Genomic DNA, 54,374 nt, shown 5'->3' with positions numbered 1-54,374 from the left:
GAAGTGAAACGCCGTAGCGCCGATGGTAGTGTGGGGTCTCCCCATGCGAGAGTAGGGAACTGCCAGGCATCAAATTAGAAAAACCCCGGTCCATAAGGCCGGGGTTTTTTGCATATCAATTATTTGCATGATGAAGGGAATCTCATGTCAGTTCTGTATATCCAAATTCGTCGTAATCAAATTACTGTTCGCGATCTTGAAAGCAAACGTGAAGTGTCAGGAGAGGCTGCCTTCAGTAACCAGCGCCTGTTAATCGCCAATTTCTTTGTTGCAGAAAAAGTTCTGCAAGATCTTGTTTTGCAACTCCACCCACGTTCACCCTGGTACTCTTTTTTGCCAGCAAAACGTATGGATATTGTTGTGAGCGCGCTGGAAATGAATGAGGGCGGTTTGTCACAGGTTGAGGAACGCATTCTTCATGAAGTGGTCGCTGGTGCAACGTTAATGAAATATCGCCATTTCCACATCCATGCGCAATCAGTGGTGCTCAGTGATAGTGCGGTCATGGCAATGCTTAAGCAGAAATAATCATGTCACCATTGGTGGGTACGAAACCTGAAGTTCAGCTCACCGGGATGAGAAAAAAATTGCCTACGCCTCCACATACGCCAGATTCAGCAACGGATACGGTTTCCCCAAATCGTCCACCTCAGAGCGTCCCGTAACCTTAAATCCCAACTTCTTATAGAACCCTACCGCCCGGGCATTTTGCTCATTAACATTGGTTGTCAGTTCCGGTGCCATCGAGAGCGCATGTTCCACCAGCATCCGACCCACGCCGCAGCCGCGCGCATCAGGATCGACAAACAGCGCATCCATATGCTGCCCACTTAACAACATAAACCCAACCGGCCGATCCCGCTCATTAACCGCGACCCACAACGGCGCTTCCGGCAGGAAGGAACGCACCAGCTCTTCCAGCTCGGCCCGATACTCTGCTGATAAAAAATCGTGAGTGGCATCGACAGAACGGCACCAAATCGCAACCAGTTCTTCCCCTTCCTCATGCCGTGAGCGGCGAATACTAATAACCATTTCCTCTCCTTTTAGTCATTCTTATATTCTAACGTAGCCTTTTCCTTGAAACTTTCTCACCTTCAACATGCAGGCTCGACATTGGCAAATTTTCTGGTTATCTTCAGCTATCTGGATGTCTAAACGTATAAGCGTATGTAGTGAGGTAATCAGGTTATGCCGATTCGTGTGCCGGACGAGCTACCCGCCGTCAATTTCTTGCGTGAAGAAAACGTCTTTGTGATGACAACTTCTCGCGCGTCTGGTCAGGAAATTCGTCCGCTAAAGGTGCTTATCCTTAACCTGATGCCGAAGAAGATCGAAACTGAAAATCAGTTTCTGCGCCTGCTTTCAAACTCACCTTTGCAGGTCGATATTCAGCTGTTGCGCATCGATTCCCGTGAATCGCGCAACACGCCCGCAGAGCATCTGAATAACTTCTACTGTAACTTTGAAGATATTCAGGAACAAAACTTTGACGGTCTGATAGTTACCGGCGCGCCGCTGGGACTGGTGGAGTTTAATGACGTCGCTTACTGGCCGCAAATCAAACAGGTGCTGGAGTGGTCGAAAGATCACGTCACCTCAACGCTGTTTGTCTGTTGGGCGGTACAGGCAGCGCTCAATATCCTCTATGGCATTCCTAAGCAAACCCGCACCGACAAACTATCTGGCGTTTACGAGCATCATATTCTCCATCCTCATGCACTTCTGACGCGTGGCTTTGATGATTCATTCCTGGCACCGCATTCGCGCTATGCTGACTTTCCGGCAGCGTTGATTCGTGATTATACCGATCTGGAAATTCTGGCGGAGACAGAAGAAGGGGATGCATATCTGTTTGCCAGCAAAGATAAGCGCATTGCCTTTGTGACGGGGCATCCGGAATACGACGCACATACGCTGGCGCAGGAATTTTTCCGCGATGTGGAAGCCGGACTAGACCCGGATGTACCGTATAACTATTTCCCGCATAATGATCCGCAAAATACACCGCGAGCGAGCTGGCGTAGTCACGGTAATTTGCTGTTTACCAACTGGCTCAACTATTACGTCTACCAGATCACGCCATACGATCTACGGCACATGAATCCAACGTTGGATTAATCTTCTGTGATAGTCGATCGTTAAGCGATTCAGCACCTTACCTCAGGCACCTTCGGGTGCCTTTTTTATTTCCGAAACACACCTCAAGAGGTGAATAAATTTTATTCATATTGTTATCAATAGGTTAACATGTATTTTTATTTAAAATGGAAATTGTTTTTGATTTTGCATTTTAAATGAGTAGTCTTAGTTGTGCTGAACGAAAAGCGCACAACGATCCTTCGTTCACAGTGGGGAAGTTTTCGGATCCATGACGAGGAGCAGCACGATGACTGAACAGGCAACAACAACCGATGAACTGGTTTTCACAAGGCCGTATGGCGAGCAGGAGAAGCAAATTCTTACTGCCGAAGCGGTAGAGTTTCTGACTGAGCTGGTGACGCATTTTACGCCACAACGCAATAAACTTCTGGCAGCGCGCATTCAGCAGCAGCAGGATATCGATAACGGAACGTTGCCTGATTTTATTTCGGAAACAGCTTCCATTCGTGATGCTGACTGGAAAATTCGCGGGATTCCTGCGGACTTAGAAGATCGTCGGGTAGAGATTACCGGCCCGGTTGAGCGCAAGATGGTGATCAACGCGCTCAACGCCAATGTGAAAGTCTTTATGGCCGATTTTGAGGATTCACTGGCCCCGGACTGGAACAAAGTGATCGATGGGCAAATTAACCTGCGCGATGCAGTTAATGGCACCATCAGTTACACCAATGAAGCAGGCAAAATTTACCAGCTCAAGCCCAATCCAGCGGTTTTGATTTGTCGGGTACGCGGTCTGCACTTGCCGGAAAAACATGTCACCTGGAGTGGTGAGGCAATCCCCGGTAGCCTGTTTGATTTTGCGCTTTATTTCTTCCACAACTATCAGGCCCTGTTGGCAAAGGGCAGCGGTCCCTATTTCTATCTGCCGAAAACCCAGTCCTGGCAGGAAGCGGCCTGGTGGAGCGAAGTCTTCAGCTATGCAGAAGATCGCTTTAATCTAGCGCGCGGCACCATCAAGGCGACGTTGCTGATTGAAACGCTGCCCGCCGTGTTCCAGATGGATGAAATCCTTCACGCGCTGCGTGACCATATTGTTGGTCTGAACTGCGGTCGTTGGGATTACATCTTCAGCTATATCAAAACGTTGAAAAACTATCCCGATCGCGTCCTGCCAGACAGACAGGCAGTGACGATGGATAAACCGTTCCTTAATGCCTACTCACGCCTGTTAATCAAAACCTGCCATAAACGCGGCGCATTTGCGATGGGCGGCATGGCAGCGTTTATTCCGAGCAAAGATGAAGAGCGCAATAACCAGGTGCTGAACAAAGTAAAAGCGGATAAAGCGCTGGAAGCCAACAACGGTCACGATGGCACATGGATCGCTCACCCAGGCCTTGCTGACACGGCAATGGCGGTATTCAACGACATTCTCGGCTCCCGTAAAAATCAGCTTGAAGTGATGCGCGAACAAGACGCGCCGATTACTGCCGATCAGCTGCTGGCACCTTGTGATGGTGAACGCACCGAAGAAGGTATGCGCGCCAACATTCGCGTGGCTGTGCAGTACATCGAAGCGTGGATCTCTGGCAACGGCTGTGTGCCGATTTATGGCCTGATGGAAGATGCTGCGACGGCTGAAATTTCCCGTACCTCCATCTGGCAGTGGATCCATCACCAAAAAACGTTGAGTAATGGCAAACCGGTTACCAAAGCCTTGTTCCGCCAGATGCTTGGCGAAGAGATGAAAGTCATTGCCAGCGAACTGGGCGAAGAACGTTTCTCCCAGGGGCGTTTTGACGATGCCGCACGCTTGATGGAACAGATCACCACTTCCGATGAGTTAATTGATTTCCTGACCCTGCCAGGCTACCGCCTGTTAGCGTAAACCACCACATAACTATGGAGCATCTGCACATGAAAACCCGTACACAACAAATTGAAGAATTACAGAAAGAGTGGACTCAACCGCGTTGGGAAGGCATTACTCGCCCATACAGCGCGGAAGATGTGGTGAAATTACGCGGTTCAGTCAATCCTGAATGCACGCTGGCGCAACTGGGCGCGGCGAAAATGTGGCGTCTGCTGCATGGCGAGTCGAAAAAAGGCTACATCAACAGCCTCGGTGCACTGACTGGCGGTCAGGCGCTGCAACAGGCGAAAGCGGGTATTGAAGCAGTCTATCTGTCGGGATGGCAGGTAGCGGCGGACGCTAACCTGGCGGCCAGCATGTATCCGGATCAGTCGCTCTATCCGGCAAACTCGGTGCCAGCTGTGGTGGAGCGGATCAACAACACCTTCCGCCGTGCGGATCAGATCCAATGGTCCGCGGGCATTGAGCCGGGCGATCCGCGCTATGTCGATTACTTCCTGCCGATCGTTGCCGATGCGGAAGCCGGTTTTGGCGGTGTCCTGAATGCCTTTGAACTGATGAAAGCGATGATTGAAGCCGGTGCAGCGGCAGTTCACTTCGAAGATCAGCTGGCATCAGTGAAGAAATGCGGTCACATGGGCGGCAAAGTTTTAGTGCCAACTCAGGAAGCTATTCAGAAACTGGTCGCGGCGCGTCTGGCAGCTGACGTGACGGGCGTTCCAACCCTGCTGGTTGCTCGTACCGATGCCGATGCGGCGGATCTGATTACCTCCGATTGCGACCCATATGACAGCGAATTTATTACCGGCGAGCGTACCAGCGAAGGCTTCTTCCGTACTCATGCAGGTATTGAACAAGCGATCAGCCGTGGCCTGGCGTATGCGCCATATGCTGACCTGGTATGGTGTGAAACCTCCACGCCAGACCTGGAACTGGCGCGTCGCTTTGCACAAGCTATCCACGCGAAATATCCAGGCAAACTGCTGGCTTATAACTGCTCGCCGTCGTTCAACTGGCAGAAAAACCTCGACGACAAAACTATTGCCAGCTTCCAGCAGCAGCTGTCGGATATGGGCTACAAGTTCCAGTTCATCACCCTGGCAGGCATCCACAGCATGTGGTTCAACATGTTTGACCTGGCAAACGCCTATGCCCAGGGCGAGGGTATGAAGCACTATGTTGAGAAAGTGCAGCAGCCGGAATTTGCCGCCGCGAAAGATGGCTATACCTTCGTATCTCACCAGCAGGAAGTGGGTACAGGTTATTTCGATAAAGTGACGACCATTATTCAGGGCGGCACGTCTTCAGTCACCGCGCTGACCGGCTCCACCGAAGAATCGCAGTTCTAAGCAACAACAACCGTTGCTGACTGTAGGTCGGATAAGGCGTTCACGCCGCATCCGACAATGAGCGCCTGATGCGACGCTTGCGCGTCTTATCAGGCCTACAGTCGTTGCCGAACGTAGGCCGGATAACGCGTTCACGCCGCATCCGGCAATCGGTGCACGATGCCTGATGCGACGCTTGCTCGTCTTATTAGGCCTACAACCGTTGCTGACCGTAGGCTGGATAAGGCGTTCACGCCGCATCCGGCAATCAACGCCTGATGCGACGATTTGCGCGTCTTATCCGGCAATTCACTGCTCCTGATGAGGGCAACAAATGCCGCGTGGCCTGGAATTACTGATTGCACAAACCATTCTGCAAGGCTTCGACGCTCAGTATGGTCGATTCCTCGAAGTGACTTCCGGGGCGCAGCAGCGTTTCGAACAAGCCGACTGGCACGCCGTCCAGCAGGCGATGAAAAACCGTATCCATCTTTACGATCATCACGTGGGTCTGGTGGTGGAGCAACTGCGCTGCATTACCAACGGCCAAAGCACGGACGCGGCATTTTTACTGCGTGTCAAAGAGCATTACACCCGGCTGTTGCCGGACTACCCGCGTTTCGAGATTGCGGAGAGCTTTTTTAACTCCGTGTACTGTCGGTTATTTGACCACCGCTCGCTTACTCCCGAGCGGCTTTTTATCTTTAGCTCCCAGCCAGAGCGCCGTTTTCGTACCATTCCCCGCCCGCTGGCGAAAGACTTTCACCCCGATCACGGCTGGGAATCTCTGCTGATGCGCGTTATCAGCGACCTGCCGTTGCGTCTGCGCTGGCAGAATAAAAGCCGTGACATTCATTACATCGTTCGCCATCTGACGGAAACGCTGGGGACAGACAACCTCGCGGAAAGTCATTTACAGGTGGCGAACGAACTGTTTTACCGCAATAAAGCCGCCTGGCTGGTGGGCAAACTGATCACGCCTTCCGGCACATTGCCATTTTTGCTGCCGATCCACCAGACGGACGACGGCGAGTTATTTATTGATACTTGCCTGACGACGACCGCCGAAGCGAGCATCGTCTTTGGCTTCGCACGCTCCTATTTTATGGTTTATGCACCGCTGCCCGCAGCACTGGTCGAGTGGCTACGGGAAATTCTGCCGGGTAAAACCACCGCTGAATTGTATATGGCTATCGGCTGCCAGAAGCACGCTAAAACCGAGAGCTACCGCGAATATCTCGTTTATCTACAGGGCTGTAATGAGCAGTTCATTGAAGCGCCGGGTATTCGTGGAATGGTGATGTTGGTGTTTACGCTGCCGGGTTTTGATCGGGTGTTCAAAGTGATTAAAGACAAGTTCGCGCCGCAGAAAGAGATGTCTGCCGCGCACGTTCGCGCCTGCTATCAACTGGTGAAAGAGCACGATCGCGTAGGTCGAATGGCGGACACCCAGGAGTTTGAAAACTTTGTGCTGGAGAAGCGGCATATTTCCCCGGCATTAATGGCATTACTGCTCCAGGAAGCAGCGGAAAAAATCACCGATCTCGGCGAACAAATTGTGATTCGCCATCTTTATATTGAGCGGCGGATGGTGCCGCTCAATATCTGGTTGGAACAAGTGGAAGGTCAGCAGTTGCGCGACGCCATTGAAGAATACGGCAACGCCATTCGCCAGCTTGCTGCCGCCAACATCTTCCCCGGCGACATGCTGTTTAAAAACTTCGGTGTCACCCGTCACGGGCGCGTGGTGTTTTATGATTACGATGAAATTTGCTACATGACGGAAGTAAACTTCCGCGACATCCCACCGCCGCGCTACCCGGAAGACGAACTTGCCAGCGAACCGTGGTACAGCGTCTCGCCGGGCGATGTTTTCCCGGAAGAGTTCCGTCACTGGCTATGCGCCGACCCGCGTATTGGGCCACTGTTTGAAGAGATGCACGCCGATCTGTTCCGCGCCGACTACTGGCGCGCACTACAAAACCGCATACGTGAAGGGCATGTGGAAGATGTTTATGCGTACCGGCGCAGGCAAAGATTTAGCGTACGATATGGGGAGATGCTTTTTTGAGTAAAGCTTCCATCTTATTTTTCTCCGCGATGTATCGAGGGTTATCCGTAAAGCCATAGCTTTCAGCCATCTTATTTAACGTATTAAGGATTAATTCAGCAATAACCCGGTGACCCAATTTAAAAGCCAATTCAAAGGCAGAGTATTTTTGTGGCGCTTTATGTTGCCAAAAATCCATAATATCTTCAGCGGTAAATCCAAAAAGGCGTGCATGGTCACATAAAGCAAGATAAACTGTCTCTACAACGTTTTGTTGTTTATGCTGTATCGCTGAAAACAAACCGGGATATTCATTAGAATTATGTGCCAGGAGGAGGGTCTTCATATTTTTTTTATCGAATTTAAACGTATTAAACAGAGTGGGTAATGCGTTAAAAATAGTCTTAATAACGTTCATATGTCCGCGCTGCATGGCTATAAACAAACCCGTGTCGCGCGCAAGATTTTTGGCGGTCAGAAGATCTACAATATCAGAAGCGGAAATGTTAATTTCCTGGGCCAGACAGGGCAATGCTTCGAGTATAACTCTCACGATATCGCTATGCCCATTTTGCATCGCCAGGTATAGCCCCGGGTAACCATAAAAATCCTTTGCCTTCAGGAGAACGAATACCTGCTCTTTAGTCAAATGACATGTGCGAATTAACAAAGGTAATGCATCCAAAAAAACTTTCAGCATGTCGGCATCACCATTCGCCATAACATAGTATAAAACATGGCTGGACGATCTACTTTTGGCACTCAGGATTTTATACACCTGTTCGTTATCTAAATGATGTGTAGCAGCAAGTTTAGGTAAGGCGTTCAGAATCGAGGTTACGACATTTTTATCCTTACGTGATATCGCTAAAAATAATCCAGAACAACCATTTTTATCTTTTGCCTCCACAATATTAATGAGGTTTTTTTTCGAGAGTAATCCTTCATATCCAGGAGCTGACAGTGAATTGAAAATAGTCTCAACGATATCCGCATTACCATAATTTATAGCCAAATATAAACCTGGCAGGTTAATACTATTATAGGCAGTCAACATTTCTGTTCTATGTAGTTCTGGCATTTTCTGGAGCTGAATCATCAGCTGCGTAAGTTTGTGATTCTGACCAATTGCCATGAGCAAATTCATCGTTGCAGGTGATAATGGAGGGGTTATTTCATCCACAGATCCTTTTAACATCAATAGCTGTTCTTTCGGAAGTGCTGGAATTATTGCAACAGATTGGTTAATAACATGATCATTTGACCATTTCAGGAGGCTATAATCTACATTCATAAAATCCATCAGAGAATAGTGTTTAATATCCTCTTTACTTTCGCTCATGATTCTTATTTTATCGTTAGTTACATTAGGATCATAAACCGAAACCACGTAATGGGTACATCCTTCAGTTGTATTTTTTATTCTTAGCCGGGCCGTCAAAGCATGGTTATCCACCAATAATATGGCTGCCATAACACTGATACCATTTGATTCCATCTTGTCAAAATATGCCTTCATAACTAGACCGAAATCACCGCAGGCAGCAACACAACGCCCCTCAGGACGGCTGGAAATTAACGCCAAAGTCTGGTTTTTGCATTTTTTGTTGAAGTGAGCGAGAAAATTTTCAGCTGAAGAATAATCATCTTGATGGGGTTTGTAATCAACATTCTGATAAATATCATTAATATATTGTGCAGCAATGTGTCGGCATACTATACGGTTTTGGGGGCGCCCCGGAAAATAACATTGACCATTAAGTTTAACTCTTGGAAATTCTTTTTCTTTTCTATCTGAGGTTAGGTTTAATTCTTGTTTATCAAGAGTGTCTAAGCGTTGAGGTAAAATTTCCATTAGGTATTCTTCAAATATTGGAGCAATGGTTTGAGTGAGTGTCGTGTTTTCATTTTTATTAATTATCGTAATTTCTTTTTTATCAGTCTGTAAGACAGATGTGGAAAATTTAATGACAAAATCCTTATTACTAAAGATATGACGGCCGTTTTGTCTACAGTTTTCTGAGAAGCTTTTTAATAGAGGTGTCCCCAGCTCCTTGCCAGAAAATTTATTCTCGAGTTCTTTATAAAACAATTCACTCAGGTTTTGGTATTCATTTGTCTGGGCTGTATTATTAATATTTAAAGAGAAAGAATTGCGATGAATACGAGTAATCATTTAAATATCTCATTGTTTATTGATGTCTGGAATTTTAACTATCAGAACAGTGAAAAATTTAATATGATTACAAGTAAAGAAATATCATAAATCGCTCAATCTCATAATGAAACCGCAAAAGTTTCGGCGCAATGAGTTCTTGCGATTTTGTTAATAATTAAGTGGTTTGATGTTTAAAAATAATTCTGAGTTAATAAAAGTGTGTGAAGTGTATGATATTAAGTTATTTTTGCGTCAATGCGATTAACAGATACCCTTATTCTATTGCTACTCAGGTATGACGGGCAGAATATTACCTCTACCCGCCAGAAAAAGTCAGCGCATTCCACCGTACGCCAGCGTCACTTCCTTCGCAGCTTTAATCACCATCGCACCAAACTCGGTTACGCGATCATCGGTAATACGTGAAATCGGCCCGGAAATCGAAATTGCCGCAAATGGTTCGCGGTGCTCGTCGAAAATACACGCTGCGAGGCAACGCAGCCCCAGCGCATGTTCCTCATCGTCAAATGAATAACCCCGTTTTCGCGTTTGGGCGAGATCTTCTTTTAAATGTACAGGAGACACCAGTGTTGCGTGGGTATAGGCATGTAACCCTTTGCGGTGCAGCAGCTTCGTCACCTGTTCTTCGCTCAGTTGGGCTAAAAAGGCTTTACCCGCACCGGAAGCGTGCATCGGTAATTTACCGCCAATAGGGGCGGACATACGCATCAGGTGCGTACACTGTACCTGGTCGATAATAATCGCTTCGTGATCGCTTTGATCAAGCACCGCCATATTTACCGTTTCGCCAGACTCTTCCATTAGATTGCGCAGGATAGGGTGAACAATGGCTAACAAATTACGGCTCTGGAGAAAGCTGCTGCCGACCATAAAGGCATGTGCGCCGATTGCCCAGTGTCCCAGTTCGCCGACCTGACGCACGAAACCCTGCTGTTGCATCGTGGTTAGCAGACGGTGGGTCGTGGAGTTGGGTAACCCGGCTTGTTGCGCCAGTTCCGTGAGTGCCACACTGCCATTGGATTCGGCAATCCACTCCAGTAATTTCAGACCACGCGTTAAAGACTGAACCTGCCCAGTCGCTGGTGCGGTGGCAACGGCGGGTTTTCTGCCGCGTTTCGCGGGAATGGGTGCGACCATGACAGTCTCCTTTTTCTGTATCGTGGAAATCATTTTCATTTTTATTGTTAGCTAATGCAATAGTTGCTGAACTGATCCGATGAGTTAATGTTGAACAAATCTCATGTTGCGTGGTGGTCGCTTTTACCACAGATGCGTTTATGCCAGTATGGTTTGTTGAATTTTTATTAAATCTGGGTTGAGCGTGTCGGGAGCAAGTGTGAGCAGCAAAGTGGAACAACTGCGTGCGCAGTTAAATGAACGTATTCTGGTGCTGGATGGCGGTATGGGCACTATGATCCAGAGCTATCGACTGAACGAAGCCGATTTTCGTGGTGAACGCTTTGCCGACTGGCCATGCGATCTCAAAGGCAACAACGACCTGCTGGTACTCAGCAAACCGGAAGTGATCGCCGCTATCCACAACGCCTACTTTGAAGCGGGCGCGGATATCATCGAAACCAACACCTTCAACTCCACGACTATTGCGATGGCGGATTACCAGATGGAATCCCTGTCGGCGGAAATCAACTTTGCGGCGGCGAAGCTGGCCCGTGCCTGTGCTGACGAGTGGACCGCCCGTACGCCGGAGAAACCGCGCTACGTTGCCGGTGTTCTCGGCCCGACCAACCGCACGGCGTCTATTTCTCCGGACGTCAACGATCCAGCATTCCGCAACATCACTTTTGACCAGTTGGTGGCGGCTTATCGAGAATCCACTAAAGCGCTGGTGGAAGGCGGTGCGGATCTGATCCTGATTGAAACCGTTTTCGACACCCTTAACGCCAAAGCGGCGGTCTTTGCGGTGAAAACGGAGTTCGAAGCGCTGGGCGTTGAACTGCCGATAATGATCTCCGGCACCATCACTGACGCCTCCGGGCGCACGCTCTCCGGGCAGACCACTGAAGCATTTTACAACTCATTGCGCCACGCCGAAGCGCTGACCTTTGGCCTGAACTGTGCGCTGGGGCCCGATGAACTGCGCCAGTACGTGCAGGAGCTGTCACGGATTGCGGAATGCTACGTAACCGCGCACCCGAACGCCGGGCTGCCCAACGCCTTTGGTGAATACGATCTCGACGCCGACACGATGGCAAAACAAATACGTGAATGGGCACAAGCGGGCTTTCTCAATATCGTCGGCGGCTGCTGTGGCACCACGCCACAACATATTGCAGCGATGAGTCGTGCAGTAGAAGGATTAGCGCCGCGCAAACTGCCGGAAATTCCCGTAGCCTGCCGTTTGTCTGGCCTGGAGCCGCTGAACATTGGCGACGATAGCCTGTTTGTGAACGTGGGTGAACGCACCAACGTCACCGGTTCCGCTAAGTTCAAGCGCCTGATCAAAGAAGAGAAATACAGCGAGGCGTTGGATGTGGCGCGTCAGCAGGTGGAAAACGGCGCGCAGATTATCGATATCAACATGGATGAAGGGATGCTCGACGCCGAAGCGGCGATGGTGCGTTTCCTTAATCTGATTGCGGGTGAACCGGATATCGCTCGCGTGCCGATTATGATCGACTCCTCAAAATGGGACGTCATTGAAAAAGGTCTGAAGTGTATCCAGGGCAAAGGTATTGTTAACTCTATCTCGATGAAAGAGGGCGTCGACGCCTTTATTCATCACGCGAAACTGTTGCGTCGCTACGGTGCGGCAGTCGTGGTGATGGCCTTTGACGAACAGGGCCAGGCCGATACCCGCGCACGGAAAATCGAGATTTGCCGTCGGGCGTACAAAATCCTCACCGAAGAGGTTGGCTTCCCGCCAGAAGATATCATCTTTGACCCGAACATCTTCGCGGTCGCAACCGGTATTGAAGAGCACAACAACTACGCGCAGGACTTTATCGGCGCGTGTGAAGACATCAAACGTGAACTGCCGCACGCGCTGATTTCCGGCGGCGTTTCTAACGTTTCGTTCTCATTCCGTGGCAACGATCCGGTGCGCGAAGCCATTCACGCGGTGTTCCTCTACTACGCTATTCGCAATGGCATGGATATGGGGATCGTCAACGCCGGGCAACTGGCGATTTACGACGACCTACCCGCTGAACTGCGCGACGCGGTGGAAGATGTGATTCTTAATCGTCGCGACGATGGCACCGAGCGTTTACTGGAGCTTGCCGAGAAATATCGCGGCAGCAAAACCGACGACACCGCCAACGCCCAGCAGGCGGAGTGGCGCTCGTGGGAAGTGAATAAACGTCTGGAATACTCGTTGGTCAAAGGCATTACCGAGTTTATCGAGCAGGATACCGAAGAAGCCCGCCAGCAGGCTACGCGCCCGATTGAAGTGATTGAAGGCCCGTTGATGGACGGCATGAACGTGGTCGGCGATCTGTTTGGCGAAGGCAAAATGTTCTTGCCGCAGGTGGTCAAATCGGCGCGTGTGATGAAGCAGGCGGTGGCGTATCTCGAACCGTTTATTGAAGCCAGCAAAGAGCAGGGCAAAACCAACGGCAAGATGGTGATCGCTACAGTGAAGGGCGACGTCCACGATATCGGTAAAAATATCGTTGGCGTGGTGCTGCAATGTAACAACTACGAAATTGTTGATCTCGGCGTGATGGTGCCGGCGGAAAAAATTCTCCGCACCGCCAAAGAAGTGAATGCTGATTTGATTGGCCTTTCGGGGCTTATCACGCCGTCGCTGGATGAAATGGTCAACGTGGCGAAAGAGATGGAGCGTCAGGGCTTCACCATTCCGCTATTGATTGGCGGCGCGACCACCTCAAAAGCGCACACGGCGGTGAAAATCGAGCAGAACTACAGCGGCCCGACGGTGTATGTGCAGAACGCTTCACGCACCGTTGGTGTGGTGGCGGCGCTGCTTTCCGACACTCAGCGCGATGATTTCGTTGCTCGTACCCGCAAGGAGTACGAAACCGTGCGTATTCAACACGGGCGCAAGAAACCGCGCACTCCACCGGTCACGCTGGAAGCGGCGCGCGATAACGACTTCGCTTTTGACTGGCAGGCTTATACGCCGCCGGTGGCGCACCGTCTCGGCGTGCAGGAAGTGGAAGCCAGCATCGAAACGCTGCGTAATTACATCGACTGGACGCCGTTCTTTATGACCTGGTCGCTGGCCGGGAAGTATCCGCGCATTCTGGAAGATGAAGTGGTAGGCGTTGAGGCGCAGCGGCTGTTTAAAGACGCCAACGACATGCTGGATAAATTAAGCGCCGAGAAAACGCTGAATCCGCGTGGCGTGGTGGGGCTGTTCCCGGCAAACCGTGTGGGCGATGACATTGAAATCTACCGTGACGAAACGCGTACCCATGTGATCAACGTCAGCCACCATCTGCGTCAACAGACCGAAAAAACGGGCTTCGCTAACTACTGTCTCGCTGACTTCGTTGCGCCGAAGCTTTCTGGTAAAGCAGATTACATCGGCGCATTTGCCGTGACTGGCGGACTGGAAGAGGACGCACTGGCTGATGCCTTTGAAGCACAGCACGATGATTACAACAAAATCATGGTGAAAGCGCTTGCCGACCGTTTAGCCGAAGCCTTTGCGGAGTATCTCCATGAGCGTGTGCGTAAAGTCTACTGGGGCTATGCGCCGAACGAGAACCTCAGCAACGAAGAACTGATCCGCGAAAACTACCAGGGCATCCGTCCGGCACCGGGCTACCCGGCCTGCCCGGAACATACGGAAAAAGCCACTATCTGGGAGTTGCTGGAAGTGGAAAAACATACCGGCATGAAACTCACAGAATCTTTCGCCATGTGGCCCGGTGCATCGGTTTCGGGTTGGTACTTCAGCCACCCGGACAGCAAGTATTACGCGGTGGCGCAAATTCAGCGCGATCAGGTCGAAGACTATGCCCGCCGTAAAGGTATGAGCGTCTCAGATGTTGAACGCTGGCTGGCACCGAATCTGGGGTATGACGCGGACTGATTCACAAATCTGTCACTTTTCCTTACAACAAACAGGGCGCTCAATGAGTGCCCTGTCTCTTTATTAATATGAAACACTTATACTGGAATCAGGCTGGAATAATCTTAGCCGGAAAAACGAATGTCAAAAGTCACGATAAAGATTTCAGTCAGCGTGTTTCCGGTCCTTTGGTCATTCAATTGCTTCAGGAACATATAACGATAAGGAGAACCTGAACTCGTGTTAACGCTGCTTCACCTGCTTTCTGCCGTCGCCCTGTTGGTCTGGGGGACACATATTGTTCGAACAGGCGTAATGCGCGTCTTCGGCGCACGTCTGCGTACCGTTCTGAGCCGGAGCGTCGAAAAAAAGCCGCTCGCCTTTTGTGCGGGGATCGGCGTTACCGCACTGGTGCAGAGCAGTAATGCTACCACCATGCTGGTGACTTCGTTCGTCGCTCAGGATCTGGTTGCCCTCGCACCGGCTTTGGTCATTGTGCTGGGTGCAGATGTCGGGACCGCGCTAATGGCGCGTATTCTCACCTTCGATTTATCCTGGTTGTCACCGCTACTTATTTTTATCGGCGTGATTTTTTTCCTCGGCCGCAAACAGTCACGCGCCGGGCAACTAGGCCGTGTCGGTATTGGTCTTGGGCTGATTTTACTGGCGCTGGAATTGATTGTGCAGGCCGTAACGCCGATCACCCAGGCAAACGGCGTTCAGGTGATCTTTGCCTCGCTAACCGGCGATATTCTGCTGGATGCGCTGATTGGCGCGATGTTCGCCATTATCAGCTACTCCAGCCTTGCTGCTGTACTGCTGACCGCGACTCTGACCGCCGCAGGCATCATCTCCTTCCCCGTGGCACTTTGTCTGGTGATTGGTGCTAACCTCGGCTCCGGCTTGCTGGCGATGCTCAACAACAGTGCCGCCAATGCCGCAGCTCGCCGTGTCGCGCTGGGTAGCCTGCTGTTTAAGCTGGTGGGTAGCCTGATTATCCTGCCGTTTGTCCATTTGCTGGCAGAGACAATGGGGAAGTTGCCATTGTCAAAAGCGGAATTGGTGATCTATTTCCACGTCTTCTACAACCTTGTACGCTGCCTGGTCATGTTGCCATTCGTTGACCCGATGGCACGGTTTTGCAAAACGATTATTCGCGATGAACCGGAACTGGATACCCAGCTACGGCCTAAACATCTGGATGTCAGCGCGCTGGATACGCCCACGCTTGCTCTGGCGAACGCTGCCCGCGAAACCCTGCGCATTGGCGACGCCATGGAACAGATGATGGAAGGGTTGAATAAAGTGATGCACGGCGAGCCACGGCAGGAGAAAGAGCTGCGTAAGTTGGCAGATGATATCAACGTTCTCTACACCGCCATTAAGCTGTATCTGGCGCGAATGCCAAAAGAAGAGCTGGCGGAGGAAGAGTCGCGTCGCTGGGCGGAGATTATCGAAATGTCGCTTAACCTTGAACAGGCCTCCGATATCGTCGAGCGCATGGGGAGTGAAATTGCCGACAAATCGCTGGCAGCAAGGCGAGCATTTTCGCTTGATGGCTTGAAGGAATTGGATGCACTCTATGAGCAATTGCTCAGTAATTTAAAACTGGCCATGTCGGTTTTCTTCTCTGGCGATGTTGCCAGCGCCCGTCGTTTACGCCGCAGCAAGCATCGTTTTCGCATTCTTAATCGCCGCTATTCTCACGCCCACGTTGATCGCCTGCATCAGCAAAACGTGCAGAGCATTGAAACCAGTTCGCTACATTTAGGCTTACTGGGCGATATGCAGCGTTTGAACTCGCTGTTTTGTTCGGTGGCTTACAGTGTGCTGGAACAGCCGGATGAAGATGAAGGACGGGACGAGTATTAATACCGTGACCCTATAGGCCTGATAAGACGCGTAAAGCGTCGCATCAGGCACTATGTACAAGATGCCGGATCATGCATCCGGCAATTCACTTAAAAACGGTGACCCGCTTCCAGCGGCACCGCTTCTTCACCAGCCTTAAACACATAAGTGGTGTTCGGGCCACCCAGCGTAGCGTGACCTTTACTTACTGTGATCCAGTTACCTTCCGGCAGACCAATAATCGTCAGTTCTGGCGCGACGACCAGCAGTTCGCGAATACGCTGCTCACGGGTTTCACCTTTATGGCCTTCCGGCAGCGCGTTGGTGAAGTGCGGGTTGATTTGCAGCGGGAACAGATTTAGCGCATCGAAACCTTGCGGATCGACAATCGGCATATCGTTGGTGGTACGAATGGTTGGGCAAGCAAGGTTAGCGCCTGCGCTCCAGCCAATATACAGCGCGCCACGTTTCACCACGTCAGTAATTGGTGCCAGCAGCCCGCGCTCGCGGCACTGTTTCAGCAACTGGAAAGTATTACCGCCGCCGACAATCACAATTTCCGCATTTTCAATCGCGGCAACGGGATCGACAACGCTATGAATACCGGTGACAGAAACACCCAGCGGAGCGAGAACCGCAGCCGTTTTCGCTGTGTAATCATCCCAGGTCTGCGTTACGCCCGCGAAAGGAATAAATACCGCTGAACGGCGACCCTGCAACTGTTCAGCAATCAGCGGCAGCGCGTGTTCCAGCCAGGCTTTTCCCGGCAGCGTCGAGTTACTCAATAAAAGCAGTTCCATTACTTCTCCGGTTAGTAAGAAATCACGGGAGGCATGCTATCACTGTGATTTTAATCGCTTACTGACATGGCTCACGATGTCGCACATTGCTTCTGGAAAGTGATTTGAGCAGGTAACGAATTCAAGCCAATGGAAATAACAAATAGTTCGCACATGACTATTTTTTATCAACCCAAAGGTACGGTATATTCCGTTTTTTACAGGAGAATTTATGCTGCCCGACTCATCAGTCCGTTTAAATAAATACATCAGCGAAAGCGGAATTTGCTCACGCCGCGAAGCGGATCGCTATATCGAGCAAGGCAATGTGTTCCTTAATGGCAAGCGAGCCACCATTGGCGATCAGGTGAAACCCGGCGACGTTGTGAAAGTAAATGGTCAGTTGATTGAGCCTCGGGAAGCCGAAGATTTGGTACTTATCGCCCTGAACAAGCCCGTCGGTATTGTCAGCACCACCGAAGATGGCGAGCGCGATAACATTGTCGATTTTGTTAACCACAGCAAACGCGTGTTCCCGATTGGCCGCCTGGATAAAGACTCCCAGGGGCTGATTTTCCTCACCAATCACGGCGATCTGGTGAATAAGATCCTCCGTGCGGGTAACGATCATGAGAAAGAGTATCTGGTGACGGTCGATAAACCGATTACCGATGAATTTATTCGTGGTATGGGGGCGGGGGTGCCAATCCTCGGGACAGTGACTAAAAAGTGTAAAGTCAAAAAAGAAGCGCCGTTTGTCTTCCGCATTACCCTGGTGCAGGGCCTGAACCGTCAGATCCGTCGCATGTGTGAGCACTTTGGTTACGAAGTGAAAAAGCTGGAGCGTACGCGCATTATGAACGTCAGTTTAAGCGGCATTCCGCTGGGTGAGTGGCGCGATTTAACCGACGATGAGCTAATTGATCTCTTTAAATTAATTGAGAATTCCACTTCTGAGGTAAAACCCAAAGCGAAGGCCAAACCGAAAACGGCGGGCATCAAACGTCCAGTCGTTAAGATGGAAAAAACGGCGGAAAAAGGCGGTCGCCCGGCGTCCAACGGTAAGCGTTTTACCTCGCCGGGGCGCAAAAAGAAGGGGCGCTGATCAGCGCCTACCACGCGTCGACGTATTTGCCGACCAGCTAAACGATGCTTCGGGATCGGGTTTATAAGCCTGCTTTTTCTTCAACTGGCGGGCTTTTTTTGCTTCAGCCTCACGCTCAACCATTAATTTATCGATGTACTCTTTCTTAATGCTGTTAGTTTCCGAGTTGGTCAGCACGCGACCATGCGCAATACGCGCGCGATCCAGCAATGTTTTTAGTTCGCGCTGCTCGCGTTCAGTCATCTCTTTTTGGGTAATACGGGGGAGTGCCATGATGGTGCCCTCAGTGAGCCGGAGAGTTCAGTGTACGGGAATTCCTTTGCGAGCAGAACTGATAATATTCATTTTGCCTTCTCTTAACTATTTATCTCTCTCGATAATTAGCTAGAGATGCAGATAAAAAATTAAAGGTAATTATTCTCAGATAAAGATGCTGGTTAACAGGGAATAGACTCGTTTATTGATGGGCATAATGACAAGAAAAACATACGGCCCGAAATAATGTCTTTCGGGCCATACTGTGTTTACTCAAACAAATTAAAATGCAGCTTCTGCACCACCTGCTCGGCATCTTCGCCGGGCACCAGGAAGCACAGGTTATGGCTGGATGCGCCGTAGCAAATCATGCGGATGTTAAACGGTTCCAGTACGCCAAATACCTCTTTGCCAACGCCGCAGGCTTTTGACAGGTCATTACCAATTAACGCGACCAGTGCCAGACCTTCTTCCACTTCTACCCGGCATAGTGCAGACAGCTCCATCAGCAGGGATTGCGTCAGCAATGTATCGCCAGTGGAGGTGGAACCGGTGGTATCAAGTGTCAACGCCACGCTCACTTCGGAGGTGGTGATGAGATCCACCGAAATATTATGCCGCGCGAGAATGCCGAAAACTTCCGCGAGGAAACCGCGAGAATGCAGCATATTCAGGCTGTGCAAAGTGAGCAGAGTCTGATTACGACGAAGCGCCAGGGCACGGAACAGCGGCGGATTTTCAGTTTTATTGCACACCAGCGTACCACCTGCACGTGGGTCTTTACTGGAGCCGACAAACACCGGAATATCGCTGCGTACTGCGGGTAGCAATGTTGCCGGATGCAGTACTTTTGCACCAAAAGTTGCCATCTCTGCCGCTTCGGCAAACGCGATTTCATCAATACGTTTTGCTGCGGTGACCACGCGTGGATCGGTGGTGTAGATGCCTGGGACATCGGTCCAGATATCAACACGAGAAGCGTGTAAGGCCTCCGCCAGCAAGGCTGCCGTATAATCGCTGCCTCCACGGCCAAGCGTCGTTGTACGACCTTTACTTTCGCTGCCGATAAATCCTTGGGTGATCACTAAGCCTTCATTGAGGCGCGGGAGCAGCTGCAGCGCGGTCAGTTCCGCCAGCGCGGCTACGTCTGGCTCTGCACGACCAAATCGGTCATTAGTACGCATCACTTTACGTACATCAAACCACTGTGCCTGAATATCGCGTTCGCGCAGGATCTCAACAAACAGCAGGGTCGACATCAGCTCGCCGTGGCTGACCAGTTCATCTGTCAGCGCCGGAGACGTTGCCAGCGCCGCCGCTTCTGCCAGAACAGTAATGTTCTCCAGCAGACGTTCAATCTCTTCACGGATAACGTTCGGGTAACGCAGACGTTCCAGAATGGCAAACTGGATATTGCGGATTGCGTCGAGTTTTTCGAATCGCTCGCCAGGTTCCAGTCCTTCAGCTAAAGCGACCAGTAGATTAGTGATACCAGCAGAAGCCGAGAGGACAACTAAACGTACGTTGGCATCAGAAAGCACAATATCAGCGCTGCGGTTCATCGCGTCAAAATCAGCTACGCTGGTACCGCCAAATTTGGAGACAACAATTTCAGACATAACTACCTCGTGTCAGGGGATCCATTTTCAGCCTTGGCACAAGGGAAGAGCGGAAGACGGGTGGGCGCAGAGCGATACTTCGCTACTATTTTCACCCAGAAGTGCTCCACCACTTGCGAAACGCCCGACTGCGAACGCTTCTGGTGACAACCCAGGGGATTCAGCCCCTGTAGCCGATGATGAACGTGGCCAGCCGTTCAATCACCTCGGCGATGCACCCCCTCAGGTGTTATCACAGGACTGGCTCCTCCAACACCGTTACTTGGGCAACGCGCCTCTTCTGGCCTGCGCTAGCGCAGGTAGTACATTTATAAATAAAGGGTGAGCGGGGCGGTTGTCAACGATGGGGTCATGCGGATTTTTCATCCACTCCTGGCGGTCAGTAGTTCAACTAATAAATGCTTCATCGCGCTAAGGGTTTACACTCAACATTACGCTAACGGCACTAAAACCATCACATTTTTCTGTGACTGGCGCTACAATCTTCCAAAGTCACAATTCTCAAAATCAGAAGAGTATTGCTAATGAAAAACATCAATCCAACGCAGACCGCGGCCTGGCAGGCACTACAGAAACACTTCGATGAAATGAAAGACGTTACGATCGCCGATCTTTTTGCTAAAGACGGCGATCGTTTTTCTAAGTTCTCCGCAACCTTCGACGATCAGATGCTGGTGGATTACTCCAAAAACCGCATCACTGAAGAGACGCTGGCGAAATTACAGGATCTGGCGAAAGAGTGCGATCTGGCGAGTGCGATTAAGTCGATGTTCTCTGGCGAGAAGATCAACCGCACTGAAAACCGCGCCGTACTGCACGTAGCGTTGCGTAACCGTAGCAATACCCCGATTCTGGTTGATGGCAAAGATGTCATGCCGGAAGTTAACGCCGTGCTGGAGAAGATGAAAACCTTCTCGGAAGCGATTATTTCCGGTGAGTGGAAAGGCTATACCGGCAAAGCAATCACTGACGTAGTGAACATCGGGATCGGCGGTTCTGACCTCGGGCCGTACATGGTGACCGAAGCACTGCGTCCGTACAAAAATCACCTGAACATGCACTTTGTTTCTAACGTCGATGGAACTCACATCGCGGAAGTGCTGAAAAAAGTAAACCCGGAAACCACGCTGTTCCTGGTAGCATCTAAAACCTTCACCACTCAGGAAACCATGACCAACGCCCATAGCGCGCGTGACTGGTTCCTGAAAGCGGCAGGTGATGAGAAACACGTTGCGAAACACTTTGCGGCGCTCTCAACCAATGCCAAAGCCGTTGGTGAGTTTGGTATTGATACCGCCAACATGTTCGAGTTCTGGGACTGGGTCGGCGGTCGTTACTCTTTATGGTCAGCGATTGGCTTGTCGATTGTTCTCTCCATCGGCTTTGATAACTTCGTTGAACTGCTTTCCGGCGCACACGCGATGGACAAGCATTTCTCCACCACGCCTGCAGAGAAAAACCTGCCTGTACTGCTGGCGCTGATCGGCATCTGGTACAACAATTTCTTTGGCGCGGAAACTGAAGCGATTCTGCCGTACGACCAGTATATGCACCGTTTCGCAGCGTACTTCCAGCAGGGCAATATGGAGTCCAACGGCAAGTATGTAGACCGTAACGGTAACGTTGTGGATTACCAGACTGGCCCGATTATCTGGGGTGAACCTGGCACGAACGGTCAGCACGCGTTCTACCAGCTGATCCACCAGGGTACGAAGATGGTGCCATGCGATTTCATCGCCCCGGCTATCACCCATAACCCGCTCTCTGATCATCACCAGAAACTGCTGTCTAACTTCTTCGCTCAGACCGAAGCGCTGGCGTTTGGTAAATCCCGCGAAGTGGTTGAGCAGGAATATCGCGATCAGGGTAAAGATCCGGCAACGCTTGACTACGTGGTACCGTTCAAAGTGTTCGAAGGTAACCGCCCGACTAACTCCATCCTGCTGCGTGAAATCACTCCGTTCAGCCTGGGTGCGTTGATTGCGCTGTATGAGCACAAAATCTTTACTCAGGGCGTGATCCTGAACATCTTCACCTTCGACCAGTGGGGCGTGGAGCTGGGTAAACAGCTGGCGAACCGTATTCTGCCAGAGCTGAAAGATGACAAAGAAATCAGCAGCCACGATAGCTCAACCAATGGTCTGATTAACCGCTATAAAGCGTGGCGCGGTTAATTAAATAACCTTAATAACAATGCCGACTATAAGTCGGCATTGTTTTATCAGATAAATCCTCTTGTCTGTGATTTAACGAAAATCATACCGTGAGGTTAATCCTAAAATAGATTTTTAATCATGATTGATTTCGGAAAATACGTAGGTTAATTATTTTTGATTTTGTTTTAAATTTTTGATTTTAAATATTATTTATATATAAGTTGAAACTTATATTTGATATTCATTCCAATTATCTTAAAACTCCATCACTAATTCCCCACGCCGTAATTCGCATGCTTTAGTTGTGTATACTCGATCCCGCCCGAAATGTTTTTGGGTAAATCTCCATTCATTCAATGAAGGGAAATTGTTATGAAAAAAGTTCTGTATGGCATTTTTGCCATATCTGCGCTTGCGGCGACTTCTGCGTGGGCTGCACCTGTACAGGTGGGCGAAGCGGCAGGGGCGGCAGCAACGTCGGTTTCGGCGGGTAGCTCCTCCGCGACCAGCGTCAGCACCGTAAGCTCGGCGGTGGGTGTCGCGCTCGCGGCAACCGGTGGCGGTGATGGTTCTAATACCGGGACCACCACAACCACGACCACCAGTACCCAGTAATAAAGTATGTATCCCTAAAATAATTCGAGTCATCGCATCTGTGGCTTGAAGTATGACGGGGATTAACCATAACCACACTCCGGTGTGGTTATTCTGCCCCTCTGGAGAAGAGTCGTGAAGCGACCTGCACTCATTCTTATCTGCCTGCTATTACAGGCTTGTTCAGCCACGACTAAAGAGCTGGGCAATTCACTGTGGGACAGTCTGTTCGGTACGCCAGGCGTACAGCTGACGGACGATGATATTCAAAATATGCCCTATGCCAGCCAGTACATGCAGCTTAATGGCGGGCCGCAGTTGTTTGTGGTGCTGGCCTTCGCTGAAGACGGACAACAAAAATGGGTTACTCAGGATCAAGCCACTCTCGTCACACAACATGGTCGTCTGGTGAAGACTTTGCTTGGCGGCGACAACCTGATTGAAGTGAATAACCTTGCCGCCGACCCGCTGATAAAACCCGCACAAATTGTTGATGGCGCAACCTGGACGCGCACGATGGGCTGGACCGAGTACCAGCAGGTGCGCTACGCCACCGCACGCTCGGTTTTCAAATGGGATGGCACCGATACCGTCAAAGTCGGTAGCGATGAAACTCCGGTTCGTGTGCTGGACGAAGAAGTCTCCACCGACCAGGCACGCTGGCATAACCGCTATTGGATCGACAGCGAAGGGCAAATTCGCCAGTCGGAACAGTATCTCGGCGCGGATTATTTCCCGGTGAAAACCACTCTCATCAAGGCGGCAAAACAATGATTAAACAAACTATTGCTGCGTTGATTATGAGCGTGGGAGCGTCATCGGTCTTTGCGGCAGGCACCGTCAAAGTGTTCAGTAATGGCAGCAATGAGGCCAAAACGCTGACAGGCGCAGAGCATTTAATTGATCTGGTAGGTCAACCGCGGCTCGCAAACAGTTGGTGGCCCGGAGCGGTGATTAGCGAAGAGCTGGCAACGGCGGCGGCATTACGGCAGCAGCAGGCGTTGCTGACAAGGCTGGCAGAACTGGCCTCAGAATCCAGCACCGACGATGCCGCCGCCATTAACGCCTTACGCCAGCAAATTCAGGCGTTGAAGGTGACGGGCAGACAAAAAATCAATCTTGATCCTGATATCGTGCGCGTTGCCGAACGCGGTAACCCGCCGTTGCAGGGCAACTACACGCTGTGGGTCGGACCACCACCGTCCACGGTCACGTTATTCGGGCTTATCAGCCGTCCTGGCAATCAGCCATTCACTCCCGGTCGCGACGTGGCGAGCTATCTCTCCGGGCAAAGTCTGCTTAGCGGCGCGGATCGCAGCTACGCGTGGGTCGTTTATCCGGATGGACGCACGCAAAAAGCACCGGTGGCTTACTGGAACAAGCGTCACGTAGAGCCGATGCCCGGCAGCATTATTTATGTTGGCCTCGCGGACTCCGTCTGGAGTGAGACGCCTGATGCCCTTAACGCTGACATTCTTCAGACTCTGACGCAGCGGATACCGCAATAATGAAAAAAAGACATCTGCTTAGTTTACTGGCGCTGGGCATTTGCACGGCTTGCTACGGCGAAACATATCCTGCGCCCATTGGTCCGTCGCAATCGGATTTCGGTGGCGTAGGATTATTACAAACGCCTACCGCGCGCATGGCGCGGGAAGGGGAGTTGAGTCTGAACTATCGCGATAACGATCAGTACCGTTATTACTCAGCTTCAGTGCAACTCTTCCCGTGGTTGGAAACAACGCTGCGTTATACCGACGTGCGCACTCGGCAGTACAGCAGCGTAGAAGCGTTCTCTGGTGATCAAACGTATAAAGATAAAGCCTTCGATCTCAAACTGCGTTTATGGGAAGAGAGTTACTGGCTGCCGCAGATAGCGGTTGGTGCGCGGGATATCGGCGGTACGGGGCTGTTCGATGCGGAATATCTTGTCGCCAGCAAAGCCTGGGGGCCATTCGATTTTACGCTCGGCCTGGGCTGGGGATATCTGGGCACCAGCGGTAACGTGAAAAATCCGCTCTGTTCAGCCAGTGACAAATATTGCTATCGCGATAACAGCTACAAACAAGCGGGATCTATCGACGGCAGCCAGATGTTCCACGGTCCGGCCTCACTGTTTGGCGGCGTGGAATACCAGACGCCCTGGCAGCCGCTGCGTCTGAAACTGGAGTATGAAGGCAATAATTATCAGCAGGATTTTGCCGGGAAGCTGGAGCAAAAAAGTAAGTTTAACGTCGGGGCGATTTATCGCGTTACCGATTGGGCCGACGTTAACCTTAGCTATGAACGCGGTAACACCTTTATGTTTGGCGTCACGCTGCGTACCAACTTTAACGATCTACGCCCGTCCTACAACGATAACGCCCGCCCGCAATATCAACCGCAGCCGCAGGATGCCATTTTGCAGCATTCGGTGGTGGCGAATCAGTTAACGCTGTTGAAATACAACGCCGGACTGGCCGATCCGCAGATCCAGACGAAAGGCGATACGCTGTACGTCACCGGTGAGCAGGTGAAATATCGTGATTCGCGTGAAGGGATCATCCGTGCTAATCGGATCGTGATGAACGATCTGCCGGAGGGGATCAAGACGATCCGCGTTACAGAAAATCGCCTTAACATGCCGCAGGTGACGACGGAAACCGATGTCGCCAGCCTGAAAAATCATCTCGCCGCAGAGCCGTTGGGCCACGAAACGACGCTGGCGCAAAAACGCGTCGAGCCGGTAGTTCCTGCGTCCACCGAGCAGGGCTGGTATATCGACAAATCGCGCTTTGATTTCCATATCGATCCGGTGCTGAACCAGTCGGTCGGGGGCCCGGAAAACTTTTACATGTACCAGTTGGGCGTGATGGGAACGGCGGATTTGTGGCTGACGGACCATCTGCTGACCACCGGTAGCCTGTTTGCTAACCTGGCGAACAATTACGACAAGTTTAATTACACCAATCCACCGCAGGACTCGCACTTACCGCGCGTTCGTACCCATGTGCGTGAGTATGTGCAGAATGATGTCTATGTGAATAACCTGCAAGCCAACTATTTCCAGCATCTGGGCAACGGCTTCTACGGTCAGGTCTACGGTGGTTATCTCGAAACCATGTTTGGCGGCGCGGGGGCAGAAGTATTGTATCGCCCGCTGGATAGCAACTGGGCGTTTGGTCTGGATGCTAACTACGTTAAACAGCGCGACTGGCGTAGCGCGAAAGATATGATGAAATTCACCGATTACAGCGTGAAAACTGGTCATTTGACCGCCTACTGGACGCCATCTTTCGCTCAGGATGTGTTAGTGAAAGCCAGCGTCGGGCAATATCTGGCAGGGGATAAAGGCGGCACGCTGGAAATCGCCAAACGCTTTGACAGCGGCGTGGTAGTGGGTGGGTATGCCACGATCACGAATGTTTCGAAAGAGGAGTACGGCGAAGGGGACTTCACCAAAGGCGTGTATATCTCTGTACCGTTGGATCTCTTCTCGTCTGGCCCGACTCGTAGCCGAGCGGCAATTGGCTGGACGCCGCTGACGCGTGACGGTGGTCAGCAACTTGGGCGTAAGTTCCAGTTGTATGACATGACCAGCGACCGAAGCGTCAATTTCCGCTAAGTCAGAGGAAAGGTGCCAGTTTTCGCACTCACTGGCACCTTCATTCTTAATGGCCTGTCGAGCCATCAGGAACGCAGTTCACCCCCGGTTTGCGATCTGGTGTGTAAAGGCGAAAACATTCTGTTTTCCTGTCCGTCGATATTGGTTGCAGGTCTGGTTGCCTGAGCGACTGGGCCATCATTGGGCTGGAGACATTGCTTTGCGGTAAGTCGGCTTTATCAGCAGTACCGAGCGGACCAGCATAAGCAGGAAGGACAGAGACTGATAACATCAAAGCAGCAAAATAAGGCTTCATTTTTACCACCTTTATCAGGTTACGTTTCATTTGTTCCAGAGGAACATTGTCGATTTTTCGCGCATTGCTGGTGGCTGGGAATCACCTGAATGGGTGATTTTTTGGGCTGTGTGTTTTGCCAGATACGATGTTGATGGGAGATGCCCACTTAATCCAGGTTGAACAAAACATACACAAAAAATATAGATCTCCGTCACATTTTTGCGTTATACAGGAAGCTCGCCATTGTGAAGGAGGTACTGCTATGACGTCACTCTCTCGTCCGCGCGTGGAGTTTATCTCCACCATTTTGCAGACCGTTCTCAATCTTGGCCTGTTGTGTCTCGGCCTGATTTTGGTTGTCTTCCTCGGCAAAGAAACGGTGCATCTGGCTGATGTGCTGTTCGCGCCAGAACAAGCCAGCAAATATGAGCTGGTGGAAGGGCTGGTGGTTTACTTTCTCTATTTCGAATTTATCGCGCTGATTGTGAAGTACTTTCAGTCCGGTTTTCACTTTCCCTTGCGTTACTTTGTCTATATCGGGATCACCGCCATTGTGCGCTTGATCATCGTCGATCATAAATCACCACTGGATGTGTTGATCTACTCGGCTGCGATCCTGCTACTGGTGATCACCTTATGGCTGTGTAATTCGAAACGGCTGAAGCGGGAGTAAAAAAAGGCGCTCCATAGAGCGCCGAATAACAGTCACAAGTTGGGATAACGTAAGTTGAGGGTGTAGCGGCATAACATTGGCAGAACAACATCTTTAACCTTTCACACCACCTGCCGTCAGTCCGTTGACCAGCCAGCGTTGAGCCAGCAAGAAGACGATGGTGATCGGTAATGCAGACATCACGGCAGCGGCGGCAAAGTCACCCCACAGGTAGTTTTGCGGGTTGAGGTATTGCTGCATTCCCACGGCCAGGGTGTAGCTGTTTACGTCACGCAGTAACAACGACGCGACCGGAACTTCAGTAATGGCAGCGATAAACGACAGGATGAACACCACCGCCAGAATCGGCACTGACAGCGGCAACAGGACAAGGCGGAAGGCCTGCCACGGTGTTGCACCATCCAGCGCCGCCGCTTCTTCCAGCGAACTGTCGATGGTTTCGAAATAGCCTTTGATGGTCCAGACATGCAGCGCAATCCCCCCCAGGTACGCGAAGATTACGCCGCCGTGAGTATTCAGGCCGATGAATGGAATGTACTCACCCAAACGATCAAATAACGCATACAACGCTACCAGTGAAAGCACCGCCGGGAACATCTGGAAAATCAGCATGCCTTTCAGCAGTGTCGCTTTGCCAGGAAAGCGCATACGGGCGAAAGCGTAGGCGCAGGTGGTGGAGAGCGCAACAATGCCAATCGCGGAAATTCCGGCGACCTTTACTGAGTTCCACAGCCACAGCAGTACCGGGAACGGCGGTGGCGTAATGCGCCCATCAGCCTGTTCAACGCTAAAACCTAACGCCAGTTTCCAGTGATCCCAGGAGATTTGTTCCGGGATCAGGCTACCAGTCGCGAAGTTCCCCTGACGCAGAGAGATAGCGACGACCATCAGCAGCGGGAACATAATCGCCGCGATAAAAAGTAGCAGTAGCAGATGAGTAATAAACAAACGTGCTTTTTGCGATTTCGGTTGGACCATTGCCATTTTTGTTATCTCCCTTAATCAAACTTCATTCGCGTGGCTTTCAGGTTGACGATCGCCAGCGCACCCACCAGCAGGAAGATCAGCGTGGCAATTGCCGCCGCCAGACCGAAGTCCTGACCACCGCCGCCTTCAAAGGCGATGCGGTAGGTGTAGTTAACGAGCAGGTCGGTATAACCGGCTGGCGTGGTAGTGCCAAGACGATCCGGGCCGCCGTTAGTTAACAGTTGAATCAGCACGAAGTTGTTAAAGTTAAAGGCGAAGCTGGCGATCATTAGCGGTGTGAGCGGCTTAATCAGCAGCGGCAGCGTAATTTTAAAGAAGTTCTGGAATGGACCTGCGCCATCCATTGCTGAGGCTTCATACAGATCGTCCGGAATCGCTTTCAACAAGCCCATGCAGAGGATCATCATGTACGGATAACCCAGCCAGGTGTTGACGATAATCAGCATCGTGCGGGCAGTGGTCGGATCGCTAAACCAGGCAGGCTTCACGCCAAATAGCGCGCTCAACATCATGTTGATTTCACCGAAGCTCTGGTTAAACAACCCTTTGAAAATCAAGATTGAAATAAACGATGGCACCGCGTAGGGCAGAATCAGCAGGACACGATAGACCGCTTTGCCGCGCAACGCTTCCCACTGCACCAGACACGCCAGAACCATGCCGACCGCCACTGTTAAAAAGACGGTGATTAGCGAGAACACCACGGTCCAGACGAAAATGGCGAGGAACGGTTTCTGAATGCCTTCGTCGGTGAAGACGCGGGTAAAGTTTTTCCAGCCGGTGGTCACGGTGTAACCGGGGCTTAACTTTTCATCGCCCCAGTTGCCGTCGGCGGTAATGGACTGGTAAAAACCAATTTGGTTATTCGGCCGATATTTCACACCGCTCTGGTTATTCGTCAGCGTGCCGTCACCGTCGAGTGTGTAGAGCGGCTGCGTGCCAGAAAACTGGCGCAAGGAGCTCATCATCACTTTGTTACCATCCGGCAGAATGGCAGTAATGTCACTCAGTGCCTGACGATTCTGGGTAATCACACGCAGATTCGCGCGCTCGCCTTCAGGCTGGGCGGCTGTTTCTTTTAGTTGCAGTTTTTGCTCGCCGCCAAATTTAAACGCGTCGGAGAGGTAATTTTTGCCAGTTTCGCCGTCGCTGAGCGCCAGTTGCCACTCATCGCCCGCCGGGTAAAGACCAAAGTTATAGGTTTTGCCTGCTTGCCAGGAGCGATCTAACAACACTTCCTGCGCACGTTCAAAAGTCAGCTGGTTAGTGCTGCTGTAGTTGGTGAAGGCAATGGCGATGGTGCAGACCAGAGGGAAAAGGACGAATAGCCCCATCCCAGCCATTCCCGGATAGACATAGCGCCAGGCGTAGGCTTTACGATTGGCGAAAATATACAGCCCCGCTGAACTCAATATCAGCGTGGTAATGGCGAACAGGTATTCCCCTTGTGCGTACATTAAAACAACAAGGTAACCCACCAGCAGGCCGAGCAGACCTAACACTGACCATTTCAGCGCGTCGCTTTGCCACCAATGTTTCTTTTTAATGACATCCATGGGGTTCTTCCTCATTCCAGGACAGATAAAGCATTTACGCCTTATCCGACAACAACTGCCTGATGCGACGCTGACGCGTCTTATCAGGCCTACATACGTTTCGGTTTTGTAGGCCGGATAAGGCGTTCACGCCGCATCCGGCATTTCACAGCATTACTTGGTGATACGAGTCTGCGCGTCTTTCAGCGCTGCATCCACAGTCTGACGACCGCTGGCGGCGTTGATCACCGCAGTACGCACGGCATACCAGAAAGCGGACATCTGCGGGATGTTCGGCATAATTTCACCTTTCTGAGCGTTATCCATGGTGGCAGCAATACGAGGATCTTTCGCAAGTTCATCCTGATAGGACTTCAGCGCTACTGCACCCAGCGGTTTATCTTTATTAACCGCTTCCAGGCCTTCGTCAGTCAGCAGATAGTTTTCGAGGAACTCTTTCGCCAGCTCTTTGTTCGGACTGGCGGCGTTAATACCCGCGCTCAGTACGCCAACGAACGGTTTGGATGGCTGGCCCTTAAAGGTCGGCAGTACCGTTACACCATAATTCACTTTGCTGGTATCGATGTTGGACCATGCCCACGGGCCGTTGATGGTCATCGCTGTTTCGCCTTTATTAAAGGCGGCTTCTGCGATGGAGTAATCGGTGTCCGCATTCATGTGTTTGTTTTTAATCAGGTCAACCAGGAAGGTCAGACCCGCTTTCGCGCCAGCGTTATCCACGCCCACGTCTTTAATGTCGTACTTGCCGTTTTCGTACTTGAACGCATAACCCCCGTCAGCAGCAATCAGCGGCCAGGTGAAGTACGGTTCTTGCAGGTTGAACATTAGCGCGCTCTTACCTTTCGCTTTCAGTTCTTTATCCAGCGCTGGGATCTCTTCCCATGTTTTTGGCGGGTTCGGCAGCAGATCTTTGTTATAAATCAGCGATAACGCTTCAACAGCGATCGGGTAAGCAATCAGCTTGCCGTTGTAACGTACGGCATCCCAGGTAAACGGATACAGCTTGTCCTGGAACGCTTTGTCTGGGGTGATTTCAGCCAACAGGCCAGATTGAGCATAGCCACCAAAGCGGTCGTGCGCCCAGAAGATAATGTCAGGGCCATCGCCAGTTGCCGCAACCTGAGGGAATTTCTCTTCCAGTTTATCCGGATGCTCAACGGTGACTTTAATTCCGGTATCTTTCTCGAATTTCTTACCGACTTCAGCGAGGCCGTTGTAGCCTTTGTCGCCGTTAATCCAGATTACCAGTTTACCTTCTTCGATTTTGGCGAGAGCCGAGGCGGAAAACATCATCGTCGTTAATGCGGATAATGCGAGGATGCGTGCACCTGTTTTTATTTTCATAATCTATGGTCCTTGTTGGTGAAGTGCTCGTGAAAACACCTAAACGGACTCTAGTTTCTTTATACGGCAACCTCTTTCCATCCTCCTTGCCCCTACGCCCCTCCGTTGCTTTGTGTGATCTCTGTTACAGAATTGGCGGTAATGTGGAGATGCGCACATAAAATCGCCACGATTTTTGCAAGCAACTTCACGAAATTCCTTACATGGTCTCGGGTTAGTTCACAGAAGCCGCGTTCTCATCCTCCCGCCTCCTCCCCCATAAAAAAGCCAGGGGGTGGAGGATTTAAGCCATCTTCTGATGACGCATAGTCAGCCCATCATGAATGTTGCTGTCGATGACAGGTTGTAACAAAGGGAGAAGGGCATGGCGAGCGTACAGCTGCAAAATGTAACGAAAGCCTGGGGCGAGGTCGTGGTATCGAAAGATATCAATCTCGACATCCATGAAGGTGAATTCGTGGTGTTTGTCGGGCCGTCTGGCTGCGGAAAATCGACTTTACTGCGCATGATTGCCGGGCTTGAGACGATCACCAGCGGCGACCTGTTCATCGGTGAGAAACGGATGAATGACACACCGCCAGCAGAACGCGGCGTTGGTATGGTGTTCCAGTCTTACGCGCTCTATCCCCACCTGTCAGTAGCAGAAAACATGTCATTTGGCCTGAAACTGGCAGGCGCAAAAAAAGAGGTGATTAACCAACGCGTCAACCAGGTGGCGGAAGTGCTGCAACTGGCGCATTTGCTGGATCGCAAACCGAAAGCGCTCTCTGGTGGTCAGCGTCAGCGTGTGGCGATTGGCCGTACGCTGGTGGCCGAGCCAAGTGTATTTTTGCTCGATGAACCGCTCTCCAATCTCGATGCTGCACTGCGTGTGCAAATGCGTATCGAAATCTCCCGTCTGCATAAACGCCTGGGCCGCACAATGATTTATGTCACCCACGATCAGGTCGAAGCGATGACGCTGGCCGACAAAATCGTGGTGCTGGACGCCGGTCGCGTGGCGCAGGTTGGGAAACCGCTGGAGCTGTACCACTATCCGGCAGACCGCTTTGTCGCCGGATTCATCGGTTCGCCAAAGATGAACTTCCTGCCGGTAAAAGTGACCGCCACCGCAATCGATCAAGTGCAGGTGGAACTGCCGATGCCGAATCGTCAGCAAGTCTGGCTGCCGGTTGAAAGCCGTGATGTCCAGGTTGGAGCCAATATGTCGCTGGGGATTCGCCCGGAACATCTACTGCCGAGTGATATCGCTGACGTCATCCTTGAGGGTGAAGTTCAGGTCGTCGAGCAGCTCGGCAACGAAACTCAAATCCATATCCAGATCCCTTCCATTCGTCAAAACCTGGTGTACCGCCAGAACGACGTGGTGTTGGTAGAAGAAGGTGCCACATTCGCTATCGGCCTGCCGCCAGAGCGTTGCCATCTGTTCCGTGAGGATGGCACTGCATGTCGTCGACTGCATAAGGAGCCGGGCGTTTAAGCACCCCACAAAACACACAAAGCCTGTCACAGGTGATGTGAAAAAAGAAAAGCAATGACTCAGGAGATAGAATGATGATTACTCTGCGCAAACTTCCTCTGGCGGTTGCCGTCGCAGCGGGCGTAATGTCTGCTCAGGCAATGGCTGTTGATTTCCACGGCTATGCACGTTCCGGTATTGGCTGGACAGGTAGCGGCGGCGAACAACAGTGTTTCCAGACTACCGGTGCTCAAAGTAAATACCGTCTTGGCAACGAATGTGAAACTTATGCTGAATTAAAATTGGGTCAGGATGTGTGGAAAGAGGGCGATAAGAGCTTTTATTTCGACACTAACGTGGCCTATTCCGTCGCGCAACAAAATGACTGGGAAGCTACCGATCCAGCCTTCCGTGAAGCAAACGTGCAGGGTAAAAACCTGATTGAATGGCTGCCAGGCTCCACCATCTGGGCAGGTAAGCGTTTCTACCAACGTCATGACGTTCATATGATCGACTTCTACTACTGGGATATTTCTGGTCCTGGTGCCGGTCTGGAAAACATCGATGTTGGCTTTGGTAAACTCTCTCTGGCAGCAACCCGCTCCTCTGAAGCTGGTGGTTCTTCCTCTTTCGCCAGCAATAATATTTATGACTATACCAACGAAACCGCGAACGACGTTTTCGACGTACGTTTAGCGCAGATGGAAATCAACCCGGGCGGCACGTTAGAGCTGGGCGTCGACTACGGTCGTGCCAACCTGCGTGATAACTATCGTCTGGTTGATGGTGCATCGAAAGATGGCTGGTTATTCACTGCAGAACATACTCAGAGTGTCCTGAAGGGCTTTAACAAGTTTGTTGTTCAGTACGCTACTGACTCGATGACCTCACAGGGTAAAGGTCTGTCGCAGGGTTCTGGCGTTGCGTTTGATAACGAAAAATTTGCCTACAATATCAATAACAACGGTCACATGCTTCGTATCCTCGACCATGGTGCGATCTCCATGGGCGACAACTGGGACATGATGTACGTGGGTATGTACCAGGATATCAACTGGGATAACGACAACGGCACCAAATGGTGGACCGTCGGTATTCGCCCGATGTATAAGTGGACGCCAATCATGAGCACCGTGATGGAAATCGGCTACGACAACGTCGAATCCCAGCGCACTGGTGACAAGAACAATCAGTACAAAATTACCCTCGCACAACAATGGCAAGCTGGCGACAGCATCTGGTCACGCCCGGCTATTCGTGTCTTCGCAACCTACGCCAAGTGGGATGAGAAATGGGGTTATGACTACAACGGTAGCTCTTCAACCAACCCATACTACGGCAAAGCTGTTCCAGCTGATTTCAACGGCGGCAGCTTCGGACGTGGCGACAGCGACGAGTGGACCTTCGGTGCTCAGATGGAAATCTGGTGGTAATAGCAAAACCTGGGCCGGATAAGGCGTTCGCGCCGCTTCCGGCAATCAGCGCCTGATGCGACGCTTGCGCGTCTTATCAGGCCTACAACGGCTGTCAAATGTAGGCCGGATAAGGCGTTTACGCCGCATCCGGCATAAAAACAGGTTGTCATTATCTGAAAGGGGCGAAAGCCCCTCTGATTATCGGGTTTAGCGCGCTATTGCCTGGCTACCGCTGAGCTCCAGATTTTGAGGTGAAAACAATGAAAATGAATAAAAGTCTCATCGCCCTCTGTTTATCAGCAGGGTTGCTGGCAAGCGTGCCTGGAGTCAGCCTTGCCGAAGTTAACTACGTACCGCAAAACACCAGTGACGCGCCAGCCATTCCATCTGCCGCGCTGCAACAACTCACCTGGACACCGGTCGATCAATCGAAAACCCAGACCACCCAACTGGCGACCGGTGGCCAACAACTCAACGTCCCTAGCATCAGTGGTCCGGTTGCTGCGTACAGCGTCCCTGCAAACATTGGCGAACTGACACTGACGCTGACCAGCGAAGTGAACAAACAAACCAGCGTATTTGCGCCGAACGTGCTGATTCTTGATCAGAACATGACCCCATCAGCCTTTTTCCCCAGCAGTTATTTCACCTACCAGGAACCAGGCGTGATGAGTGCAGATCGGCTGGAAGGTGTTATGCGCCTGACACCGGCGTTGGGGCAGCAAAAACTTTATGTTCTGGTCTTTACCACGGAAAAAGATCTCCAGCAGACGACCCAACTGCTCGACCCGGCTAAAGCCTATGCCAAAGGCGTCGGTAACTCGATCCCGGATATTCCCGATCCGGTTGCTCGTCATACCACCGATGGCTTACTGAAACTGAAAGTGAAAACGAACTCCAGTTCCAGCGTGTTGGTGGGGCCTCTATTTGGTTCTTCCGCTCCAGCTCCGGTTACGGTAGGCAACACGGCGGCACCAGCTGTGGCTGCACCCGCTCCGGCACCGGTGAAGAAAAGCGAGCCGATGCTCAACGACACGGAAAGTTATTTTAATACCGCGATCAAAAACGCTGTCGCGAAAGGTGATGTTGATAAGGCGTTAAAACTGCTTGATGAAGCTGAACGCCTGGGGTCAACATCTGCCCGTTCCACCTTTATCAGCAGTGTAAAAGGCAAGGGGTAATTACGCCCCACAGTGCTGATTTTGCAACAACTGGTGCGTCTCCTGGCGCACCTTTTTTTATGCTTATTTCCTGGGATATGAGCGATTTTTTATAGTACTTCGCTTCTTCTTCACTAAGAATGTGCATTATCTCAATGCCATATCAGAGATTCTTTTCCTTTCGCCGGTAGTGTCTGGACGCTCAGGCTACTTTTCCAGTTATTTCATTTCTGTAATACAGAGGTTTTATGATAGGTCATATCACAAATTCTGGCGGCAATAACTCTTTGATGAAACATGATGTGGTGCAAGGAAATAATAAATTAGATCTTGATTTACTACGTAATTTTAATGGGGTACCAGGTTTAAATAGAGATAACTTTATTTATATCAGTGATATATTTTTAAATATAAAACAACGGAACGAAAAAAATCATGCAATAAATATGTTTCGTGAAGTCTCAATCAGTAATGATATTATAAGCGTAAAATTTTATAGAAATGAAGAAATAGAATGTGCTTGTGATTTTCTGATGGATAAAGATGCGCAGGGGTATACTGACCTGTCTGATTTGGATTTAACAAGTTGTCATTTTAAAGGTGACGTTATTTCGAAGGTGTCTTTTTTATCGTCAAATCTACAACATGCAACTTTCGAATGTAAAGAAATTGAGAATTGCAATTTTACTAAGGCAACAGTTAATAATGTCATATTTAAATGTCGACGTTTACACAATGTGATTTTTCTCAAAACGAGTGGCGAATGTGTTGATTTTAGCCAAAATATTCTTGATACCGTTGACTTTTCTCAGAGTAACTTTGGTCATGGTAATTTTCGCGAATGTCAGATTAAAAATTCAAACTTCGATAAATGTTATCTTAATGCTTCGCACTTCACCAGAGCATATTTTCTTTCTGATAAGGAAATATCATTTATTAAATCGAATCTGACTAATGTTATGTTTGATAATGTGCGAATGTCGACAGGGAATTTTAAAGGCTGCATTACAGAGAAATTGGCATTAACGATTGATTACTCAGATATATTTGGTAATGAAGATCTTGATGGTTATATCAATGGCATTATCCAAATGATTAATACGTTGCCTGATAATGCAGTGAAATTAAAATCCGTTCTGGCAGTCAAACTGGTGATACAATTAAAAATTCTTAATATTGTTAATAAAAACTTTATTGAGAATATGAAAAACACATTTAGTCATCATCCTTATGTGAGCAATCCAATTATACGTAGCTATTTATATCATGATGAAGATGATAAGTTCGATATTTTTATGCGTCAACATCGTTTTAGTAAGGTGAAATTTAATGTCACACAGATGAATACTTTCATTAATAGATTTCGTGTGAATAAATGGTTGATTGATCAAAATAATAATTTTTTTATCCAACTTATCGATCAGGCTCTACGATCATCGGATGAGATTATCAGAGAAAATGCCTGGTATCTTTATAAAGAGTGGATACGCAGTGATAATATATCACCTGTATTTAAAGAAGTTGACGATTATTTAAGAACATTTAACGCCAAGCAATTAACACAAAACGACAATATCTTTATCCTGTTCTCCTCTGTCGATGATGGGCCAGTTATGGTGGTAAGCTCCCAGCGCTTACATGATATGTTGAATCCTACAAAAGATACCCATTGGAATTCCCCCTATATCTTTAAATCCAGACATGAAATGCTGCCTGTTAATATTACTCCGGAAACACTTTTCGGCTCCACATCTCATGATGAACATGCGCTTTTCCCAATTTTTACTGCAAGTTGGCGAGCTATCCATAAAAAGAATAAAGGTGTGTAAGTAAAGGAAAACATCACCATTCCGGGCATCCCGGGCGGTGATGCCCCTATGGTTGCTCTTGCCAGCACGGGCATCGGCAAGCGTAAGGTTCAACAGCGTTTTATCACTTCATGCGATTGTTGCGTTTTTGTTGCGCATTAGATCACTTAATTTGCTATACATCTCCCGTAAACACTTTTCTGCGATACAATGCCTTTACGTTATGTAACGGAGAGTTCGGCATGTCACACCCCGCGTTAACGCAACTGCGTGCGCTGCGCTATTTTACAGAGATCCCTTCCCTGGATCCGCAACTGCTCGACTGGTTGTTGCTGGAAGATTCCATGACGAAACGTTTTGAGCAGCAGGGAAAAACAGTGAGCGTGACGATGATCCGCGAAGGGTTTGTCGGGCAGAATGAAATCCACGAAGAACTGCCATTGTTGCCGAAAGAGTCCCGTTACTGGTTACGTGAAATTTTGTTATGTGCCGATGGTGAACCGTGGCTTGCCGGTCGTACCGTCGTTCCTGAGTCAACGTTAAGCGGGCCGGAGCTGGCATTACAAAAATTGGGTAAAACGCCGTTAGGACGCTATCTGTTCACATCATCGACATTAACCCGGGACTTTATTGAGATAGGCCGTGATGCCGGACTGTGGGGGCGACGTTCCCGCCTGCGATTAAGCGGTAAACCGCTGTTGCTAACCGAACTGTTTTTACCGGCGTCACCGTTGTACTAAGAGGAAAAAAATATGGAGTGGAGTCTGACGCAGAATAAGCTGCTGGCGTTTCATCGCTTAATGCGTACGGATAAGCCAATTGGCGCGTTACTGCTGCTCTGGCCAACATTATGGGCGTTGTGGGTGGCGACACCGGGCGTTCCCCAGCTCTGGATCCTGGCGGTGTTTGTCGCGGGTGTCTGGCTGATGCGCGCTGCTGGTTGTGTGGTGAATGATTATGCTGACCGCAAGTTTGATGGTCATGTTAAGCGTACGGCGAACCGACCACTTCCCAGCGGCGCGGTAACGGAGAAAGAGGCGCGTGCGCTGTTTGTCGTGCTGGTACTGATTTCGTTTTTACTGGTGCTGACGCTGAATACGATGACCATTCTGTTGTCGATTGCCGCGCTGGCGCTGGCGTGGGTGTACCCGTTTATGAAGCGGTATACCCATCTACCGCAAGTGGTGCTGGGGGCGGCGTTTGGCTGGTCGATTCCAATGGCTTTTGCCGCTGTGAGTGAGTCGGTGCCGTTGAGTTGCTGGTTAATGTTCCTCGCCAATATTCTCTGGGCGGTGGCTTACGACACGCAGTATGCGATGGTTGACCGCGATGATGATGTGAAGATTGGCATTAAGTCCACTGCAATCTTGTTCGGCCAGTACGATAAATTGATTATTGGTATTTTGCAGATTGGCGTACTGGTGCTGATGGCGATAATCGGTGAGTTAAATGGCTTAGGCTGGGGATATTACTGGGCAATTCTGGTGGCAGGTGCGCTGTTTGTTTATCAACAAAAACTGATTGCTAACCGCGAGCGCGAAGCCTGCTTTAAAGCATTTATGAATAATAACTATGTTGGCCTGGTGCTGTTTTTAGGGCTGGCAATGAGTTACTGGCATATTTGATGATGTGAAAAAGCCGGAGGATTATCCGGCTTTTTTGTGGACAAAACTGCCTGATGCGCTGCGCTTCTCAGGCCTACACAACATATCGCAATTTATTGAATTTGCAGATCATGGTAGGCCGAATAGGGCGTTTGCGCCGCATCCGGCAATTCTCACTGATTACCCTTCGCCCTGCGTCGCACTCTCAATCGTCAAACGCACGTCTGATGTAATCAACTCCGCCAACAACTGATACACCTTCATCGTTTCTGCCGGTTCGGCGTCGCCGCTATCGCTGATATACCCTTCATCACGCAGTGTCAGCACCAGAGAACTGAACACCGCCTTGTCGAAGAACTCCGGCGCATTGATACCGTGCAGCACGGAGAGACGTTGCGCGACGGTGCGGCTCTCTTTCTCCAGCGTACCGCGGTTGATCGACGGGTTGGCGCTCAACAGCCAAAAAGTGATGGCATAACGTTGCAGCGTTTCGCGCGCGCCTGCGGCCAGCAGCTGTAGCGTGCGAGAATGCGCTGGGTTGATATGCAATTCATTATCTTGCAGGGTAATCAGTCCCTGGCGCTGCATCTCATTTGCCAGCGCATCAATAACGCCCGGCAACTCGTCGCGATCCCAACGCAGGAACAGCTCCGCTTTCAGCATGGGGTAAAGCACATTGACGTGCTCCATCAATACGTCACGGGAGATGTGGCGATGCTGGGTGACAATTGCCGCCATCAACGAAGGCAGCACCAACATATGCGCAATGTTATTGCGATAGTAGGTCATCAACACTGCTTGTTCGCGCGGCAGAATGATGATGTCGCCGATAGTGTCTTTCTCGACTTCAAACTTGTTCATTTGCAGCGCGTGATCGATAAGCTCGCTGGCGCTGGCTGAAGGAACGGTAGAGTCCGTGGAGTAAGGTACATTGCGCATCAGATCCAGGTAGCAGTTGAGTTGCTCGGTTAACTGCTCGCGAGTGAGTGAGCGCTGACGTGACGCCAGAAGAGCAGTGCAGCACAGGTTCATGGCGTTAGCCGCACCTGCGTTGTTAATGCGTACCATCAGATCGGCAGCAATATTATTGACCGTCGGCGTTAGCCAGGCCGGACGCACCGCTTCGATGGGATCGATAGATTCACGCCAGTCTGGTACGTGCTGGTTAAGATAGGTCATCAACGGCATTGGTTCACCGAAGTTGACGTAACCCTGACCGAGATTACGCAGCTTGCTTAAACCGCGCAGCATCTGCGGCAGGCTCTCTTTCTCTTTCGTTGCACCGCGCAGTTCTTTGGCGTAAGTACCCACTTCCATGACGTGCTCATAACCGATGTAGATCGGAATCAGCGTAATCGGACGCGTGCCGCCACGCAGCATCGCCTGAATGGTCATCGACAGCGTACCGGTTTTCGGATCCAGCAAACGCCCCGTACGGGAACGACCGCCTTCCACAAAGTACTCGACGGAATAACCACGGCTGAACAGTTCGCCGAGATACTCACGGAAAACGGTGGAGTAGAGTTTATTGCCTTTAAACGTACGGCGAATGAAGAACGCACCCAGACGGCGGAAAATCGGCCCGGCAGGCCAGAAGTTCAGGTTGATCCCGGCGGCGATATGCGGTGGCACCAGCCCCTGGTGATAGAGCACGTAAGAAAGCAGCAGGTAGTCCATGTGACTGCGGTGGCAAGGCACATATACCAGCTCATGACCGTCATGAGCCAGCTGGCGAACGCGCTCAGCGTTATGGACGTTAATGCCCTGATAAAGTCGGTTCCAGGTGAAGCCCAGAATACGGTCAGTCAGGCGAATCATCTCGTAAGAGAAATTCGCCGCAATCTCTTCCATCAGTGCAATGGCGTTCTGCTGCGCTTTTTCATGGGAGATTTTTTTGCTGCGCGCTTCATCTTCTACCGCTTTGGCAATGGCGCGGGAGGCGAGCAGCTTATTAAACAGATCCTGACGGGCAGGAAGACGTGGACCAACGGCAGCCAGACGCTGACGAGCAAAGTGCATACGTGCCACGCGCGCTAGTTTCTGGGCGATAGTTTTATCCGTGCCGTGTTCATCGGCCATGCGGCGCAGAGAAACTGACGGCGAGAAACGCACAAAACTGTCGCGACCGAGCCACAGTACGGCGAAAAATTTCTGTACGCCGTTAAGCATACGCAGCGGTGGGTTCACTTCACCTTTTTCCCGCCCAGGCGCGCGACCGAACATCACCGATACTGGCACCATCTGCACATCCAGATTTGGATTGCTACGATGCAAATCAAGATAGTCGTGGAACAGCTTAATGGACTCTTCTTTCGGTGTGTAATAGGTGAAAACACGCGGCCCGCCGTGAATGAACACATAGCGCGGCAGTAGCGTGCCGTCAATCTCCAGCGGCTCTAAGGGGTCAGGCAGGTCATGTGCCAGACACTGGGCGCGCAACGTCAGCAAATCTGCTTTCGAGTTGTACGGTAAAACGTACATAATTGGACGAGAGGTATCCAGTCCCAGTTCCGGGGCAGGATCTGCCGGAATAGACTTGCTTTTTACCAGGATGCTTAATGGTAAATTCAGTAATTTGTAGTAAATTCGTGGCCAGCCGGACATAAACGATGTAAAGCCTCTGGTTAATAATGCAAATGCGCGGCAAGGATAGCAGAAACTCATGGGAAATTCTGTGGTATCCGCTCATGTTTCGCGCGGCGTTACGCAAACCCGAATCATCGGATTTAACGGTACACTGATATTGACGCTCATAATGTAAAAAGGTTCTTTCAATGGCCAATAATACCACTGGATTCACTCGAATTATCAAAGCTGCTGGCTATTCCTGGAAGGGGTTACGCGCGGCATGGATCAACGAAGCGGCATTCCGTCAGGAAGGCGTAGCGGTATTGTTGGCGGTGGTCATCGCCTGCTGGCTGGATGTGGACGCGATTACTCGCGTGCTGCTTATCAGCTCCGTCATGCTGGTGATGATTGTGGAAATTCTCAATAGTGCCATTGAAGCCGTGGTTGACCGAATTGGCTCTGAATACCATGAGCTTTCCGGACGCGCTAAAGATATGGGGTCCGCTGCGGTACTGATCGCGATTATCGTCGCCGTGATTACCTGGTGCATCCTGTTATGGTCGCATTTTGGATAACCCTTCCAGAATTCGATAAATCTCTGGTTTATTGTGCAGTTTATGGTTCCAAAATCGCCTTTTGCTGTATATACTCACAGCATAACTGTATATACACCCAGGGGGCGGAATGAAAGCGTTAACGGCCAGGCAGCAAGAGGTGTTTGATCTCATCCGTGATCACATCAGCCAGACAGGTATGCCGCCGACGCGTGCGGAAATCGCGCAGCGTTTGGGGTTCCGTTCCCCAAACGCGGCTGAAGAACATCTGAAGGCGCTGGCACGCAAAGGCGTTATTGAAATTGTTTCCGGCGCATCACGCGGGATTCGTCTGTTACAGGAAGAGGAAGAGGGGTTGCCACTGGTAGGTCGTGTGGCTGCCGGTGAACCGCTTCTGGCGCAGCAGCACATTGAAGGTCATTATCAGGTTGATCCTTCCTTGTTCAAGCCGAATGCGGATTTCCTGCTGCGCGTCAGCGGGATGTCGATGAAAGATATCGGCATTATGGATGGCGACTTGCTGGCTGTGCATAAAACTCAGGACGTACGTAATGGTCAGGTCGTCGTCGCTCGTATTGATGACGAAGTTACCGTTAAGCGTCTGAAAAAACAGGGCAATAAAATCGAACTGTTGCCAGAAAACAGTGAGTTTAAACCGATTGTCGTTGACCTTCGTCAGCAAAGCTTCACGATTGAAGGGCTGGCGGTTGGGGTTATTCGCAACGGCGACTGGCTGTAACATATCTCTGAGACCGCGATGCCGCCTGGCGTCGCGGTTTGTTTTTCATCTCTCTTCATCAGGCTTGTCTGCATGGCATTCCTCACTTCATCTGATAAAGCACTCTGGCATCTCGCCTTACCCATGATTTTCTCCAATATCACCGTCCCGTTGCTTGGGCTGGTCGATACGGCGGTTATTGGTCATCTTGATAGTCCGGTTTATCTGGGCGGTGTGGCGGTTGGTGCAACGGCGACCAGCTTTCTCTTTATGCTGTTGCTGTTTTTGCGCATGAGCACCACCGGGCTTACTGCACAGGCTTATGGCGCTAAAAATCCCCAGGCATTAGCCCGTGCGCTGGTACAGCCGTTGCTGTTGGCTCTGGGGGCTGGGGCGTTAATTGCGCTGCTGCGTACGCCGATTATCGATCTGGCGCTGCATATTGTTGGCGGTAGCGAAGCAGTGCTGGAACAGGCGCGGCGCTTTCTTGAAATCCGCTGGTTAAGCGCACCGGCGTCGCTGGCGAATCTGGTGTTACTTGGCTGGCTACTCGGCGTGCAATATGCCCGTGCGCCAGTAATTTTGTTAGTAGTCGGCAATATTCTCAACATAGTGCTGGATGTCTGGCTGGTGATGGGGCTGCATATGAACGTGCAGGGCGCTGCGCTGGCGACGGTTATTGCAGAATATGCAACATTGCTGATTGGTCTGCTAATAGTGCGTAAAATCCTCAAAATACGCGGCATCTCCGGAGAAATGCTGAAAAAAGCCTGGCGAGGTAATTTCCGCCGTTTGCTGGCGCTTAACCGCGATATCATGCTGCGCTCGCTGTTGCTGCAACTCTGTTTTGGTGCGATCACCGTACTTGGCGCACGACTGGGAAGTGACATCATCGCTGTAAACGCGGTTCTGATGACGCTACTCACCTTTACCGCCTATGCGCTTGATGGTTTTGCCTACGCGGTTGAAGCGCATTCAGGTCAGGCGTACGGTGCGCGCGACGGGAGCCAGCTATTGGAGGTCTGGCGCGCAGCGTGCCGCCAGTCGGGGATCGTTGCACTGCTGTTTTCGGTGATTTATTTACTGGCAGGGGAACACATCATTGCGTTGTTGACGTCGTTAACCCAGATTCAACAGCTGGCCGACCGCTATCTTATCTGGCAGGTGATTTTGCCATTGGTCGGTGTCTGGTGTTATCTACTGGACGGCATGTTTATAGGCGCAACGCGTGCGGCTGAAATGCGTAACAGTATGGCGGTAGCTGCAGCAGGTTTTGCCCTGACGCTCCTTACGCTGCCGTGGCTGGGCAATCATGGTTTGTGGTTGGCATTAACTGTCTTTCTGGCGCTGCGCGGGCTTTCTCTGGCAGCTATCTGGCAGCGTCACTGGCGCAACGGTACCTGGTTTGCAGCAACGTGACGGTTAAAAATTCTGAATAAATAATCCTGGGTAAAATTCCTGACTACACTTAATCTCACGTTCAGAAGAAAAGTGAGCGTACTCTCATTCACAACCTAACGATGAGGTCTTGATTATGAATAAAGATGAAGCCGGCGGTAACTGGAAACAGTTTAAAGGTAAAGTGAAAGAGCAATGGGGCAAACTGACCGATGATGATATGACGGTCATTGAAGGTAAACGTGATCAACTGGTCGGTAAAATCCAGGAACGTTATGGTTATCAGAAAGATCAGGCAGAAAAAGAGGTCGTGGATTGGGAAACCCGCAATGAATATCGCTGGTAATTAATCCCTTCTGCCCGACGTGTACAAGGATGTACGCCCTGTTAGCGAGATTTCTTTTTCACCTGAATAGAGTGGTCATGGTGGCACTGTTCAGGATGACGACACGCTTCTATTTCTACACATGCTGAACATAATCCATGTGCTTCAATCACATTATGCCGCAGGGCAAAACCCATTTTTGCCGCCAGCGTATGCATGATGTCCTCCACACCTTCCGCACACTCTTCTTTCACCGCACCGCAGCGATCGCAAATAAACATAGCTGAAGTATGCGTTGGCTGGTCGAACAGATGACAGAGCACATAGCTGTTGGTGGACTCAACTTTATGCACAAACCCTTGCTCAAGGAGAAAGTCTAGCGCGCGGTAAACCGTTGGCGGCTTGGCTTGCGGTTCAGCTTCGCGCAACAAATCAAGCAGATCATAAGCGCTGATAGCGCCATCCTGCAGACTCATCAGGCGTAACACTTCCAGGCGCTGCGGGGTCAGGCGCACATTACGCTGCGCACAGAGTTTTTCAGCCTGCGCTAATAATTCCTGCGTTGTGGTCTTTTCCATCGGGCACCTCAAGGTGTGGGTTAAGAATGTCCTTACTTTACCATGTTCCAGGAAAAACACCGAGAACCCTTATTGTTGTTGTAATGTTGATTTTCTGTTTCATAGGTAAGGTGTTGTATAGCCAGGTGACACCATTATCAACATGACAATAATTATTACTCCATTTTTAAATACATTGCTTGAAGTTAACTCGCTATTTATTTAAATGCGTTTGAAAGTATGCCTACAGATCAGAAATTATGAGCGGTTTTTGATAGTGACTTTTTGTCAAATGAATTATAAGAATGATACAGCTCGGTAAAAAGGTGGATAAATTATGTCAAGTATAATAGGAAGTTCAAGAGATTACTTTAATAAAAGCCTCAACTCAAATCAATACGATAATAAAGATAAAGATGTAAGCTCGAAAGAATTTAAGGATATGTATAATAAATCGGTTGATTATGCAACGATGAGTAATCGCGCTGCGATTATTGCAAAAATAGATTTGTTTATTCAGAGGATTACCCATAATTTATGGACTGCAAGTGAAAAGAATGTTTCCTTAATTGGACGAATAAATGCTCTCAAAACGTGGGTTGAGGAGTGTATTGATCAGTGCACTAATGAGCAATTAGGTGATCGTGACTATATTTCTGCATTTGTAGAACGGGCGATTTTTCATTATGCGATGGATTTTGTTTGTAATCCAATGGAAAATAGCGATGCAACTCTAATAGACAGGTGTACTTTCGATGTAATAAATCAGAATGACCTTCCCTCCGCAATTCAGCTATTTTATGATAAACCCTATGGTAAAGTACCTGTAGCGTCATTACATCTAAAAACTGTAAGCGAAGGTTTTTTAAATTTGGAAAATGCATATAAAGCAAAGAACGATGCTCGCTTAAAACCCTTGGCTTCCCTTTTACTTTCATTCTCATATGGTAGTGCATCAGCTGATATCATAGCAACAGCACGAAGAGTTAGTGATTATTGCGAAAACCACATAACAAGTCAGATAAAAATATTATCTCGTCAAGTGATGAAAAAAAGCCTGATGGATATGAAAGAATTAGTAAATAAAAATGAACTGAATTTTAATTTAATTCTGAATGAGAGGAAAAAGAAGGCTGAAGAAGACAATAAAGACATCACAGACATTACAAAAATGCAGGCTGCAGGTGAGACGTTAATTAAATTCGTTCAATCATTTGACCCAGACTCAACGGGACCCATTGTAATTGGCAAAGATATGAATGACAAAGATATAAATGACAACGATCTCATTAACGAAGATATTATTAAGTTCATTTATGACCTATTCGGTATTGTGTTAAAAAAATAAAATATGAATTTTCTCTGTAGTATGGAATTTTTTACATAAAAGAACCCAACATTGCTTGGGTTCTTTTTTATCTATCATTGCCATTCGCCGCGAGATAGTTCAACACGCTTTTATGTATGATTTTTTATTTATCGTCGAAACTGAATTGCTTATCATTGCTTTTCACAACGCTAACATCTAATAAGATTATTTCTTCAATTCGCGAGAGCGTCACGCTTTGAAGGGATCTCATTTTTCTTTTTCAAAGAGCCAGGCGCTTCCTGTTGTTATGGTATAGTACCCCGCTATTGAGCCTCCTGAACAGTGATGCTGAATAACATAACTCCATGATATATCGTTAAAATAATCTCTACTTTTGAAAATGCACGGTAATTCTGAAATGCAAAAAATCAACCAAACCAGCGCAATGCCTGAAAAAACTGACGTTCACTGGAGTGGTCGGTTTAGCGTTGCACCAATGCTCGACTGGACGGACAGGCACTGCCGTTATTTCCTGCGTCTGCTTTCCCGCAATACGTTGCTGTATACAGAAATGGTGACCACAGGGGCGATTATTCACGGTAAAGGTGATTACCTGGCGTACAGTGAAGAAGAACATCCGGTAGCGTTGCAACTGGGCGGTAGCGATCCGGCGGCGCTGGCGCAGTGTGCGAAGCTGGCAGAAACGCGCGGATATGATGAGATCAACCTGAATGTCGGCTGCCCGTCTGACCGGGTACAGAACGGCATGTTTGGTGCGTGCCTGATGGGCAATGCGCAGCTGGTTGCCGACTGCGTGAAAGCGATGCGCGATGTCGTATCGATTCCGGTGACGGTGAAAACGCGTATTGGCATCGATGACCAGGACAGCTATGAATTTCTCTGCGATTTCATCAACACCGTTTCCGGCAAAGGCGAGTGTGAGATGTTCATCATCCACGCACGTAAAGCCTGGCTTTCTGGGTTAAGCCCGAAAGAAAACCGTGAAATCCCGCCGCTCGATTATCCGCGTGTGTATCAACTGAAGCGCGACTTTCCGCATCTGACGATGTCGATTAACGGTGGCATCAAGTCGCTGGAAGAGGCTAAAGCACATTTGCAACATATGGATGGCGTGATGGTCGGGCGCGAAGCGTATCAGAATCCAGGCATTCTGGCGGCGGTAGACCGAGAGATCTTTGGTTCTTCGGATACCGATGCCGATCCGGTGGCGGTGGTGCGTGCCATGTATCCGTACATTGAGCGTGAACTCAGCCAGGGGACGTATCTCGGCCATATTACCCGGCATATGCTGGGCTTGTTCCAGGGTATTCCTGGCGCGCGGCAGTGGCGGCGTTATTTAAGTGAAAATGCCCATAAAGCGGGTGCTGACATTAACGTGCTGGAACACGCGCTCAAACTGGTGGCAGATAAGCGTTAACTTTTCACCAAAAAGTAGTCAAATTCACCACGCCCTGCGCACCGTCGCGGGGCGTTTTGCAGTTAAATCAATAGATTATTTTTGGCATGATTCTTGTAATGCCAGCAAGAGATTTCATATTTGGGAGAGCATCATGCTGGAACTACTTTTTGTGATTGGCTTTTTTGTCATGCTGATGGTCACCGGCGTTTCGTTGCTGGGTATTATCGCTGCGTTGGTTGTGGCGACGGCCATTATGTTCCTCGGCGGTATGCTGGCATTGATGATTAAGTTGCTGCCGTGGCTGTTATTGGCGATTGCGGTGGTGTGGGTTATTAAGGCGATTAAAGCACCAAAAGTGCCGAAATATCAGCGCTATGACCGTTGGCGTTACTAAGGGATTGTGCGGACGATCACAACCTAAGGTTTTATCCTTAGAACAAAATAGGAATTGATAATCAAATCTGTCACTATTGCGCCTCTAACAGATTCATCGTGCTGTACCCTACATACAGCCGAACTATAAAAAGAAAGGGCTTCCCAGGTGGAAGCCCTATTTCTTTTATGGAATCAACAGGCTGGAACCTTGCGTCGCCCGGCTTTCCAGAATCTCATGCGCACGCTGCGCATCCTTCAGCGGATATTTCTGTTGGTCGGCGACATCGACCTTAATCACACCGCTGGCAATCAAAGAGAATAGTTCATTACTGGCCTCGGTTAATTCCTCCCGCGTGGTGATATAGCCTTGCAGGGAAGGGCGTGTCACATACAACGAGCCTTTCTGATTGAGAATGCCTAAGTTCACACCGGTAACCGCGCCTGATGAGTTGCCAAAACTGACCATTAAGCCGCGGCGTTGCAGGCAATCCAGCGACCGTTCCCAGGTGTCTCTGCCCACGGAATCGTACACCACGCGCACTTTCTTGCCACCGGTGATCTCTTTTAACCGCTCGACCAGATTCTCTTCGCGATAGTTAATAACCTGCCATGCGCCCGCTTTTAGCGCACTCTGCGCTTTTTGCGCGGTTCCCACGGTGCCGATAAGTTTCGCCCCAAGGGCTTTTGCCCACTGGCAGGCAATTAAGCCAACGCCGCCAGCCGCTGCGTGGAACAGGAACTGCTCATCAGGTTTAATTTCATAGGTTTTGCGCAGCAGATAATAAACCGTTAAGCCTTTCAGGAATGATGCCGCCGCTTGCTCAAAAGAAATTGCCGCGGGCAGAATCGCCGCTTTATCGGCATTGACGTTATGCACAGAGCTGTAAGCGCCTAATGCCGACTGTGCATAGACTACGCGATCGCCTGCCTTAATATGCTTTACACCACTGCCGACTTTACTCACGATGCCTGCCGCTTCGGTACCTAATCCGCTGGGTAGCGATGGCGGCGGATAAAGGCCGCTGCGGATATACGTGTCGATAAAATTGATGCCGATGGCTTTATTTTCGACCTGGATTTCATTCTCCGCCGGATCGGCAGGAGTGAACTCTACGGCTTGAAGTACTTCCGGGCCACCGTGCTTATGAAATTCAATTCGTGTTGCCATGTGTCCTCCAGAACGTATCGTCAGGGTCTGCTTCATATGGTAAAGTTTCGACCCATTCTTTATCTCGGTAACTCCATTCACTATGGCAGGAAATAAACCCTTCAACAAACAGCAGGCTGAACCCCGCGAACGTGATCCACAAGTTGCCGGGCTGAAAGTGCCTCCGCACTCGATCGAAGCGGAGCAGTCGGTGTTGGGCGGTTTAATGCTGGATAACGAACGCTGGGACGATGTAGCCGAGCGTGTGGTGGCGGACGATTTTTATACCCGACCACACCGTCATATCTTTACCGAAATGGCGCGTTTGCAGGAAAGCGGTAGTCCTATCGATCTGATTACCCTTGCGGAATCGCTGGAACGTCAGGGGCAACTCGACAGCGTTGGTGGTTTTGCTTACCTGGCAGAGTTGTCAAAAAATACGCCAAGTGCGGCGAACATCAGTGCCTATGCGGACATCGTGCGTGAACGTGCCGTTGTCCGTGAGATGATCTCGGTTGCGAATGAGATTGCCGAAGCCGGTTTTGATCCACAGGGGCGAACCAGCGAAGATCTATTGGACCTGGCTGAATCCCGCGTCTTTAAAATTGCCGAAAGTCGTGCAAACAAAGACGAAGGGCCGAAGAACATCGCCGATGTGCTCGACGCAACCGTGGCGCGTATTGAGCAGCTGTTTCAGCAGCCACACGATGGCGTTACCGGGGTAAACACCGGTTATGACGATCTCAACAAAAAAACCGCTGGTTTGCAGCCGTCGGATTTGATCATCGTCGCAGCGCGTCCGTCGATGGGTAAAACGACATTTGCGATGAACCTCGTCGAAAACGCGGCGATGTTGCAAGATAAACCGGTACTTATCTTCTCTCTGGAGATGCCATCAGAACAGATTATGATGCGTTCTCTGGCGTCGCTGTCGCGTGTTGACCAGACTAAAATCCGTACCGGGCAGCTGGATGATGAAGACTGGGCGCGTATTTCCGGCACCATGGGTATTTTGCTCGAAAAACGCAATATCTATATTGATGATTCCTCCGGCCTGACACCAACGGAAGTGCGCTCCCGCGCGCGGCGTATTGCCCGAGAACATGGCGGCATTGGGCTTATCATGATCGACTACCTGCAACTGATGCGCGTACCGGCGCTTTCCGATAACCGTACGCTGGAAATTGCAGAAATCTCCCGCTCGCTGAAAGCACTAGCGAAAGAACTGAACGTGCCGGTGGTGGCGCTGTCCCAGTTGAACCGTTCTCTGGAACAACGTGCCGACAAACGCCCGGTTAACTCCGACCTGCGTGAATCTGGCTCTATCGAGCAGGATGCGGACTTGATCATGTTTATTTACCGTGATGAGGTTTATCACGAGAATAGTGATTTAAAAGGCATCGCGGAAATTATTATCGGTAAACAACGTAACGGCCCTATCGGTACGGTACGTTTGACCTTTAATGGTCAGTGGTCACGCTTCGATAATTACGCAGGGCCGCAGTACGACGATGAATAATCAATTTGCCGGTTAAACACCGGCAAAATTTTTATCGGCGGGATTGGGCCTGATTATATTGCTCTTCTTTATAATCTTCAGGTTGAAGACTATCGTAATCAATATTGTCATAGATAGCTTCTATGTCGCCAGCAACGGTGAATCCTGCATCAGTCAGTAATTTTTTAACACGATTGTATTCATGTTGTTCAGTATCTTCATCGCCATAAAAATAGGTGAACATCAGGTAATTGGGCACGGTATCTGCGACTAGTTCATAGTTAGCTTCATCATTCAGCCGAACCACTTGCGCTTTATCGAGGGGGATCGCATTGGGACCTCGCCATAAGCCGACAAAACCTTCATGATCTTGCCCAAACCAGCTGATTAATTTATTCGTCGCCTTTATTGCCGTCACATTATCCTGAATTTCAGGGATGGCGAGTTCTTCTTCATTTAAATAACTGTTATCAGAAGGGGCATCCCAATTTGGATCGTCGGTTAATGTAAGCTGTAGCTCATCAATGATTTCTTTAATTTGATTACGTTTGTTTTTGAGTAGTTCCAGGTCTGGGGTCATTACTATCTCCTTGTAAAATGCTTTTCCTGAGTTCGTTGAACTGCTTTATTCCGCCGGACTTTCAATCCCTTTTTTTAGCCACTCTTTAAGGCTCAGAACCGAGTTATCTTCGTCTTCGTGGAATATGATATTGTCGATCCGCCAACAGCCATCATCAGCGGAACGCGCCATTAGCGCTTCGTCCTGCCAGGCCTTTTTATCATCAACGGTAAAATGAAAATGGAGGGCGACAGTGACGTTGTTATCACCAGGTTTATACGATGACGGTAGTGTCACGCCATCAAATTTCTCATAGTAACTATCCGAAGGATAAGACGTGAAAATAATCCCGTCACCAAAAGTAGGTTTGGCCGTGGGATCGATGGCGTAGTCGCGTTTATTTCTGTCATACGCGCCAACAATCAGTTGATAAAGCGAGGGGGTGAGGTATTTCTGAAAAAATGCCAGCTGGTCTTTTTCACTCTTAAAGCTGGTATCAGAAAAAACATAGGTTGAGTAAAACTTATCTGCGACACCGTCAGGTGTCTGCGCCGGGCAAGCCCCCGTCGCGGCAGGCGTTATACCTGCGATTAGCAGAAAAAAGAAAACAAATTTTATCTTTGTCATGGCTAAAAATCCGATATCATCTTGCCGTTTATAAACCCATCCCTGGATGTGGAATAGCATACTCCGGTCCTATCTGTTTAGCGAGGTTTTGCACGGGTGGGCAGAACCTGAAAAAAAGGAACACAAATGCAAGCGGCAACTGTTGTGATTAACCGCCGCGCTCTGCGACACAACCTGCAACGTCTTCGTGAACTGGCACCTGCCAGTAAAATGGTTGCGGTGGTGAAAGCGAACGCTTATGGTCACGGTCTTCTTGAGACCGCGCGAACGCTCCCCGATGCTGACGCCTTTGGCGTAGCCCGTCTCGAAGAAGCTCTGCGACTGCGTGCGGGGGGAATCACCAAACCTGTACTGTTACTCGAAGGCTTTTTTGATGCCAGAGATCTACCGACGATTTCTGCGCAACATTTTCATACCGCCGTGCATAACGAAGAACAGCTTGCTGCGCTGGAAGAGGCCAGCCTGGACGAGCCGGTTACCGTCTGGATGAAACTCGATACTGGTATGCACCGTCTGGGTGTAAGGCCGGAACAGGCTGAGGCGTTTTATCATCGTCTGACGCGGTGCAAAAACGTTCGTCAGCCGGTGAATATTGTCAGCCATTTTGCGCGCGCGGATGAGCCAAAATGCGGTGCAACCGAGAAACAACTCGATATCTTTAATACCTTTTGTGAAGGCAAACCTGGTCAACGTTCCATTGCCGCGTCGGGGGGCATTCTGCTGTGGCCACAGTCACATTTTGACTGGGTGCGCCCGGGCATCATTCTTTACGGTGTCTCGCCGCTGGAAGATCACTCCACCGGTGCCGATTTTGGCTGTCAGCCGGTAATGTCATTGACCTCCAGCCTGATTGCTGTGCGTGAGCATAAAGCCGGAGAGCCTGTCGGTTATGGTGGAACCTGGGTAAGCGAACGTAATACCCGTCTTGGCGTAGTCGCTATGGGTTATGGCGATGGTTATCCGCGCGCCGCGCCGTCCGGCACGCCAGTGCTGGTGAACGGTCGCGAAGTGCCGATTGTCGGGCGAGTCGCGATGGATATGATCTGCGTCGACTTAGGTCCACAGGCGCAGGATAAAGCCGGGGACCCGGTCATTTTATGGGGCGAAGGTTTGCCCGTAGAACGTATCGCTGAAATGACGAAAGTGAGTGCTTACGAACTTATCACGCGCCTGACTTCAAGGGTCGCGATGAAATACGTGGATTAATACCCGTCTCCAGGGAGGGACAATGTCTTATTCAGAAATCGCCGCGTGTCTGGCATACGCGGTTTCCGTCTGGCTGGCCGCCAGAAACAATGTGCATACGTGGTGGATCGGCATAATTGGTAGCATGCTGTATGGCTGGGTTTTTTGGTCCGTGCAACTCTATGCCGATGTCACGCTCCAGTTATTCTTCATCGCAACCAGCATCATCGGTTGGATCCACTGGCTGAAAGGTCAGGGTGGCGATGTCTTGCCGGTGCGCCGGACGCAAGCCAGTCACTTTTTCCTCTTGTTGCTCTGTGCCGTCGTCGTGGCAGGTGGCTACGGCTTTTTGCTCCACACCTTTACCAATGCCTGGGCCCCCTGGCTGGATTCATTGATTTTGACCTTCAGCGTTCTGGCACAATTCATGTTGATGGGAAGACGTATCGAAAACTGGTACGTCTGGTTAGCAGTGAATACCCTGGCGGTGCCACTGTATATGACGCGTGGTTTAAACTTGACCGCCGGTTTATATTTCCTGTTCTGGATTAACGCCTGGCATGGTTTGTATCAGTGGCGCAAGGAGCTGCGGGCATCATGAAGCCTTTCGTAACGGGACTGGTGGTTGGCAAATTCGCGCCTTTGCATTGTGGTCATGAACGGTTGATCAATACCGCGCTGGCACAATGTGAAGAACTGTTCATCATCAGTTATTCCGTGCCGGAAATGCCTGACTGTGAACCTGAAAAGCGCCTGACGTGGCTGCAAGTGCGCTTCCCGCGAGCGACGGTTATGGTACTGACTCCCGAACTGATCGCGCGTTATAACTTACCTGCCATACCGCATAATGATGCCGATGCCGACATCCATCGTCATTATGTGGCGACGCTGTGCCTGCAGGTATTACATTGCCGCCCACACGCTGTATTTACCGCAGAAGATTATGGTGACGGTTTTGCTAAAGTGCTGACAAAGCGTTTTGCCCAACCTGTTGAACACATTCGATTACAGCGTCCACTTGGCGATAAATCTCCTTCGGGAACGCTGATTCGTTCCGACGTTCACCGCTATCGTTACATGCTGGCGCACGACGTTTATCGCAGTTTCGTTCGCCGTATCTGTCTGCTTGGTGGCGAATCAACCGGTAAGAGCACACTTTCAAAAGCGCTGGCGGACGTGCTCGACACGGCGTATGTCGCTGAATTTGGTCGCGACTATTGGGAAGAGAAAAATGGTGTTTTAACCGCAGACGATTTGTTGCATATCGCCCGCGAACAGGTACGTCGGGAACAACAAGCAGAAGCTAATCGCTATCTTATATGTGACACATCGCCACTCACGACCTTGTTCTATACC

The 54,374-nt window shown here is 50.1% G+C and carries 46 protein-coding genes and 1 riboswitch (1 of these 47 only partly in view); of the genes, 31 read left to right on the top strand and 15 right to left on the bottom strand.

From position 1 onward, the window contains the following. Positions 1-144 precede the first annotated feature (144 nt). Positions 145-528: a YjaA family stress response protein gene (locus FQ015_RS08490; RefSeq protein ID WP_001353546.1), complete on the top strand. Its 384-nt coding sequence runs from the start codon at positions 145-147 to the stop codon at positions 526-528. A gap of 63 nt (positions 529-591) precedes the next feature. Here FQ015_RS08490 and FQ015_RS08485 read toward each other — a convergent pair whose 3' ends face one another. Beyond that, positions 592-1,035 carry an acetyltransferase gene (locus FQ015_RS08485; RefSeq protein ID WP_160523951.1) on the bottom strand — a complete coding sequence of 148 codons (444 nt, stop codon included), beginning with the start codon at positions 1,033-1,035 and terminating at the stop codon, positions 592-594. Positions 1,036-1,191: 156 nt separating this feature from the next. On the opposite strand from FQ015_RS08485, the gene metA reads away from it, so the two are divergent. From metA to aceK, 4 genes are all read left to right on the top strand, one after another. Next, entirely contained in the window at positions 1,192-2,121 is a 930-nt protein-coding gene (gene metA, locus FQ015_RS08480; protein WP_001122781.1) for a homoserine O-acetyltransferase MetA, read from the top strand. Between the two features lie 268 nt (positions 2,122-2,389). Further along, positions 2,390-3,991 (top strand): malate synthase A, encoded by a 1,602-nt coding sequence (aceB, locus tag FQ015_RS08475; RefSeq protein ID WP_160523950.1) that lies wholly within the window; start codon positions 2,390-2,392, stop codon positions 3,989-3,991. A 29-nt stretch (positions 3,992-4,020) separates the two neighbouring features. Then, positions 4,021-5,325: an isocitrate lyase gene (gene aceA / locus FQ015_RS08470; protein ID WP_000857856.1), complete on the top strand. Its 1,305-nt coding sequence runs from the start codon at positions 4,021-4,023 to the stop codon at positions 5,323-5,325. A 313-nt stretch (positions 5,326-5,638) separates the two neighbouring features. Then, complete coding sequence (gene aceK / locus FQ015_RS08465) at positions 5,639-7,375, top strand: bifunctional isocitrate dehydrogenase kinase/phosphatase (RefSeq protein WP_001137232.1); 1,737 nt, start codon at positions 5,639-5,641, stop codon at positions 7,373-7,375. On the opposite strand, the gene FQ015_RS08460 is transcribed toward aceK, so the two are convergent. Further along, on the bottom strand, positions 7,344-9,530 hold the full coding sequence (locus tag FQ015_RS08460; protein ID WP_000632859.1) for a ShET2/EspL2 family type III secretion system effector toxin: 2,187 nt from the start codon (positions 9,528-9,530) through the stop codon (positions 7,344-7,346). The genes aceK and FQ015_RS08460 overlap by 32 nt on opposite strands. A gap of 315 nt (positions 9,531-9,845) precedes the next feature. Next, positions 9,846-10,670: a glyoxylate bypass operon transcriptional repressor IclR gene (gene iclR / locus FQ015_RS08455; protein ID WP_000226403.1), complete on the bottom strand. Its 825-nt coding sequence runs from the start codon at positions 10,668-10,670 to the stop codon at positions 9,846-9,848. Positions 10,671-10,869: 199 nt separating this feature from the next. Here iclR and metH point away from each other — a divergent pair, with 199 nt between their 5' ends. Together metH and FQ015_RS08445 are read left to right on the top strand one after the other, a co-directional pair. Then, positions 10,870-14,553, top strand: a complete 3,684-nt coding sequence (metH, locus tag FQ015_RS08450) for a methionine synthase (RefSeq protein ID WP_000096041.1) — start codon at positions 10,870-10,872, stop codon at positions 14,551-14,553. A 219-nt stretch (positions 14,554-14,772) separates the two neighbouring features. Next, complete coding sequence (locus FQ015_RS08445) at positions 14,773-16,404, top strand: Na/Pi cotransporter family protein (protein WP_039020358.1); 1,632 nt, start codon at positions 14,773-14,775, stop codon at positions 16,402-16,404. 89 nt (positions 16,405-16,493) lie between these two features. Here the strand turns inward: FQ015_RS08445 and pepE are convergent, their stop codons facing one another. Beyond that, on the bottom strand, positions 16,494-17,183 hold the full coding sequence (pepE, locus tag FQ015_RS08440) for a dipeptidase PepE (RefSeq protein WP_000421763.1): 690 nt from the start codon (positions 17,181-17,183) through the stop codon (positions 16,494-16,496). Positions 17,184-17,394: 211 nt separating this feature from the next. On the opposite strand from pepE, the gene rluF reads away from it, so the two are divergent. Continuing rightward, entirely contained in the window at positions 17,395-18,267 is an 873-nt protein-coding gene (gene rluF / locus FQ015_RS08435) for a 23S rRNA pseudouridine(2604) synthase RluF (RefSeq protein WP_000936373.1), read from the top strand. Here rluF and FQ015_RS08430 read toward each other — a convergent pair whose 3' ends face one another. Both FQ015_RS08430 and lysC read right to left on the bottom strand, forming a co-directional pair. Next, positions 18,268-18,540, bottom strand: a complete 273-nt coding sequence (locus FQ015_RS08430) for a DUF3811 domain-containing protein (RefSeq protein WP_001207638.1) — start codon at positions 18,538-18,540, stop codon at positions 18,268-18,270. A gap of 251 nt (positions 18,541-18,791) precedes the next feature. Then, positions 18,792-20,141 carry a lysine-sensitive aspartokinase 3 gene (gene lysC / locus FQ015_RS08425; protein WP_001290305.1) on the bottom strand — a complete coding sequence of 450 codons (1,350 nt, stop codon included), beginning with the start codon at positions 20,139-20,141 and terminating at the stop codon, positions 18,792-18,794. Positions 20,142-20,232: 91 nt separating this feature from the next. After that, positions 20,233-20,429, bottom strand: a riboswitch (Lysine riboswitch). Between the two features lie 236 nt (positions 20,430-20,665). Between lysC and pgi the strand changes: the two genes are divergently transcribed. The 5 genes from pgi (at position 20,666) to FQ015_RS08400 (ending at position 26,495) form a co-directional block, all read left to right on the top strand. Then, a complete protein-coding gene (gene pgi, locus FQ015_RS08420; RefSeq protein ID WP_000790001.1) occupies positions 20,666-22,315 on the top strand; it encodes a glucose-6-phosphate isomerase in 1,650 nt (549 codons plus the stop codon). Between the two features lie 354 nt (positions 22,316-22,669). After that, a complete protein-coding gene (gene yjbE, locus FQ015_RS08415; protein ID WP_000757329.1) occupies positions 22,670-22,912 on the top strand; it encodes an exopolysaccharide production protein YjbE in 243 nt (80 codons plus the stop codon). A gap of 114 nt (positions 22,913-23,026) precedes the next feature. Continuing rightward, the gene (locus tag FQ015_RS08410) at positions 23,027-23,665 is read left to right on the top strand and encodes a YjbF family lipoprotein (protein ID WP_001296632.1); all 639 of its coding nucleotides are present in this window, start codon (positions 23,027-23,029) and stop codon (positions 23,663-23,665) included. Then, the gene (locus tag FQ015_RS08405) at positions 23,662-24,399 is read left to right on the top strand and encodes a capsule biosynthesis GfcC family protein (protein ID WP_039020359.1); all 738 of its coding nucleotides are present in this window, start codon (positions 23,662-23,664) and stop codon (positions 24,397-24,399) included. The genes FQ015_RS08410 and FQ015_RS08405 overlap by 4 nt, the downstream gene beginning before the upstream one ends. Then, on the top strand, positions 24,399-26,495 hold the full coding sequence (locus FQ015_RS08400) for a YjbH domain-containing protein (RefSeq protein ID WP_039020360.1): 2,097 nt from the start codon (positions 24,399-24,401) through the stop codon (positions 26,493-26,495). Before FQ015_RS08405 ends, FQ015_RS08400 begins: the two co-directional genes overlap by 1 nt. 46 nt (positions 26,496-26,541) lie before the next feature. Here FQ015_RS08400 and FQ015_RS08395 read toward each other — a convergent pair whose 3' ends face one another. Then, complete coding sequence (locus tag FQ015_RS08395) at positions 26,542-26,820, bottom strand: periplasmic protein (RefSeq protein WP_001295279.1); 279 nt, start codon at positions 26,818-26,820, stop codon at positions 26,542-26,544. 214 nt (positions 26,821-27,034) lie between these two features. Here FQ015_RS08395 and psiE point away from each other — a divergent pair, with 214 nt between their 5' ends. Beyond that, positions 27,035-27,445, top strand: coding sequence for a phosphate-starvation-inducible protein PsiE (gene psiE / locus FQ015_RS08390; protein WP_000202899.1), 411 nt, complete (start codon positions 27,035-27,037; stop codon positions 27,443-27,445). A gap of 93 nt (positions 27,446-27,538) precedes the next feature. On the opposite strand, the gene malG is transcribed toward psiE, so the two are convergent. The 3 genes from malG to malE all read right to left on the bottom strand — a co-directional run bounded on the left by malG (position 27,539) and on the right by malE (position 31,332). Next, positions 27,539-28,429: a maltose ABC transporter permease MalG gene (gene malG, locus FQ015_RS08385; protein WP_001252058.1), complete on the bottom strand. Its 891-nt coding sequence runs from the start codon at positions 28,427-28,429 to the stop codon at positions 27,539-27,541. A gap of 14 nt (positions 28,430-28,443) precedes the next feature. Next, positions 28,444-29,988, bottom strand: coding sequence for a maltose ABC transporter permease MalF (gene malF, locus FQ015_RS08380; protein WP_001353545.1), 1,545 nt, complete (start codon positions 29,986-29,988; stop codon positions 28,444-28,446). Positions 29,989-30,141: 153 nt separating this feature from the next. Further along, on the bottom strand, positions 30,142-31,332 hold the full coding sequence (gene malE / locus FQ015_RS08375) for a maltose/maltodextrin ABC transporter substrate-binding protein MalE (RefSeq protein WP_000695389.1): 1,191 nt from the start codon (positions 31,330-31,332) through the stop codon (positions 30,142-30,144). Between the two features lie 364 nt (positions 31,333-31,696). Here malE and malK point away from each other — a divergent pair, with 364 nt between their 5' ends. The 6 genes from malK to ubiA all read left to right on the top strand — a co-directional run bounded on the left by malK (position 31,697) and on the right by ubiA (position 38,799). Continuing rightward, positions 31,697-32,812, top strand: a complete 1,116-nt coding sequence (gene malK, locus FQ015_RS08370; protein ID WP_000179165.1) for a maltose/maltodextrin ABC transporter ATP-binding protein MalK — start codon at positions 31,697-31,699, stop codon at positions 32,810-32,812. Positions 32,813-32,883: 71 nt separating this feature from the next. Continuing rightward, complete coding sequence (gene lamB / locus FQ015_RS08365) at positions 32,884-34,224, top strand: maltoporin LamB (protein ID WP_160523949.1); 1,341 nt, start codon at positions 32,884-32,886, stop codon at positions 34,222-34,224. A 242-nt stretch (positions 34,225-34,466) separates the two neighbouring features. After that, positions 34,467-35,387, top strand: coding sequence for a maltose operon protein MalM (gene malM, locus FQ015_RS08360; protein WP_160523948.1), 921 nt, complete (start codon positions 34,467-34,469; stop codon positions 35,385-35,387). 227 nt (positions 35,388-35,614) lie between these two features. Continuing rightward, a complete protein-coding gene (locus FQ015_RS08355; protein WP_160523947.1) occupies positions 35,615-37,195 on the top strand; it encodes a SopA family protein in 1,581 nt (526 codons plus the stop codon). 221 nt (positions 37,196-37,416) lie between these two features. Further along, entirely contained in the window at positions 37,417-37,914 is a 498-nt protein-coding gene (ubiC, locus tag FQ015_RS08350; protein WP_001353542.1) for a chorismate lyase, read from the top strand. Positions 37,915-37,926: 12 nt separating this feature from the next. Beyond that, entirely contained in the window at positions 37,927-38,799 is an 873-nt protein-coding gene (gene ubiA / locus FQ015_RS08345) for a 4-hydroxybenzoate octaprenyltransferase (RefSeq protein ID WP_160523946.1), read from the top strand. A 159-nt stretch (positions 38,800-38,958) separates the two neighbouring features. On the opposite strand, the gene plsB is transcribed toward ubiA, so the two are convergent. Continuing rightward, on the bottom strand, positions 38,959-41,382 hold the full coding sequence (plsB, locus tag FQ015_RS08340; protein WP_105277369.1) for a glycerol-3-phosphate 1-O-acyltransferase PlsB: 2,424 nt from the start codon (positions 41,380-41,382) through the stop codon (positions 38,959-38,961). A gap of 170 nt (positions 41,383-41,552) precedes the next feature. On the opposite strand from plsB, the gene dgkA reads away from it, so the two are divergent. The 4 genes from dgkA (at position 41,553) to FQ015_RS08320 (ending at position 44,362) form a co-directional block, all read left to right on the top strand. After that, positions 41,553-41,921, top strand: coding sequence for a diacylglycerol kinase (gene dgkA / locus FQ015_RS08335; RefSeq protein ID WP_000002907.1), 369 nt, complete (start codon positions 41,553-41,555; stop codon positions 41,919-41,921). A 109-nt stretch (positions 41,922-42,030) separates the two neighbouring features. Then, positions 42,031-42,639 carry a transcriptional repressor LexA gene (gene lexA / locus FQ015_RS08330; protein ID WP_044694886.1) on the top strand — a complete coding sequence of 203 codons (609 nt, stop codon included), beginning with the start codon at positions 42,031-42,033 and terminating at the stop codon, positions 42,637-42,639. A gap of 72 nt (positions 42,640-42,711) precedes the next feature. After that, positions 42,712-44,037, top strand: coding sequence for an MATE family efflux transporter DinF (gene dinF, locus FQ015_RS08325; RefSeq protein WP_039020364.1), 1,326 nt, complete (start codon positions 42,712-42,714; stop codon positions 44,035-44,037). Between the two features lie 115 nt (positions 44,038-44,152). After that, positions 44,153-44,362, top strand: a complete 210-nt coding sequence (locus FQ015_RS08320) for a CsbD family protein (RefSeq protein WP_001030595.1) — start codon at positions 44,153-44,155, stop codon at positions 44,360-44,362. Between the two features lie 41 nt (positions 44,363-44,403). Here the strand turns inward: FQ015_RS08320 and zur are convergent, their stop codons facing one another. Then, positions 44,404-44,919, bottom strand: a complete 516-nt coding sequence (zur, locus tag FQ015_RS08315) for a zinc uptake transcriptional repressor Zur (protein WP_001353540.1) — start codon at positions 44,917-44,919, stop codon at positions 44,404-44,406. Between the two features lie 316 nt (positions 44,920-45,235). On the opposite strand from zur, the gene FQ015_RS08310 reads away from it, so the two are divergent. From FQ015_RS08310 to pspG, 3 genes are all read left to right on the top strand, one after another. Beyond that, positions 45,236-46,246: a DUF2713 family protein gene (locus FQ015_RS08310; RefSeq protein WP_160523945.1), complete on the top strand. Its 1,011-nt coding sequence runs from the start codon at positions 45,236-45,238 to the stop codon at positions 46,244-46,246. Positions 46,247-46,607: 361 nt separating this feature from the next. Continuing rightward, positions 46,608-47,645: a tRNA dihydrouridine(20/20a) synthase DusA gene (gene dusA / locus FQ015_RS08305; protein WP_001355080.1), complete on the top strand. Its 1,038-nt coding sequence runs from the start codon at positions 46,608-46,610 to the stop codon at positions 47,643-47,645. 133 nt (positions 47,646-47,778) lie between these two features. Next, complete coding sequence (gene pspG / locus FQ015_RS08300) at positions 47,779-48,021, top strand: envelope stress response protein PspG (protein WP_000891404.1); 243 nt, start codon at positions 47,779-47,781, stop codon at positions 48,019-48,021. A gap of 165 nt (positions 48,022-48,186) precedes the next feature. Here pspG and FQ015_RS08295 read toward each other — a convergent pair whose 3' ends face one another. Further along, positions 48,187-49,170 (bottom strand): quinone oxidoreductase, encoded by a 984-nt coding sequence (locus FQ015_RS08295; protein ID WP_160523944.1) that lies wholly within the window; start codon positions 49,168-49,170, stop codon positions 48,187-48,189. Positions 49,171-49,252: 82 nt separating this feature from the next. Here FQ015_RS08295 and dnaB point away from each other — a divergent pair, with 82 nt between their 5' ends. Further along, positions 49,253-50,668, top strand: a complete 1,416-nt coding sequence (gene dnaB / locus FQ015_RS08290; protein ID WP_000918363.1) for a replicative DNA helicase — start codon at positions 49,253-49,255, stop codon at positions 50,666-50,668. Positions 50,669-50,699: 31 nt separating this feature from the next. On the opposite strand, the gene FQ015_RS08285 is transcribed toward dnaB, so the two are convergent. Then, positions 50,700-51,227, bottom strand: coding sequence for a hypothetical protein (locus FQ015_RS08285; protein WP_000186897.1), 528 nt, complete (start codon positions 51,225-51,227; stop codon positions 50,700-50,702). Positions 51,228-51,272: 45 nt separating this feature from the next. After that, on the bottom strand, positions 51,273-51,833 hold the full coding sequence (locus FQ015_RS08280) for a hypothetical protein (RefSeq protein WP_002433025.1): 561 nt from the start codon (positions 51,831-51,833) through the stop codon (positions 51,273-51,275). Between the two features lie 126 nt (positions 51,834-51,959). Between FQ015_RS08280 and alr the strand changes: the two genes are divergently transcribed. The 3 genes in view from alr to FQ015_RS08265 are tightly spaced (at most 22 nt apart) and all read left to right on the top strand, a layout consistent with a single transcriptional unit that may run on beyond the window. Next, positions 51,960-53,039, top strand: a complete 1,080-nt coding sequence (gene alr, locus FQ015_RS08275; protein ID WP_039020367.1) for an alanine racemase — start codon at positions 51,960-51,962, stop codon at positions 53,037-53,039. A 22-nt stretch (positions 53,040-53,061) separates the two neighbouring features. After that, positions 53,062-53,619: a nicotinamide riboside transporter PnuC gene (gene pnuC, locus FQ015_RS08270; protein WP_000122238.1), complete on the top strand. Its 558-nt coding sequence runs from the start codon at positions 53,062-53,064 to the stop codon at positions 53,617-53,619. Further along, a protein-coding gene (locus FQ015_RS08265) for an AAA family ATPase (RefSeq protein ID WP_039020368.1) crosses the window boundary here: on the top strand, positions 53,616-54,374 show its 5' portion. The gene runs 246 nt beyond the window's last position; the window shows 759 of its 1,005 coding nt (coding positions 1-759); it begins with the start codon at positions 53,616-53,618; its stop codon lies off the right edge, out of view. The genes pnuC and FQ015_RS08265 overlap by 4 nt, the downstream gene beginning before the upstream one ends.

It is taken from the genome of Escherichia sp. HH26CH (assembly GCF_009820205.1).
Lineage (GTDB): Bacteria > Pseudomonadota > Gammaproteobacteria > Enterobacterales > Enterobacteriaceae > Escherichia > Escherichia coli_F.
The sequence above is the reverse complement of the archived record's forward strand: the minus strand, read 5'-3'. Positions and strand labels throughout refer to the sequence as shown.

What these genes read in the sequence shown, in the direction of transcription:
- FQ015_RS08490 (WP_001353546.1), top strand. Translation starts at nt 145, where the DNA reads ATGTCAGTTCTGTATATCCAAATTCGTCGTAATCAAATTACTGTTCGC.
- FQ015_RS08485 (WP_160523951.1), bottom strand. Translation starts at nt 1,035, where the DNA reads ATGGTTATTAGTATTCGCCGCTCACGGCATGAGGAAGGGGAAGAACTG.
- metA (WP_001122781.1), top strand. Translation starts at nt 1,192, where the DNA reads ATGCCGATTCGTGTGCCGGACGAGCTACCCGCCGTCAATTTCTTGCGT.
- aceB (WP_160523950.1), top strand. Translation starts at nt 2,390, where the DNA reads ATGACTGAACAGGCAACAACAACCGATGAACTGGTTTTCACAAGGCCG.
- aceA (WP_000857856.1), top strand. Translation starts at nt 4,021, where the DNA reads ATGAAAACCCGTACACAACAAATTGAAGAATTACAGAAAGAGTGGACT.
- aceK (WP_001137232.1), top strand. Translation starts at nt 5,639, where the DNA reads ATGCCGCGTGGCCTGGAATTACTGATTGCACAAACCATTCTGCAAGGC.
- FQ015_RS08460 (WP_000632859.1), bottom strand. Translation starts at nt 9,530, where the DNA reads ATGATTACTCGTATTCATCGCAATTCTTTCTCTTTAAATATTAATAAT.
- iclR (WP_000226403.1), bottom strand. Translation starts at nt 10,670, where the DNA reads ATGGTCGCACCCATTCCCGCGAAACGCGGCAGAAAACCCGCCGTTGCC.
- pepE (WP_000421763.1), bottom strand. Translation starts at nt 17,183, where the DNA reads ATGGAACTGCTTTTATTGAGTAACTCGACGCTGCCGGGAAAAGCCTGG.
- rluF (WP_000936373.1), top strand. Translation starts at nt 17,395, where the DNA reads ATGCTGCCCGACTCATCAGTCCGTTTAAATAAATACATCAGCGAAAGC.
- FQ015_RS08430 (WP_001207638.1), bottom strand. Translation starts at nt 18,540, where the DNA reads ATGGCACTCCCCCGTATTACCCAAAAAGAGATGACTGAACGCGAGCAG.
- lysC (WP_001290305.1), bottom strand. Translation starts at nt 20,141, where the DNA reads ATGTCTGAAATTGTTGTCTCCAAATTTGGCGGTACCAGCGTAGCTGAT.
- pgi (WP_000790001.1), top strand. Translation starts at nt 20,666, where the DNA reads ATGAAAAACATCAATCCAACGCAGACCGCGGCCTGGCAGGCACTACAG.
- yjbE (WP_000757329.1), top strand. Translation starts at nt 22,670, where the DNA reads ATGAAAAAAGTTCTGTATGGCATTTTTGCCATATCTGCGCTTGCGGCG.
- FQ015_RS08405 (WP_039020359.1), top strand. Translation starts at nt 23,662, where the DNA reads ATGATTAAACAAACTATTGCTGCGTTGATTATGAGCGTGGGAGCGTCA.
- FQ015_RS08400 (WP_039020360.1), top strand. Translation starts at nt 24,399, where the DNA reads ATGAAAAAAAGACATCTGCTTAGTTTACTGGCGCTGGGCATTTGCACG.
- FQ015_RS08395 (WP_001295279.1), bottom strand. Translation starts at nt 26,820, where the DNA reads ATGAAACGTAACCTGATAAAGGTGGTAAAAATGAAGCCTTATTTTGCT.
- psiE (WP_000202899.1), top strand. Translation starts at nt 27,035, where the DNA reads ATGACGTCACTCTCTCGTCCGCGCGTGGAGTTTATCTCCACCATTTTG.
- malG (WP_001252058.1), bottom strand. Translation starts at nt 28,429, where the DNA reads ATGGCAATGGTCCAACCGAAATCGCAAAAAGCACGTTTGTTTATTACT.
- malF (WP_001353545.1), bottom strand. Translation starts at nt 29,988, where the DNA reads ATGGATGTCATTAAAAAGAAACATTGGTGGCAAAGCGACGCGCTGAAA.
- malE (WP_000695389.1), bottom strand. Translation starts at nt 31,332, where the DNA reads ATGAAAATAAAAACAGGTGCACGCATCCTCGCATTATCCGCATTAACG.
- malK (WP_000179165.1), top strand. Translation starts at nt 31,697, where the DNA reads ATGGCGAGCGTACAGCTGCAAAATGTAACGAAAGCCTGGGGCGAGGTC.
- lamB (WP_160523949.1), top strand. Translation starts at nt 32,884, where the DNA reads ATGATGATTACTCTGCGCAAACTTCCTCTGGCGGTTGCCGTCGCAGCG.
- malM (WP_160523948.1), top strand. Translation starts at nt 34,467, where the DNA reads ATGAAAATGAATAAAAGTCTCATCGCCCTCTGTTTATCAGCAGGGTTG.
- FQ015_RS08355 (WP_160523947.1), top strand. Translation starts at nt 35,615, where the DNA reads ATGATAGGTCATATCACAAATTCTGGCGGCAATAACTCTTTGATGAAA.
- ubiC (WP_001353542.1), top strand. Translation starts at nt 37,417, where the DNA reads ATGTCACACCCCGCGTTAACGCAACTGCGTGCGCTGCGCTATTTTACA.
- ubiA (WP_160523946.1), top strand. Translation starts at nt 37,927, where the DNA reads ATGGAGTGGAGTCTGACGCAGAATAAGCTGCTGGCGTTTCATCGCTTA.
- plsB (WP_105277369.1), bottom strand. Translation starts at nt 41,382, where the DNA reads ATGTCCGGCTGGCCACGAATTTACTACAAATTACTGAATTTACCATTA.
- dgkA (WP_000002907.1), top strand. Translation starts at nt 41,553, where the DNA reads ATGGCCAATAATACCACTGGATTCACTCGAATTATCAAAGCTGCTGGC.
- lexA (WP_044694886.1), top strand. Translation starts at nt 42,031, where the DNA reads ATGAAAGCGTTAACGGCCAGGCAGCAAGAGGTGTTTGATCTCATCCGT.
- dinF (WP_039020364.1), top strand. Translation starts at nt 42,712, where the DNA reads ATGGCATTCCTCACTTCATCTGATAAAGCACTCTGGCATCTCGCCTTA.
- FQ015_RS08320 (WP_001030595.1), top strand. Translation starts at nt 44,153, where the DNA reads ATGAATAAAGATGAAGCCGGCGGTAACTGGAAACAGTTTAAAGGTAAA.
- zur (WP_001353540.1), bottom strand. Translation starts at nt 44,919, where the DNA reads ATGGAAAAGACCACAACGCAGGAATTATTAGCGCAGGCTGAAAAACTC.
- FQ015_RS08310 (WP_160523945.1), top strand. Translation starts at nt 45,236, where the DNA reads ATGTCAAGTATAATAGGAAGTTCAAGAGATTACTTTAATAAAAGCCTC.
- dusA (WP_001355080.1), top strand. Translation starts at nt 46,608, where the DNA reads ATGCACGGTAATTCTGAAATGCAAAAAATCAACCAAACCAGCGCAATG.
- pspG (WP_000891404.1), top strand. Translation starts at nt 47,779, where the DNA reads ATGCTGGAACTACTTTTTGTGATTGGCTTTTTTGTCATGCTGATGGTC.
- FQ015_RS08295 (WP_160523944.1), bottom strand. Translation starts at nt 49,170, where the DNA reads ATGGCAACACGAATTGAATTTCATAAGCACGGTGGCCCGGAAGTACTT.
- dnaB (WP_000918363.1), top strand. Translation starts at nt 49,253, where the DNA reads ATGGCAGGAAATAAACCCTTCAACAAACAGCAGGCTGAACCCCGCGAA.
- FQ015_RS08285 (WP_000186897.1), bottom strand. Translation starts at nt 51,227, where the DNA reads ATGACCCCAGACCTGGAACTACTCAAAAACAAACGTAATCAAATTAAA.
- FQ015_RS08280 (WP_002433025.1), bottom strand. Translation starts at nt 51,833, where the DNA reads ATGACAAAGATAAAATTTGTTTTCTTTTTTCTGCTAATCGCAGGTATA.
- alr (WP_039020367.1), top strand. Translation starts at nt 51,960, where the DNA reads ATGCAAGCGGCAACTGTTGTGATTAACCGCCGCGCTCTGCGACACAAC.
- pnuC (WP_000122238.1), top strand. Translation starts at nt 53,062, where the DNA reads ATGTCTTATTCAGAAATCGCCGCGTGTCTGGCATACGCGGTTTCCGTC.